The 47,846-nt window shown below is 50.3% G+C and carries 55 protein-coding genes and 2 pseudogenes (1 of these 57 only partly in view); 28 read left to right on the top strand and 29 right to left on the bottom strand.

The window, feature by feature from the left end; genetic code table 11:
• Positions 1-629 precede the first annotated feature (629 nt).
• From KG118_RS05370 to KG118_RS05280, 19 genes and pseudogenes are all read left to right on the top strand, one after another.
• The gene (locus KG118_RS05370) at positions 630-1,079 is read left to right on the top strand and encodes a hypothetical protein (RefSeq protein ID WP_040293443.1); all 450 of its coding nucleotides are present in this window, start codon (positions 630-632) and stop codon (positions 1,077-1,079) included.
• Positions 1,076-2,635, top strand: coding sequence for an ankyrin repeat domain-containing protein (locus tag KG118_RS05365; RefSeq protein WP_087381352.1), 1,560 nt, complete (start codon positions 1,076-1,078; stop codon positions 2,633-2,635). The genes KG118_RS05370 and KG118_RS05365 overlap by 4 nt, the downstream gene beginning before the upstream one ends.
• Positions 2,636-2,645: 10 nt before the next feature.
• On the top strand, positions 2,646-3,617 hold the full coding sequence (locus KG118_RS05360) for an ankyrin repeat domain-containing protein (protein ID WP_087381353.1): 972 nt from the start codon (positions 2,646-2,648) through the stop codon (positions 3,615-3,617).
• 200 nt (positions 3,618-3,817) lie between these two features.
• Positions 3,818-4,687, top strand: coding sequence for a DUF1266 domain-containing protein (locus KG118_RS05355; protein WP_249671453.1), 870 nt, complete (start codon positions 3,818-3,820; stop codon positions 4,685-4,687).
• A gap of 46 nt (positions 4,688-4,733) precedes the next feature.
• Positions 4,734-5,441 carry a hypothetical protein gene (locus tag KG118_RS05350; protein ID WP_004328547.1) on the top strand — a complete coding sequence of 236 codons (708 nt, stop codon included), beginning with the start codon at positions 4,734-4,736 and terminating at the stop codon, positions 5,439-5,441.
• Between the two features lie 14 nt (positions 5,442-5,455).
• A complete protein-coding gene (locus tag KG118_RS05345; RefSeq protein WP_004328546.1) occupies positions 5,456-6,016 on the top strand; it encodes a LemA family protein in 561 nt (186 codons plus the stop codon).
• A 3-nt stretch (positions 6,017-6,019) separates the two neighbouring features.
• Positions 6,020-7,048, top strand: a complete 1,029-nt coding sequence (locus KG118_RS05340) for a DUF3137 domain-containing protein (protein ID WP_004328545.1) — start codon at positions 6,020-6,022, stop codon at positions 7,046-7,048.
• 37 nt (positions 7,049-7,085) lie between these two features.
• Positions 7,086-7,739 (top strand): hypothetical protein, encoded by a 654-nt coding sequence (locus tag KG118_RS05335; RefSeq protein WP_122139595.1) that lies wholly within the window; start codon positions 7,086-7,088, stop codon positions 7,737-7,739.
• 35 nt (positions 7,740-7,774) lie between these two features.
• Positions 7,775-8,233, top strand: a complete 459-nt coding sequence (locus tag KG118_RS05330; RefSeq protein ID WP_009316593.1) for a hypothetical protein — start codon at positions 7,775-7,777, stop codon at positions 8,231-8,233.
• 11 nt (positions 8,234-8,244) lie between these two features.
• Complete coding sequence (locus KG118_RS05325; protein ID WP_004328542.1) at positions 8,245-8,511, top strand: immunity 17 family protein; 267 nt, start codon at positions 8,245-8,247, stop codon at positions 8,509-8,511.
• A 50-nt stretch (positions 8,512-8,561) separates the two neighbouring features.
• Positions 8,562-9,482 carry a hypothetical protein gene (locus tag KG118_RS05320; RefSeq protein WP_004328541.1) on the top strand — a complete coding sequence of 307 codons (921 nt, stop codon included), beginning with the start codon at positions 8,562-8,564 and terminating at the stop codon, positions 9,480-9,482.
• Between the two features lie 145 nt (positions 9,483-9,627).
• Positions 9,628-10,383, top strand: coding sequence for a DUF4261 domain-containing protein (locus tag KG118_RS05315; protein ID WP_009316592.1), 756 nt, complete (start codon positions 9,628-9,630; stop codon positions 10,381-10,383).
• Positions 10,380-10,919: a toxin-antitoxin system YwqK family antitoxin gene (locus KG118_RS05310; RefSeq protein ID WP_230324552.1), complete on the top strand. Its 540-nt coding sequence runs from the start codon at positions 10,380-10,382 to the stop codon at positions 10,917-10,919. Before KG118_RS05315 ends, KG118_RS05310 begins: the two co-directional genes overlap by 4 nt.
• Before the next feature lie 297 nt (positions 10,920-11,216).
• Positions 11,217-12,335, top strand: a complete 1,119-nt coding sequence (locus KG118_RS05305; RefSeq protein WP_009316590.1) for a tyrosine-type recombinase/integrase — start codon at positions 11,217-11,219, stop codon at positions 12,333-12,335.
• Positions 12,336-12,406: 71 nt separating this feature from the next.
• Entirely contained in the window at positions 12,407-12,958 is a 552-nt protein-coding gene (locus tag KG118_RS05300) for a hypothetical protein (RefSeq protein WP_044299313.1), read from the top strand.
• A gap of 71 nt (positions 12,959-13,029) precedes the next feature.
• Positions 13,030-14,040: a hypothetical protein gene (locus KG118_RS05295; protein ID WP_009316587.1), complete on the top strand. Its 1,011-nt coding sequence runs from the start codon at positions 13,030-13,032 to the stop codon at positions 14,038-14,040.
• A 144-nt stretch (positions 14,041-14,184) separates the two neighbouring features.
• Positions 14,185-14,733 (top strand): hypothetical protein, encoded by a 549-nt coding sequence (locus KG118_RS05290; protein WP_009316586.1) that lies wholly within the window; start codon positions 14,185-14,187, stop codon positions 14,731-14,733.
• Positions 14,734-14,803: 70 nt separating this feature from the next.
• Positions 14,804-15,061: pseudogene (locus KG118_RS05285) on the top strand (DUF4948 family protein); the annotation flags it as partial.
• A 62-nt stretch (positions 15,062-15,123) separates the two neighbouring features.
• A pseudogene (locus KG118_RS05280) lies at positions 15,124-16,315 on the top strand (IS256 family transposase).
• 218 nt (positions 16,316-16,533) lie between these two features.
• On the opposite strand, the gene KG118_RS05275 reads toward KG118_RS05280, so the two are convergent.
• Positions 16,534-17,592, bottom strand: coding sequence for a helix-turn-helix domain-containing protein (locus tag KG118_RS05275; protein ID WP_213388370.1), 1,059 nt, complete (start codon positions 17,590-17,592; stop codon positions 16,534-16,536).
• A 299-nt stretch (positions 17,593-17,891) separates the two neighbouring features.
• Between KG118_RS05275 and KG118_RS05270 the strand changes: the two genes are divergently transcribed.
• From KG118_RS05270 to KG118_RS05260, 3 genes are read left to right on the top strand one after another with little or no spacing between them, the layout of a single operon-like run.
• Positions 17,892-19,124, top strand: coding sequence for a DUF3575 domain-containing protein (locus tag KG118_RS05270; RefSeq protein ID WP_179138481.1), 1,233 nt, complete (start codon positions 17,892-17,894; stop codon positions 19,122-19,124).
• Positions 19,121-20,041, top strand: a complete 921-nt coding sequence (locus KG118_RS05265) for a DUF5119 domain-containing protein (protein ID WP_213388369.1) — start codon at positions 19,121-19,123, stop codon at positions 20,039-20,041. Before KG118_RS05270 ends, KG118_RS05265 begins: the two co-directional genes overlap by 4 nt.
• A 45-nt stretch (positions 20,042-20,086) precedes the next feature.
• Positions 20,087-21,208: a fimbrillin family protein gene (locus KG118_RS05260; protein ID WP_026314684.1), complete on the top strand. Its 1,122-nt coding sequence runs from the start codon at positions 20,087-20,089 to the stop codon at positions 21,206-21,208.
• A 188-nt stretch (positions 21,209-21,396) separates the two neighbouring features.
• Here KG118_RS05260 and KG118_RS05255 read toward each other — a convergent pair whose 3' ends face one another.
• Positions 21,397-21,654: a hypothetical protein gene (locus KG118_RS05255; RefSeq protein ID WP_005648607.1), complete on the bottom strand. Its 258-nt coding sequence runs from the start codon at positions 21,652-21,654 to the stop codon at positions 21,397-21,399.
• A 4-nt stretch (positions 21,655-21,658) separates the two neighbouring features.
• A complete protein-coding gene (locus KG118_RS05250; protein ID WP_007564630.1) occupies positions 21,659-22,417 on the bottom strand; it encodes a ParA family protein in 759 nt (252 codons plus the stop codon).
• 273 nt (positions 22,418-22,690) lie between these two features.
• Between KG118_RS05250 and KG118_RS05245 the strand changes: the two genes are divergently transcribed.
• Both KG118_RS05245 and KG118_RS05240 read left to right on the top strand, forming a co-directional pair.
• Positions 22,691-23,521 (top strand): hypothetical protein, encoded by an 831-nt coding sequence (locus KG118_RS05245; RefSeq protein WP_009316574.1) that lies wholly within the window; start codon positions 22,691-22,693, stop codon positions 23,519-23,521.
• A gap of 61 nt (positions 23,522-23,582) precedes the next feature.
• On the top strand, positions 23,583-23,951 hold the full coding sequence (locus tag KG118_RS05240) for a hypothetical protein (RefSeq protein WP_018665651.1): 369 nt from the start codon (positions 23,583-23,585) through the stop codon (positions 23,949-23,951).
• On the opposite strand, the gene KG118_RS05235 is transcribed toward KG118_RS05240, so the two are convergent.
• The 3 genes from KG118_RS05235 to KG118_RS05225 are packed head-to-tail and all read right to left on the bottom strand — an operon-like array spanning position 23,935 to position 25,235.
• Entirely contained in the window at positions 23,935-24,330 is a 396-nt protein-coding gene (locus KG118_RS05235) for a hypothetical protein (protein ID WP_018665652.1), read from the bottom strand. The two genes, KG118_RS05240 and KG118_RS05235, sit on opposite strands and share 17 nt — an antisense overlap.
• 4 nt (positions 24,331-24,334) lie before the next feature.
• Complete coding sequence (locus tag KG118_RS05230) at positions 24,335-24,616, bottom strand: Imm17 family immunity protein (protein WP_009316572.1); 282 nt, start codon at positions 24,614-24,616, stop codon at positions 24,335-24,337.
• A gap of 10 nt (positions 24,617-24,626) precedes the next feature.
• The gene (locus KG118_RS05225) at positions 24,627-25,235 is read right to left on the bottom strand and encodes a DUF4948 family protein (RefSeq protein ID WP_213388367.1); all 609 of its coding nucleotides are present in this window, start codon (positions 25,233-25,235) and stop codon (positions 24,627-24,629) included.
• 135 nt (positions 25,236-25,370) lie between these two features.
• Here KG118_RS05225 and KG118_RS05220 point away from each other — a divergent pair, with 135 nt between their 5' ends.
• Positions 25,371-25,766 (top strand): hypothetical protein, encoded by a 396-nt coding sequence (locus tag KG118_RS05220; RefSeq protein WP_009316570.1) that lies wholly within the window; start codon positions 25,371-25,373, stop codon positions 25,764-25,766.
• A 50-nt stretch (positions 25,767-25,816) separates the two neighbouring features.
• On the top strand, positions 25,817-26,167 hold the full coding sequence (locus KG118_RS05215; protein WP_009316569.1) for a WG repeat-containing protein: 351 nt from the start codon (positions 25,817-25,819) through the stop codon (positions 26,165-26,167).
• A 553-nt stretch (positions 26,168-26,720) separates the two neighbouring features.
• Here KG118_RS05215 and KG118_RS05210 read toward each other — a convergent pair.
• The 18 genes from KG118_RS05210 to KG118_RS05125 form a co-directional block, all read right to left on the bottom strand.
• Positions 26,721-27,314: a DUF6549 family protein gene (locus tag KG118_RS05210; protein ID WP_008860767.1), complete on the bottom strand. Its 594-nt coding sequence runs from the start codon at positions 27,312-27,314 to the stop codon at positions 26,721-26,723.
• Positions 27,307-27,513: a hypothetical protein gene (locus tag KG118_RS05205; protein ID WP_008860768.1), complete on the bottom strand. Its 207-nt coding sequence runs from the start codon at positions 27,511-27,513 to the stop codon at positions 27,307-27,309. The genes KG118_RS05210 and KG118_RS05205 overlap by 8 nt, the downstream gene beginning before the upstream one ends.
• Before the next feature lie 22 nt (positions 27,514-27,535).
• Positions 27,536-27,835 carry a hypothetical protein gene (locus KG118_RS05200; RefSeq protein ID WP_004322861.1) on the bottom strand — a complete coding sequence of 100 codons (300 nt, stop codon included), beginning with the start codon at positions 27,833-27,835 and terminating at the stop codon, positions 27,536-27,538.
• A 3-nt stretch (positions 27,836-27,838) separates the two neighbouring features.
• A complete protein-coding gene (locus KG118_RS05195) occupies positions 27,839-27,997 on the bottom strand; it encodes a hypothetical protein (protein WP_008860769.1) in 159 nt (52 codons plus the stop codon).
• Entirely contained in the window at positions 27,978-28,499 is a 522-nt protein-coding gene (locus KG118_RS05190; protein ID WP_009316566.1) for a hypothetical protein, read from the bottom strand. The genes KG118_RS05195 and KG118_RS05190 overlap by 20 nt, the downstream gene beginning before the upstream one ends.
• A complete protein-coding gene (locus tag KG118_RS05185) occupies positions 28,468-28,827 on the bottom strand; it encodes a hypothetical protein (RefSeq protein ID WP_009316565.1) in 360 nt (119 codons plus the stop codon). The genes KG118_RS05190 and KG118_RS05185 overlap by 32 nt, the downstream gene beginning before the upstream one ends.
• Positions 28,824-29,591 (bottom strand): 3'-5' exonuclease, encoded by a 768-nt coding sequence (locus KG118_RS05180; protein ID WP_008860772.1) that lies wholly within the window; start codon positions 29,589-29,591, stop codon positions 28,824-28,826. The genes KG118_RS05185 and KG118_RS05180 overlap by 4 nt, the downstream gene beginning before the upstream one ends.
• A gap of 6 nt (positions 29,592-29,597) precedes the next feature.
• On the bottom strand, positions 29,598-31,775 hold the full coding sequence (locus KG118_RS05175; RefSeq protein ID WP_009316564.1) for a helix-hairpin-helix domain-containing protein: 2,178 nt from the start codon (positions 31,773-31,775) through the stop codon (positions 29,598-29,600).
• Entirely contained in the window at positions 31,772-32,314 is a 543-nt protein-coding gene (locus tag KG118_RS05170) for an HNH endonuclease (RefSeq protein ID WP_004322855.1), read from the bottom strand. Before KG118_RS05170 ends, KG118_RS05175 begins: the two co-directional genes overlap by 4 nt.
• Positions 32,307-32,966, bottom strand: a complete 660-nt coding sequence (locus KG118_RS05165) for a DNA-methyltransferase (RefSeq protein ID WP_229119263.1) — start codon at positions 32,964-32,966, stop codon at positions 32,307-32,309. The genes KG118_RS05170 and KG118_RS05165 overlap by 8 nt, the downstream gene beginning before the upstream one ends.
• Before the next feature lie 73 nt (positions 32,967-33,039).
• Positions 33,040-34,797, bottom strand: coding sequence for a PHP domain-containing protein (locus KG118_RS05160; RefSeq protein ID WP_004293558.1), 1,758 nt, complete (start codon positions 34,795-34,797; stop codon positions 33,040-33,042).
• Positions 34,794-35,834, bottom strand: a complete 1,041-nt coding sequence (locus tag KG118_RS17615) for a toprim domain-containing protein (RefSeq protein WP_004293559.1) — start codon at positions 35,832-35,834, stop codon at positions 34,794-34,796. The genes KG118_RS05160 and KG118_RS17615 overlap by 4 nt, the downstream gene beginning before the upstream one ends.
• 634 nt (positions 35,835-36,468) lie before the next feature.
• A complete protein-coding gene (locus KG118_RS05150; protein ID WP_004293560.1) occupies positions 36,469-37,824 on the bottom strand; it encodes a DnaB-like helicase C-terminal domain-containing protein in 1,356 nt (451 codons plus the stop codon).
• Positions 37,821-38,438: a hypothetical protein gene (locus KG118_RS05145; RefSeq protein ID WP_008672745.1), complete on the bottom strand. Its 618-nt coding sequence runs from the start codon at positions 38,436-38,438 to the stop codon at positions 37,821-37,823. Before KG118_RS05145 ends, KG118_RS05150 begins: the two co-directional genes overlap by 4 nt.
• Positions 38,416-39,018, bottom strand: a complete 603-nt coding sequence (locus KG118_RS05140) for an RNA polymerase sigma factor (RefSeq protein ID WP_004322848.1) — start codon at positions 39,016-39,018, stop codon at positions 38,416-38,418. The genes KG118_RS05145 and KG118_RS05140 overlap by 23 nt, the downstream gene beginning before the upstream one ends.
• Before the next feature lie 144 nt (positions 39,019-39,162).
• Positions 39,163-39,648, bottom strand: coding sequence for a crossover junction endodeoxyribonuclease RuvC (locus KG118_RS05135; RefSeq protein WP_004293563.1), 486 nt, complete (start codon positions 39,646-39,648; stop codon positions 39,163-39,165).
• Positions 39,623-41,947, bottom strand: coding sequence for a hypothetical protein (locus KG118_RS05130; protein WP_004293564.1), 2,325 nt, complete (start codon positions 41,945-41,947; stop codon positions 39,623-39,625). Before KG118_RS05130 ends, KG118_RS05135 begins: the two co-directional genes overlap by 26 nt.
• Complete coding sequence (locus KG118_RS05125; protein WP_249671452.1) at positions 41,935-42,741, bottom strand: phosphoesterase; 807 nt, start codon at positions 42,739-42,741, stop codon at positions 41,935-41,937. Before KG118_RS05125 ends, KG118_RS05130 begins: the two co-directional genes overlap by 13 nt.
• 30 nt (positions 42,742-42,771) lie before the next feature.
• Between KG118_RS05125 and KG118_RS17445 the strand changes: the two genes are divergently transcribed.
• Complete coding sequence (locus tag KG118_RS17445; protein WP_249671451.1) at positions 42,772-42,975, top strand: hypothetical protein; 204 nt, start codon at positions 42,772-42,774, stop codon at positions 42,973-42,975.
• 101 nt (positions 42,976-43,076) lie between these two features.
• Here the strand turns inward: KG118_RS17445 and KG118_RS05120 are convergent, their stop codons facing one another.
• On the bottom strand, positions 43,077-44,336 hold the full coding sequence (locus KG118_RS05120) for a hypothetical protein (RefSeq protein ID WP_004293566.1): 1,260 nt from the start codon (positions 44,334-44,336) through the stop codon (positions 43,077-43,079).
• 14 nt (positions 44,337-44,350) lie between these two features.
• On the opposite strand from KG118_RS05120, the gene KG118_RS05115 reads away from it, so the two are divergent.
• Positions 44,351-44,509: a hypothetical protein gene (locus KG118_RS05115; RefSeq protein ID WP_008672739.1), complete on the top strand. Its 159-nt coding sequence runs from the start codon at positions 44,351-44,353 to the stop codon at positions 44,507-44,509.
• A 108-nt stretch (positions 44,510-44,617) separates the two neighbouring features.
• Here the strand turns inward: KG118_RS05115 and KG118_RS17440 are convergent, their stop codons facing one another.
• The 4 genes in view from KG118_RS17440 to KG118_RS05100 are tightly spaced (at most 34 nt apart) and all read right to left on the bottom strand, a layout consistent with a single transcriptional unit that may run on beyond the window.
• Entirely contained in the window at positions 44,618-44,977 is a 360-nt protein-coding gene (locus KG118_RS17440) for a hypothetical protein (RefSeq protein WP_224241394.1), read from the bottom strand.
• Between the two features lie 34 nt (positions 44,978-45,011).
• On the bottom strand, positions 45,012-45,224 hold the full coding sequence (locus KG118_RS17435) for a hypothetical protein (RefSeq protein WP_191835317.1): 213 nt from the start codon (positions 45,222-45,224) through the stop codon (positions 45,012-45,014).
• 2 nt (positions 45,225-45,226) lie between these two features.
• Positions 45,227-47,809 carry a hypothetical protein gene (locus KG118_RS05105; RefSeq protein WP_004293569.1) on the bottom strand — a complete coding sequence of 861 codons (2,583 nt, stop codon included), beginning with the start codon at positions 47,807-47,809 and terminating at the stop codon, positions 45,227-45,229.
• Positions 47,806-47,846: the end of a hypothetical protein gene (locus KG118_RS05100; RefSeq protein ID WP_004293571.1), read on the bottom strand. 526 nt of this gene lie beyond the right edge of the window; the window shows 41 of its 567 coding nt (coding positions 527-567); its start codon lies off the right edge, out of view — the gene reads right to left on this strand; the stop codon is at positions 47,806-47,808. The genes KG118_RS05105 and KG118_RS05100 overlap by 4 nt, the downstream gene beginning before the upstream one ends.

The following is a 47,846-nucleotide window of genomic DNA, read 5'->3' as shown; positions in this document are numbered from 1 at the left end:
GCAGATGAGCAACTGCATGCTCTCTGCCCGTTTTCTATGGTACAAGGCAATTATAATAAAGCCATTTTTATTTTTCCCTGAAAAAAGTGTCGGTTATTTCATTGCAGAACAAAACATTTTTCTAATTTTGTATTTGAAGAAGTATTCACTCTAATAAACTGATATGTATGACAATGGATACATTGTAAAATGTCGCTCGATTTTAACAAATGATATTTGTTTGAGCGAAGCTTCGCATAAAGCGGACGTTTTTCTTGTGTGCATTAGTTACCTTACATATTCCCTTAAAAAGTGTATTGATAATTTGGCAGTGTGGAAAATTCGTGTAAACACACACACACACACACACACAATTATCGCGCGTCAATATATAATAAAACATTTAATTTACAATGGATTACCGGAATCAATTATCCGGGGTTATCCTTGTCTTACGACAAAAGTTCCTATAAATACTCATCCTCTGCCATATTGTCTCAAAAAAGGCAGGATATTTTTATGGTCCGACGGTACTGGGGAGCGTTCTCTGCGCCCGAATATCGTCGGTTTTTTGTTTCCACCCATAACAGTCTGAAATCTCTTTTAGTGTTTAAGTATCTATGATTGGAATATATGGAAATAAACAAACCATGCCTGAATCCCAGAAAAAAGAACTTTTCTCCGCAGGTATTACCTATATGGTAAGTGGCGAATATGCCTTTGCCTTCTCCTGTTTCACGCAGGCAGGAAAGTCTGACCTGCCGACACTTTACAACAAGGCGTTATGCTGCTACTACCTTTCTCTGTATAATGACTGCCGTTCCCTGCTGTTGGAAGCGGAGAGGCTGCTGCCACCGTTAACGGAACGTCTGCCGGAAAACCTGCCGGAAGCCGTCCTCCGCTGGGAATACGAAAAAAGCCCTGCCGGTTGTCCCATGCCGGAGGATGCTCCCGATAACCTCGCCGCCGTACAACTGTTGAGGCTGAAAGCGAAAGTGTCGGCCAGACTGCACCTGCACACGGAGGTGCGGACTATCCACGCCCGTTTGGGCAATAAATATCAACACATTGAAGAACTGATAAAAAACATACAACCATGAAATACAGTGACATATACAGGCTTTACTCGACAAGTCAGCCGAAGGATGCAATTCATCAGGCGCTCCGGGAAGTGTCCGTCGATGACAGCGACGAACAGTACGAAGACCGTTCTCCGTTGCATCTTGCCTGCCAGTATGGAGACACGGAGGGGGTCAAGATACTTCTTGAACGTGATGCCGAACCCAACACGAAGGATGCAAACGGTTCCACCCCGATTCATATCCTCGGCAGAACCAGTGCCGGCTGTGCAGATGAAGACAAACTGAAAGAAATAGCCGTCGTGCTCATGGAACATGGAGCGAATATACCGCGTTCGGCTAAGAATACGACGGCCCTTATCGAGTGCGTAAGGAACCGTCATTTCAAGATGGCGGAAGCGATCATAAATTCCGGAACACGCGTCAACTCAACCGACCTTAACGGCGAGAACGTGCTTTTCGGTTTTTGTGCCGCTTCAGGCGACATCAGAAGGGATATCCGGTTCGCGAAAAAGGAACTGGACGAATCCGTACAATACAGTTACCCCGAAAACAAGATAGAGGAAATCAGGAGCAGGATTGCAAGGCTGGAGGATGATGGCGAAGCCGCCTACCGACTTGCCAGAAGGCTTGTTGAAGAAGACAAGGTCGATCCGGAAGACAAGTCAAACAGTGGAAAGACAGCCTGGGATGCCGCCATAGAGAACAAGGCGATGAAGATCGCGGCCTTCCTTTCCGGAAGCGACCCCGATGTTGACGAACTTTCGGCCTTGCACGGCAACATGGACATATTCCAGGCTATGTACATGAAGGATATGGAGGCGCTGGATGCCATTCTGCGTTCGGGTGCAGACCTGCAGACGGTGTGCGAGCACAAGGATATGTATGACTTTGAAGGCAAGTCGCCCCTCGCTTGTGCGTTCAGCTGGTTTGACAGCATACAGGATGCTCCGGCCATGATTCTGAACGGCGGAGCGAATCCGAATTACCGTTTCCCGAATGAAGAAACGGCTTTTTCGGTATGGGTGAGCAAGGACTATTTCTGCAAGGATACCGAGGTTTACAAGGGGCTGCTTGACCTGATGAAGAAAAAAGGCTGGAATCCCGAGCTTCCTGTTGATGCAGAAGGCAACACGGCACTTGCCCTTTCCTGCCGCCATACCGGCTACAGGTTGGGTAAAACGGCATTCGGTTGGCTGCTCAAGGGAAAGGCCGACCCCAACGCCGCCAATCTTTCCGGCCAAACTCCCATGATGATGCTCTTCGGTGGTCATAAGGCGAACGAAAAATATGTGCCTTACGGCTGGTCAGCCGGTTCTGACGACCCCACGGAAATCCTCGAAAAGCTTCTCGAAGCCGGAGCTGACGTGAACAAGACGGACAACCGGGGAAACACCCTCCTGCATTATGTGGCGGCATGTTGTCGTGACAGCATGGCACAGAAAGCGATTGAACTCCTGCTGGACTTCAAGCTGCCTGACGTAAATGCCGTAAACAATGAAGGCAAAACGGCCATGGACGTGGCGGCAGACTACAACAATGACAATCTCGTAAGACTATTATTGAAATATTCTTAAACAAAGATATATGGACAACAACCAGACATTTCTCAATGCTTGCCGAAACGGGCAGAAAAGCATTGTCCAGATATTCCTGAAAAAGGGAGGAATTGACATCAACAAAAGGGATCAGGAAGGAAACACTGCTCTTTATTATGCCTGTCAGAAAGGTTACAGGGACATAGTGGCTCTGCTTCTTGACAACGATGCCGACGCGTCATGTATCAACAACCGTTCCGAAAGCCCGCTCCACGCGGCGGCACGGAGCGGCAACAAGGAAATCCTCGGGAAGCTGCTCCAGAAGGGGGCCGACATCAACGTGACGGACAATGAAGGACAAACCCCGCTAATATGCCTGCTTGACAACAAGCGTACAGATGCCGCCCTTTTCCTGATGGATCAGGGAGCCGATACGGAGGTCGCCGATGCCTCCGGCCACAAGGCCATCGACTATGCCACAGCCCACGGGCTGCGGGAAGTGGTCGCCCGACTCTCGTGCGGGAATGACCGGGATGCACGTGGCAACACCCCGCTTCATCAGGCCGTGTATAACGGACAGGGTGAAATTGTCCGCACGCTGCTCCTGTCAGACAAGTCCATGCTTGACTCGACGAATGACGGCGGAGAGACTCCGCTGATACTCGCCTGTATGCAGGGGAATCTTGTCATGGTCAACCTTCTTCTCGGGGCCGGAGCCGATCCCGGCAAAGCTATGCTGAGCGGCAATGCCCCGATACATTACGCGGCCATTTCAGGTAACCGCTTTATAGGCGAGGCTCTGCTGAAGGCCAAAGCTGCGGTTGACGCACAGAATGACAACGGGGAAACCCCGCTTATTCTTGCAGCCAAGGAGGGCCACAACGATTTTGTGTCCGTCCTGCTTGAATTTCACGCGAATGTTAGCATCTCAGACAACCTCCAGCACACCGCCCTGTACTATGCAGGAGAGCGCGGCTTCAACGAAATCGTGGAAAAACTTCTTGAAAACGGAGCGGAATAAACAGGTAAGATATTCATTAACAAATTTAATATTAGAAAGATATGGCAGAAGAAACCAAGAAGACACCTCAGACACCCGAGGAAATCGCAAGAGAAGCACAGGCTCAGGCCATGAAAGCAGCACTGGAACAGGCGCAAGCCTTGTATGGCAACATACCCGGATTTGAAGGCACCGACCTGATGAAGATGCATGAAAAGCTGATGCAGGACTCGGCCGAGATGTTCCCGGGAGTTGCGGAGGCACAGGCATACCAGGCAAAGATGATGGCAGAATCCGCCCAGGATCCCGAGGCGATAATGGAGACCTACAGCAAAAACATCGAGTTCGCAGGGAACATGATGCAGCAGGCAATGAATGCCGGATTCATGCCGGAAGGTTTACCGGATTTCTCGGACGGTTTTGACGTATATGCAGGTTGGGAAATCACCCGCAAGGGCGACAACAGCCTGACACCTGAACAGAACAAACTTCTGGCTTATGGGGCACCTCTGTTCCTATACAACGATGACAACGTGGACTCCCTTGAAAGTACAGCAGGCACGGACACCCTTAAGGAAATGCTTGAGGAATGGTGGGAAGTTACTGACAGGAAGAGTGCCCTGGAGACCATCTCATGGCTGCTGAACGAAGGCCAACATGCCGGTGCGGATCCGGCCTTGGCTGAAATCCGCCAGCGTGGAATCGAGGCCATCACCGAGGAAGAAAAGGCGGACGAGGACAGCAAGATCGGCGATGCGTTCACGATAGCTGAATTTGTAATGGGAGTAAATGAAACGACGGAAGCGGACCTGCCCGAAACCGTGCTGGCATGGGACCTTGTACGTGCCGTGAACATGGCCCGTTGGGCTTTCATCTGCGGCTACATCAATGAAGACGAAATGTGGGAAGCCATCAGAACCACTGCCGGCATAGCCAAGGAATCCTTCAGTTCATGGGAAGAATACGGCAACAGCTTTGCCGTGGGACGCGGAATATGGAGAGGCGAAACAGATGACTACGAGACTGCGGATGAAGTCGTGGGAGCGCTTCTCAATAAAGAAGATTCCCCTTGGAAGGCAATCGAATGGTAGAATCCAAAAAAAATAGAATCAACAATATCTTAAAAGTTTTACGATTATGGCACTTTTCAAAAATGCAGCAACAGAATGGGAGAAAACCATGACAGAGAATGATCTTGACCAAATGGAAGCACAAGGTCTTGACGTAAGTAAATACAGGGAGAAACTGGCCGCACGGCGTGCAAAGGAGGCCGAAGAAGCCAAGCGAGACAGGGAACTGTACAAGAACCCGACACAGCTTGACAAGATGAAACCGTACATGCAGACGCCACGCAGTTCTGAGACCGAGTTCTTCAAGAAACTTGCAGGAAAGGCACCATGGCTGGGCAAAAGCAAGTGGTTGAGAAAATTCACGGAAGGATATATCGTTTACGCGGGGATTGTCAGTGCCCCGGCAGAGGCGTGGAAAGGCGTGAAGCACAAGGACGACTCTTTCCATGGTATTGGCATATACGCACTGGACAAGGGACACATGAACGATATGGAATGGCTGAAGAGAGTGATGGAAAAGCTGCGCAACATGTGTGAAGGCAGGCAGCCGGTAGCTCCCGGATGTGAGGGCGTAGTCAGTCTTGCCAAGGAGGAGGACTGCTGGTCAACCGTGAAACTGAGTGGTGAAATCGTGGAAGGCGCCGATGTGGAAGTAAGGAAACTTGTCCTTTATTACAAGGAACTTCCCCAAGGCTATCTTCCTTCAGACGGCATCGTCCCCCACTTCTACTGGGAAGGGACAATCAGAGTCATACCGGCTGAATTGTATGTCTAAATCCATCTGAAAATATGATTATAGCCGTTATATGTATTATCGTGGTACTGCTCATAATTATTTTATGGGCAGTATTCACTAACAACAGCCTTATTGCAAAGAAGAACCGGGTCAAGCAATGCAGAAGTGGTATCTGCGTGGTCCTCAAACAGAGGAATGACCTGATCCCCAATCTTGTCGCATCCGTAAAGGCATACATGGGGCACGAGAATGAGATTCTCATCCGCATTGCCGATTTGCGGTCAAGGGCTTCGAACGCTACAGAGTCCGAGCAGATAAAAAGCGGTACGGAAATGTCCTCGCTTCTGTCAAGACTGAATGTGGCGGTGGAAGACTACCCGGAGCTGAAGGCGAACCAGCAGTTCCTTCATCTTCAGGTCCAGATCGAGGACATGGAGAATGAGCTGCAGGCAATCCGGCGCACCTACAATGCCGCTGCTACCGATTACAACAATTACATTGAAATGTTTCCGTCGTCGATAATCGCATCCTGGCGCAAGCATGAGCAGCAGGAGTTGATAGAGTTCCCGGAAAGTGAGATCAAGGAAGTGAAAGTGGGAGAATTATTCAAGTAAAGCATGGAAGAAAGTCAGAATATAGATTTCAAGGGCATTTCCCTTCACATGAAGAAAGAGATGTCCCGTATCAGGATGCTCCGGATTGTGTTCCGCATCCTGACCTCCATTGTCTATCTGTGTACCGTCGTGTGGTTCGGTTTCTGTATCTTCGGCGGATTCCTCGTGGACCGTACTGACTATGAGACTTCCGTCACCACGGGAAAATACCTCATGATAGGCTTTGCCGTATTTTTTGTACTTCATTTCGCATTCATGAAATGTTTTGCCGCGCTGAACAAGAGGGAAACCTACACGATGGCCCACATCATCTACCTGCTGTTCCCGGGAGCAAGGTACAATCCTTCCGGTTCCATACAGCCGAAAGTCTTTGCGGACAGCCGCCTGTTCGGAACGGCATTGTCATCGGGCAATTCGGTAAGTTCGACCTGTTACGGCCGTCTTGACATTCCCGTCGGAAATGACATGATGACTGTCGTGGATGCCGGTGTGACTTCAGCCAATTCGAAAGATTTCTCGGCCTTCAACTTCCTTGAAGTGCCGTACCAGTATTTTATCCGTCCGATATTCGGAGTCAGGATAGAGAGCACGATGCACAGTTTCAGGGGCATGTTCGGGTGCTGCAAGCTGAACCGCACCTTCAGGGGCTACGTGATGCTGCTGCCCGACCATCTGGAAAACAAAATCGGCTACCTGGCGCAAACAATCCAGGGAATGAAGGAAAAGTACGGGGCAAAATTCGTACATTTGGAAGACCCGGAGTTCGAGAGGCATTTTGCCGTGTACGCGGATGACGAGGTGGAAGCCCGCATGGTGCTCACCCCGGCGATGATGCGGAAGCTGACCGCCCTGCGGAAATCCTTCAGCCGTGACCTGATGCTCTCCTTCAACGGGAACATGTTCTACTACGCATCCGACACTCCGGACGGTTTCTTACGTCCCGGCAGGAAGTCGCTGGATGACGAACATCTGCTGGAACAACTGTACAGGGAGGTGAACTTCTGTCTCACTGTAGAAAATGGAATCAAATAATCAACAATAATCGAAAACGAATAAAAAGAATTACAACATGAGCGAACTTAAAAATCTGTCAGCCATTCTTGAAGGAGGTGCTGTTCCAGCCAGTTATAACGGGAAAGCAATCGGCAAATTGTCTAAGACATACCTCAAACTGGAAAACCGCAAAGTAGTAAACCTCTATCCCATCAGAACCGTGATGCACGAAGACAGCCGCTATTGCCTGTATGCCTGCCCGTTGAAAGGGACTGAAATTGACGAGGCCACCCTTCAGAGCATCAAGGCTGAAGTGGATACGCTGGAAATCGGTGAAATCCGTTATGATTCCGTACAGTCCTGTGGCTATGACTATTACATAGTAGATCCTGATACAGGCCGTCATATACTGACAGGACAACGGGATATGGATTCGGTAATGGAAATAAGCGATCATTATGACGGCGTCATCCTGTTCAGCAAATCGGTATTCTCGCCAAGAAAGGCCAATCAGCTTGATTGTGCCTATGCCTTGATCGGCATTGAAAAACAGCCCAACGAGTTCAAGATAGAGGCTATTCCTAATAGCGCGATAGGCCAAGCACCTACGATACTGGAATTTGAAGCTCCGCAGGAATCGCCTGCTGTCGAAAAATACAGGTCGGCCATGACGGTCCTGTCCATAATCATCACCGCGGCTCTGCTTATCTGGTACTTTTTCATAAAATAATATCACCGAACGAATAACTTCACTAATATCCGAATATGGCTACATTCAATTATTCTTCCAAATCGTCCATCAAGGACAATCTGACTGAAATCCTTGTCGGTGCCGGACTGATAATAGTACCGGTAGTTTATCCTTTCGGTATAAAAGTCGGTACACTTCGCATCCTCGGACCGTTACCAACAGCCATCATCCTTGCCCTTGTCGGACTGTACATGCTGTTCAGAGCCTGGCGGAAGATACATAAGGCCCGCAAGTTGGCTGCCAAAAGCTGTATCATCACGGTTGACGGCGATAAGGTGACATACCCGGTCATCGTGAAAGGAAATGTTGAGATGCGTTCTTTTACATTGTCGGAAATATCCAGTTCAAACTACAATTACGACAATGGTATTCTGACAATCACCCTCGCCAACGGCTCAACGGCCAAATTTGACGTTGATTTCTTTGACGGACTGCCACAGCTTAAAGAATTTGCGGCGCTCTTGAAAAAATAAACCGGTGAGATATGGAATGGTTGGATAAAATAAAGGATTTTCCGAATCTGATACAGCAGGAACCCCGCTACGGCTATCTGGTCGTGGCGGGCCTGCTTCTGATATGGCTTGTCGGTGTCATCTGTGGCTGGAAGTGGACGTATTCCCGTCCGGGTAGTACAGGAGGTAACTTCTGGATGAATCTGCTCGGTCCGAAAACTTTCCGGTTCTGGCTGGGAGTGATTCTTGCCGTCGGGATAGGACTGTCTCTGTACCTGTTCTCTATTTCCGGCAAATAGCTGAGTGCTCTTTCCCGGATGCCACCTGTAAACTTAAAAAGTGATTGAGTATGAAAACAATTCCAATTATAACCTTCTTCCTGTGCACGGTGATGTATGCCCATGCACAGCTTAACATCGTTCCCAAGAACGATGGACTGAAAGAGTACACGGTGACAAATGCCCACCCCTATGACAGCCTGACGAACGTGGAGAAGCGGAGTTTCACTTCCCTTCCGGGACAGACCCTGTACATGCATGGGGTAAAAAATGACAGGAACGGCTACTGGGATGCTTTCTACACGGTCAATTTCCTTACCGGGGATGACCGAACGGTGTACAAGGCGGTCAACATCAGTACCACCCCTTCTAAAGAGGTAGTGGGGAAATATTACGAGGTAGTGAAGGTCTGGACAAAGACAGACTACCTGTCGGCTGGATGCTGCCTGCTGCTCCGTGAAAAAGAAAGCGGTGATGAGATGTATTACAACCCATTCAGGTATCCGCTGAGCATGACCTGTATAGGGTATTATGAGAAACTGAAACGCTTTGTCGGACAGACATTCCTGTCACTTGCCAAGGCCGTCGAGACCGAGGACGGTCAGGTAATCACCCCGGCTGAAGGTGCGGAGTACCGTTGTGTGGACATCGGCCTGAAGATGAACAGTGACGGGGCGTTTCTGCTGATGGAAGGTGCTGACGGTGTCCGTGTGGAAGCATTTCCTATAGGCGGTGACGAGGTGTACGAGTTTGTAAGCACGGCACGTATCGGCCAGCTGGAAAAACGGTACGGCGAGAAATACGGGAAGCTGATTGCCTTCCGCAAGGTCGATACCGGCATGACGAGGGAAATGGTCATCGCCGCGTGGGGCGAACCATACCACAAATCGGAAGTCAAGAAGGAAGGCAGGACTCTGGAGACATTGCGCTTTTCCGACAACCGCTATGTTGAACTGCTTGACGGGGAAGTACAGTATGTGCGCATCTATTGAACGGAGCGCAACCTTTATCTGTAAAGTCACAGGCAGGGCCTGCATTTATCGTATATTAACAGATGAAAGTACCAAGGAATCAGGGTAAAATACCTATCTTGCGCAAGAATCTTCAATAATTGACGACTCAAAAAGAAAGAACTATATGGAAAAGGATAATATCAAAGGATGCTTTGTCTCGTCCGTGTTGCTTTCACAAAATCAATGGGACAAGAAACAGTTCATCCATGACTTCGAGGAAGACTGGGGAATCGTCCTTACCGATGACGACGACAACGGGGACGTACTTGTCGGAATGTTCAGCGGCATGACATTGGCAATAGCCATCATGCCCGGTCCCGTACCCAACGGAGAAGCGGAACACTATGCACAGGGCAACTACCTGTGGAAAGATGCAACAGAAGTGGCACGACAACACGAGGCTCATATCCTCGTATCCGTGACCGGAGACCAATCCAACCTGCTGGAGAGAGCCAAACTGTTCACCAGAGCCACGTCTTCCTGCCTGAAACAGTCCTACGCTACAGCGGTATATACCGACGGTATGGTGTTCCAACCCGAATTTTACAGGGATATGGCCGCACTCCTGCAAGAAGATGAACTGCCCGTCATGGACTGGGTATGGTTCGGCATCTACCGCACACAGAAAGGAATCCCCGGCATCTATACCTACGGACTGAGAAAATTCGGGAAAGAGGAAATCGAAGTGTATGCCCCTGCCGATCTGAGTGACATCCGTGATTTCCTAATGGACATCGTGCATTATATCCTGTCGGATGATGTCACCTTGCAGGACGGGGAAACCATAGGATGCTCCGAAGAACAGAAACTTGCCATCACGCTTAGCGAAGGCATCGCTTTGGACGGCATGACATTGAAACTTGAATATCCGGACGAATGAGAAAGGTAAAGGGAAACATAAGAAAAATGCTTGCGGCCATCGTTCTCACGCTGCTGTGTTGTTCTGCCTTCGCACAGCGGATCGTGGAATCCGGTGACTTGCGAACCACCACGGACGAACAGCATGGAACAGTCGTCCATTATCTGAAGGGCGGAAAACGTCCGCTATCGGGCAAATTCCGTATCTTGCGGGGGCAGGATGAGGAAATAGTGCATTTTTCCAAAGGGGTTATGCAGGGCGAGTACAGGCGTTTCCGCAACGGCAGCCTGCGGGAAAAGGGCAAGTATACCGACGGCAGACGGCATGGTCTGTTCGTTTCCTATCATCAGGACGGAAAGACACCGCAACGGGAAGCACCCATGCAGTACGGGAAGATAGACGGTACGGTAAGGACATGGTTCAGCGACGGGAAGCCGGACATGGTTCAGGAATATAGGCAGGGCAAGCGGAACGGCAAGGAACAACGCTTTGACCCGAAAAGCGGCAAGCAGATCTACGAGGCAAACTATACCGACGACCGGAAAGAGGGAAAATAATGGAAAATCAGCGAGGATACCACCGAGAGATGGGTCAGCAAAACCGTCAGCCACTATAAGAACGGCGAACTGGACGGCCCCTACGAATACACGGCCCACCTACATGGCAAGCTGTACGCCTACAAATCCGGCTCGTACAAGAACGGCTACAAGCACGGTTCGTGGAAAGAAATCGACCGGGACGATATCGCAGTCCAAGGCGAATACACCGAGGGACGCGAGACGGGACACTGGATACGATATGATATCATAAGCGGAGAAATCCTGAACGAGTGGGACCGGTAAAATTTAAAAAACATGGAAATATATACTCCAAAACCCAAAATCAAACTTTCTCCTGTGGTAAGAAACGGGAGAGAATTTGTCGAAGTGACTTTCGGTAATGACAATGACATCCGCTTGTCGCTGTCGAAGGAAGAAAACGTACTGCTTGTCGGTGGCAGAGCTTATCTGCCGGCAGAGAATTTCGTGCTTGCCGAGTTCTTCGACCGCTATGTGAAAATGGCGTTTATAGACTATTCCGCCATCAAGGAAACCGCACCCCGTAAAGAGGAAGACAAACGGCCGCCACTGCCGGAAGGTTATCTGGAAAAACTCCAGCAAGTGCGTTACAGTGACCATACCGTAAGGGTATATACCTCCTATTTCCGCGATTTCCAACAATATTTCGAGGGGCGTAAGATTGAAACGGTTACTCCCGACGAGATAAACGACTACCTGCTGTATCTCATCCATGAGAAAAACATATCCTCCTGCCAGCAAAACCAGCGTATCAACGCCATCAAGTTCTATTACGAGAAAGTTCTCGGTCAGGAACGGCGGTGTTACAAGGTGAACCGTGCCAAACGGGAGAAGACGCTGCCCGACGTGTTGAGCAAGGAGGAAATAAAGAAAATACTCGACGTGACAGTGACAGACCTGCGTTTCTTCTGTATGTTCTCCATACTCTACTCCGCAGGGTTGCGCATCAGCGAACTGCTGGAACTGAAACCCGGCGACATCAACGAACCCCGCTCCCTGATACGGGTGCGTCAGGGAAAGGGCAAGAAGGACCGCTACACCCTGCTGTCAAAACCGTTGATGAAAAAGCTGACGGAATATAACAGACTATACAAACCGAAAGTGTGGCTCTTTGAACACAGACCGGGCGAACCTTTCACCGAGAGTATCGTGTCGAAACGGTTGAAGGCTGCGGCTCGGGAAGCGGGAATCACGAAACGGATTTATCCGCACCTGCTGCGCCATTCGTTCGCCACCCACTTGCTGGAGCAAGGAACCGACATCAAAATTGTGAAAGAGCTTATGGGACATAACAACATCAAGACAACGGAAAGGTATGTCCACATAGCCGACACTTTCAAAAGCAATATCAAAAGCCCGTTGGACGATCTGTTGATGGAGGAAGACGAGGTCTGATACTTAAAGAAAATAACAACCAAATCGGCTGATAGTATAACGTTACCGATAATAATAAAAACAAAGAAAATATGAACGAACGATATGCCAAATGTATTCCATTCGATAAGAATGTAAAAGGCAGGATTGGTGGCAATCCACCTAAATGTATAGAAGGACAAATCCCTTGCGATTATAAATTCTATGCAACACTGGTACATCCTGAAAAGGAGAACATCATGCTTTCTATCATCATTCACCAAGATTATGACACTCTTATTGACAACAACATATATCCCTCAATAGCAGTCAAAGTAATAGAACATGAATTTTCCGAAATTGGCAATTGTGCAGAAAAGCGAAACGCCAGCTTAGACATGTGTTCTATCAGTGAATATTCAGAAGATAAGGATAGTGAAAATATACTTGTAAAAATAGGTGGTGAACCTTCCCTTATCCAAGATGAAGAAAGCTATTATAAAGAATTAGAGAAACATGGTTTTTCTTTTTTCTTATCAATAGACGAGGACGGATATAGTGAAGATGTTACTATTGGCAGTTATCCTTTCGGATATGGAGCTTTGTATTTGTATAAGCGCTGTACAACCAATGAAATAATCGCAGGATTTTGGCAATGTTCGTAAAAATATATCGGTAACATGCACCTGTTCCGCCTAACGGCGGCAAGCTGCAAACCATTATCAGTAAAAAGAATATGAAACATTTGAAGAAGAATTGCATCTATTTTATTGTGATTTTTACTATCGCTGTGGCGTGTGGCTTTGCGGGACTTGTAATCAAGGAAGTGAACAAAGGTACATTTTATGATCTGCCTACAGAAGAAGCTCTTAGCTTTTGTGTGCAGCTAGGACTGACAGCATTTACATCTCTGATTCCATACAGTTTGAGCGTTGCAACCTTCCTGGTCTTTTGGGCTATGGATAGAGAAAAGTGGACCGGTTTTTTCCGGACATTGGCAATCGGTCTGATTCTTGTCCTTCCTTTGTCGGCAATGACTTATTATTATGACTGGTTTGTGCGTCCACAGATGATGGTCATATCCGTCGGAAAAATAGTTGATATGAACCACAGCTATCCCCGGTCACTGGCGGACAAGTACGGTATAAGCATAGAACAGATATTGAACAAAAAGCCGATGTCTATGTCTAAAACAAAGCTGATAGCCCAGATTGATTCTCTTGAAACATCTTTTCAGGCTGATATTGACACATGCGGTCTGCTGCTCTCAATACTTCCGGATACCTTAGCATCAAAAGCCTATGACAGCTACCGATTGAGAGAAATCGGAGTTGTGTATCAAGATGCCGTTCATCCTGTTGCCAACGAAGACAGTCTGAGGTTGGTAGCACATACAGAATTGTACCAGCACGCAATCGGTGCATGGGAAACTTCAAACGAACTGCGACGTCATAGACTGGAATATTTTGGCAGGACTCTCAATACCGGGTATATATACATCGCTTATATCTTGTTTGCCTTCTTAGGTTATCTGCTCCGCTTCAAACCGATAAAGAAAATATTGGCTGTCTTTGCAATACTGATTGTAGCCGCCTGGATTTATCATGAAATAAATTCTATTGTTCAGGAATATGCAAAGAAACTAAATACGGAATCCCATCAAATTGTGGACGACACCTATAAAGAGATAGATGCGATAAGGGAAAGCAAACAGAGAGAAATGAAGACAGACACACAATTAGAATAATTGTTTTAACTACAATAAACTAAGAACCATTAGATTAAATAATGAAAAAGATATAATACTGATAACAACGCAGGATAACGGTAAGCCATTCCCTGCTGAACATTCAAAGCTTGAAGGAAAAGATTGAACAAAAAAAATAATGCCATGAAAAAAATCAATATTGGAGATTGGGTTACACAATATAGAACGGGTTATTGGAAAGTGAAAGAGTTGCATCCGAAGTACTCACCATTCGATTGTGACAGGTTGCACAAAGGCGAACCAATTGGTGTTGAAGCTGTGCTACAGAAAGCTTTCAACAATACATTCAAATTTAACATGGAAATGTCCACATGTGATTTGTCGCTGTGCCAACATGTAACCAAAGCTGTTATGAGAAAGATTGAAAAGTATTTCAAGGAACATCCTGATGATGAAATAAAATTTGAGACATCACAACTCCCTGTCCCGCCAAACGTTACTGCCATCCACTTGAATATAGATGATGCCCAACGCGATCACATTTCATCGCTATTAAACATTGAGTTACCTAATCTAACATATCCAAAGGTAAAAGAAATCTTGTCCGATAACGGTTTGACAGAGGTTTTGTGCGGAGCAGAAAACACGTTGCTCTTTCTCTACGGATATTCATGGGAACAGAATGAAAATTTTGACATGATTTATTCCAAATACGATTTTAAGAGAAAGTAAAACTCAATGGCAAAATAGCGAAAGCAATTTCTTAATTTACTTATTAAAGTAGTTATAAGACTGGAAGAACATGAGAATGTATTACGTAATCGGGGTTCTTATTACACTATTTCTTGCAAGCTGCGGAGAACCGCCTATGCCGCCAAGCGATGAGGAAATGATACGCCACTTTGCCACGCACGAGGCGGCGTTCCGTAAGGTGTACGAAATCATGTCAGAGAGTTCAGAAGGTAGTTTTCACTACCCGCCACTTTCTCCTGACGGGATCATTATACTTGATTCAATAGAGCAAAGTGATACATCCTATGAATCAAATGACGAACAAGACAGAGAGTGTAAAATAAACTGTGTCAGGCTATAATAATAATAGTTTAACACAGTTTTTATAATATGGCCAATTTGGAAATAGACTACAAGAAAGCAGCCCAGCAGCTGCGTAGCGGTGAAGCACTCTTCGGTAAAGACGGAGCTTTGGCTCCTATGCTAGAACGTATCCTAAACGCAGCCTTAGAAGGTGAGATGGATGCTCACCTTAATAGCGTTGACTGCAGTTCTGGCAATCGTCGTAACGGCAAGATGAGCAAGACCGTACAGACAAAGTATGGAGAGGTGATAGTCGAAACCCCTCGTGACCGTGACGGTTCTTTTAAACCGGAGACAGTTAAGAAACGTGAGACAATTCTTGCTGAAGGTATGGCAGATCAAATCATCAACATGTATGCTCTTGGTACAAGCACTCGTGATATAAGCAAGTACTTTGAGCGTGAGTTTAACACAACCCTTTCAGCAGAAACCATCAGTGCTATAACCGACCGAGTTATTCCCGAAATAACAGCCTGGAAGTCCCGTATGCTTGACCCCGTCTATGCCATTTGCTGGCTTGACGCCATTCACTACAAGGTAAAAGACGATAAGGGTCGTGCAGTCACTCGTGCAATATACAATGTCCTAGGTGTAAACAAGTCTGGTCACAAGGATCTTCTTGGTATGTATATATCTGAGAGTGAGGGTGCTAACTTCTGGCTTGATGTTATGACCGACCTTCAGAACCGTGGTGTACGTGATATTCTGATTTGTTGCGTAGACGGTCTTAAGGGATTCCCTGATGCCATCCAAAGTGTATTCCCGGAAACCTCCGTTCAGCTATGTGTAGTCCACCAAATCCGTAACTCAATCAAGTATTCAGAAAGAGTTTCTGAAGGATCTCAAGACCGTATATGGTGCTGTAAGCAAGGATTCTGCATTAGCACAGCTTGACATGGTTGATGAAAAATGGGGTGAGATGTACCCCATAGTAATCAAATCCTGGCGCGACAACTGGGAGCGTCTTACGGAATATTTTCAGTATACTCCTGCAATCCGCAAACTTATCTACACAACCAATACGGTTGAGGGCTATCATCGTCAGGTGCGTAAAGTAACGAAGAACAAAGGTGTGTTCCCGTCAGACACCGCACTTGAAAAGCTTGTGTATCTTGCCTATCGAGACATTAGTGGGAAATGGACTATGCCACTGTCTAATTGGGCACTGATATCACAGCAACTTGCCATAAAATTTGGTGATAGGTTCAAGATTATGTAACTTTGCTTGTGAAAGGCTCCTCTTATTTGTATGCAGATGTGAAATCTGCACACAAATAAGAGGGAAAGAATAAAAAACAGAGCCGTGACACAGTTCAGTTTACACTACCCCCGGATGAATGTTCGGGGGATTTTTTTTCTTTTGGGCGTTCCCGTGGGACGGTCGGGCTTTACGTTTCAAGTCCTCGCCTAAAGGCTGTGGGCTTTACTCTGCAATCCCTAACGCATGGCTGAAAAGTCCTCTTGCCGGTGTTCTTCTTCATACAGCCTCATGCGTTCTTGTAATGCTTCTTTTAAATTGTCGCTTTTTTTCAGTCCGAGTTTGGCACGTATGTTCGCTCGTTGGCTGGTTATGTTTCCGCTACTCCGATGTAATAATTCGCATATTTGGCTGACGGTCTTGTCTTGCAGTATTAAACGGCAGATGTTTAATTCGGACGGGGATAAATAGGGATATATTCTCCTGATCGTATCAAGTTTACTTTTTTCCTTTTTCTGGTGTGCGGCAAGGGCTGTAAAAAGATTTTCTTTGGATTGTTCCCCTATTATGTTTAACAGGGAGCTTGTCTTTTCTTCCGGGTTATTCTCGCTTAACAACTCGGCGAACGCGAATAGTTCTTCCTTTTTCATTTGGAGACGTTTCAAAAGCATTTCCTCTTCCTCTTTTAGCAAATTGCTACTTTTTAGCAAGCTGCTGATATTACTGTGTAAGGATCTTCCTAATAAGGGGATCATGGTGTATATGATGATGATCAAAGGCAGATAACTGTATAGGAACGGTTCGTCGGTGATAAGTGTGCAGATTGTATAGGAAGCTATGGTAAGGGAGGACAATAGGATGGAGATATTACTCATATAGGCACAGATGGAAAGCATGGTAAATAAGAGAGAGATAGTAATGTTACTCATTATCAATGCTCTTTGATAACTATATTCATATCCGCTACATATTGAGCAATAAATTATTTCGATAAAAATCTCGATATGTATGGCTATCAGTATAATGGAAAAGGTCGTGGTCAGATTTACTCTCTTTTTTAAATAAGCGAGAGTGCACATAATGATAAACAGGAATAATACGCTGTTAATATAATAAAACTGTTCATTGGGAAATGGAACTGAATATATGTATATGGGTGCGCATAAGACCAGCATGAGCAGGGATAGATGAAAGACTCGTTTTTGTTGATACGTTATTATCATTTCTCTTTCTTTTTTGTCGTAAGTTTGAGTTTTTATTGAACTTAGAAAAGAGGCGGCTTTTGTGCTGAATATCATGTATTTTATTGTTTTAAGTGTTATTAAGTATGATGTTTCTTGCAAAGATAACTGTTTTTTTTTTTTGTATGTTTAAGTACTTTTCTTTATGATGTTAAGTGCTTTTAATTGTTGTGTAAGCGTGATTGGCTGCTGTGGTAAGTGTTGTAGCTGTTGTGTGGTTGTCTTTTTAAGTATTTATAAGTTTAAAATACTTGTTTTTTTGCTTTGGAGGTTGGTTTATAGGTATGTATTTTTGCGGTCGAAATTCAAGGGGTGTAAAAGCCTGGGTTTGGATTGTCATATTAACAAATGATTAAATGACGAAAAGATGTTTTTTTTATATTAAATGTGTATTGTTCGTGCTCGTGTTGAGTATAAGCGGAGAAATATCCGCTCAGGAGAAGCGTGATTCGGTAAGGATCTATTTTCATCAAGGAAAGGTAAATATAGATACATGTTTACTTGACAATGGGAACGAGATGGAGCGGTTTGCTAAAATCTGTTCCGCATTGAACGACTCCGTCCGTCTTATCAGGAAAATTCAAATAATAGGAGGAGCTTCCCCGGAAGGAGGGGGGCTATTGAATGGAAGGCTGTCTGAAAAACGAGCAGAGGTTTTGTGGCGGTATATATCACCTTATATAAAGATTCCGGTATTGGAGAAGGATTTTCATTTTTCGGGAAGTGACTGGAACGGACTTATAACGATGGTGAGAGCGGATGTGAATGTTCCGGAGAGGGAGGATGTCCTTCGTTTGTTGGAGAAGATCGTCCGTTTGGAAAACCAGGACAGCCCTTATTTGGGGGGAGAACTGAAAAGACTGAAAGGGGGGAGGCCATACTCATATTTGTATAAATTCCATTTTCCGAAACTTCGTTCGTCGATGGTGAAAATATGCTATGATAGTGATCCGATGAATCCCGTCAGAGATACGGTATATATACATACACGTGATACGTTGTGCATCCGTGATACCGTTACCGTCATAGCTCCGGTAAAGAAACGGCCGTTTTGCATGGCGGTGAAAACAAACTTGCTTTATGACGCTGTTTTGATACCTGACATCGGGGTTGAGTTCTGTTTGGGGAAGAACTGGTCTGTGGCCGGGAATTGGATGTATGCCTGGTGGAAAAGTGATCGGAAGCATAACTACTGGCGTATCTATGGGGGAGATGTGGAGTTGCGCCGCTGGTTCGGTCGGAGAGCGGTGGAAAAACCGTTTTCCGGGCATCATGTCGGATTGTACGGGCAGATCGTCACCTATGATTTCGAATTGGGTGGGAAAGGTTACTTGGGGGATAAATGGAGTTACGGGGGAGGCGTGGCTTACGGCTACTCGTTACCTGTGGGACATCGGTTCAATGTGGATTTCACGTTGGGAATCGGCTACCTTGGAGGATCGTACAAGGAGTACATCCCTTTGGACGGTCACTATGTATGGCAGACCACTAAAAACCGCCGCTGGTTCGGCCCGACCAAGGCGGGGATCTCTTTGGTGTGGTTGATCGGCCGTGGCAACTACAACGGGAAGAAAGGAGGCAGGCAGTGATACGGATACGCTTTTGTCTGGTGTCCATATTTTTATGGATAGGACTGACGGCTTGTGAGCATAAGGATTTATGTTACGATCATCCGCACTTTGTCACGGTGCGGGTAGTATTCGACTGGACCAAGATTTCCAATCATGACAAGCCTGAAGGCATGAGGGTCGTATTTTATCCGACCGACGATGAAAGCAACACGTGGACATTTGATTTCCCCGGAGGAGAGGATGGGGAAGTGGAGCTACCCGAGAATGATTACCGGGTAATTTGCTTCAACTACGATACCGACGGGATGGTTTGGAAAGGAAACGGCAGTTACACGCTTTTTACTGCCGATACGCGTGATGTTCAGTCGCCGGATAACCGGACAATGGCCGTCACCCCACCCTGGCTGTGTGGCGACCATATAGACAGAGTTATCCTCAAGGACATTCCGGGAGGTAGCGCGGAGATAGTACGGCTAACTCCCGTAAACATGGTATGTCACTACACGTATGAGGTGAACGGTCTTCGGGGACTGGATAGGGTGGCGGATTTGCGGGCCGCTCTTTCCGGCATGTCCGGCTCGCTTAACATGTCCGGCGACAGTTTGCCCGCCGATCTTTCGGAGAGCCTGCTCTTTGATGGAATGGTTTCACGGAATCAGATTATAGGCGGATTCTATACGTTTGGACATTCCGCACTTGAAGGAGAGCCCAATGTTTTCCGGCTGTATCTCAAGAACCGTTCCGGCAGCATGTCTGTATTGGAACAGGACGTGAGCGACCAAGTGCATGATGTCCCGGTAGCGGGGCATGTCGGTGATGTGCATCTGGTGTTGAATTTTGATTATGAGGTACCATCCGAGCCGGGAAGTGACGGTGCGGGATTTGATGTGGACGTTGATGATTGGGATGATGTGAATATGGATATAGTGTTGTAATACGAGTTTGTTAATTATATGTATCAATTTAAATTGTTTTTATTTATGAAAAAAAGTACAGTAATGCTTTGGGCAATCTTTGGAGCTCTACTCATGGGTTGCTCAGACGAGGAGATTGCGAATGTGGAAACCTCCTCACGGAATGCGATTGGTTTTAACGTGTTAAGTAATGCGGCGGAAACGAGGGCTATCCCTACTACCCCCGACAACTTGACGAGCACCGATTTCGACGTGTTCGCTTTTACGACGGATGGTACTGCCTTCATGGGAAAGGTAGACACGGATTTTGGACATGACGGAGTGAAGATCGTGTACAAAAATGGTAAGTGGGATTATGACGATGCGAACGACCTTCGTTATTGGCCTACCGAGGCTTTGGACTTTTACGCGTTCAATCCCGGAACGGTTAGTGAAGACATGATAGTGTTTTATAGTTGGGAAGCCACCAAGGATGTCCAAAAGATAAGTTATACCTGCATGGATGAGTATGGAAGCGGTACTACTCATGCAAACTACGACGTGATGTATGCCATGGCCAAAGGCCAGACAAAAGACATGAACAACGGAATAGTGAAATTTAATTTCAAACATATTCTGTCACAGGTCGTATTCAAAGCAAAGACCCAATACGATAACATGCAGGTGGACATCGACGTGATCAAGATTCATAATTTCAAATTTGCCGGCGCCTTCACATTGCCTGCGGCAGCCGATGGAACGGGAAGTTGGAGTTCGTCTGATTTAGCATTTCCACACGCATTTACCGTAGTGAAAAACGCAAACATCACGGTCAATAGCAATACCGAAGCTACCGATATTACCACAAATACTCCTATGCTGAATATACCACAGGAGCTGACTGCTTGGAAAGTTTCCGAAACAGCCACCAAAAGCAAGTTGGAGGCCGATAATGCGAAGCAATGTTATCTGGAGATCGCCTGCAAAATCCGGCAGTCCGGAGCTTATCTGTTGGGTTCAGCAAGCGAATACAAAACAATTTATGTTCCGTTCGGAGATACATGGGAACAGGGCAAGCGTCATATCTACACGTTGATTTTCGGTGGTGGTTATGATGATCAGGGAGAGGCTGTGTTGAATCCGATCCAGTTTGATGCAGAGACAACAGGCTGGGTTGATGCAGATAAAGACGTAAACGTCCAACCTTAATCCAAACGTTTATTAATATCGTACCCGTTGGCAGGTTAAACATACGCAAGATTAACCCTGCCAACGGGTTTTTTATAGGGAATCGCATTTTCAATATACTTTTTGATGTGTAGGGGTGCTTTTTGCGTACCTTTTTCCTGGAGAATTTCTTTTGTGGAGTGTTTGCCCTGTATATTCCCGATACGCTGTTATAGCAGGGAACTGTTTTTATCCAAGTAGTCAGATATAGCCTCTTGCAATACCGATTTTAGCGAATCGCCTTTGCGGATCGCGATCAGCTTTAAGTTCTGGTGATAGGTTTCGTCCATGACAAAATTACAATGCACGGTTTTCGCTTTCTTCGGCTTTTGAGCCTCTTTTTGCCCGGCCGTGGATTGGATCAGGCTGTCTAATCCCCCGGTCAGCCCGGCCGACATACTGTTTTTTAAATCGTTCTTCTTTGCCATATGGTTACTTTATTTCTGTTAGCAGTTCGTTACATACCTTTTCGTAGTCCTCTGCCCCGGCAGATTTGGGGGCATAGTGAAAAATATCCTGCCCTTGTGTCGGGGCTTCGGCCAGCGCAATGGAGTTGCGTATATGGGTGCTGAACACTTTGCCCTGGAATGTTTCCTGTACCAGTTCCGAAACGCTCTTGTTCAGGTTCTTTCTTCCGTCGTACTGGGTTATCAGGACCCCGGCTATCGAAAGATCCGAGTTCAAACGTTGCTGCACCTTGTGGACGACCTGCATAAGTTTGGCCATTCCACGCATTGCCAGGAATTGAGCCTGAACCGGGATAATCAACCGATCCGAGGCCGTCAGTGCGTTAAGCGTGAGCAGCGACAGCGAGGGGGGGCAGTCGATCAGGATATAATCGAATTTCTCCTTTTGGCCCTTGATAAGGTGGGCTAAGATAAGTTCCCGCCCGGCCTCGTTGATTAACTCCGTTTCAACGGCCGAGAGATCCAGGCAGGAGGGAACGACGCTAAGACCGTCCTTATGCTCGTAGATCGGCAGGTCGTATTCGCCTTTCATCGCACCGTAGATCGTTTGGGGAAGCTCCGCGGAGAAGCCCAGCGATTCAGTCAGGTTGGCTTGTCCGTCAAGGTCGATCAAAAGAACCTTGTACCCTTTTTGACGTAACGCGCCGCCCAGGTTGATCGTGGTTGTGGTCTTTCCTACTCCCCCTTTGTGATTCAATACGGAGATTACTTTTGCTTTGCTCATAAATTCAGTTTTTTAAATGGTTGTCATGTCCGCAAATATAGTCAAAAACTAATATACTAAAATACTAAAAGTAGTATTTTTCGTTTTTTGCGTGTTTTTTGTGCCGATCGGGGAAGCGTACCGAAATAAATCCGGTTTCCACCTTTCGGTACGTTTTGTTTCTGTACCGGAATTAATCAAAGACATATTAAACGAAAGAAATCAAACAACGGTAGATAGCAAACGGCGTAACCTCCCCTAAAGGTCGGTTAGCCACCAAATATTATATTTAGAATGAAGAAACGGGACTATAAGGAGCAAGAACGACAACGGCGCTATTATTTCTTCGACTACCTGTTCTGGTTGGGAGAAATGGCACAGAGGCATTACAAGGGCGAGCCAAGACGCCCCGACGGGGAGTCCATGCTGATGCTTTGCATCATGATATTTATCTATGAGCCGATCTTCCTTACAACCGCTCATTTCCTTTTCGACTCCACGGTATTTGAGTGGTTTACAGTCGCCATGATAGCCGGAATCGTCGCAATTCTCCACTATCTATCGAATGGTCGGATATACCCGTTTTCACGAAGGGAAGCGGTCATGCAGCACTATGAGGGACGCAGGTTCAGCCCCTTCAGATGTTACTTCTTCCTGTTCTCCCTCGGCTTTCTGATGATTGCCGAAATGTACCTGTTGCCAAGCACACTGATGCGGATAGACGGGCGCAAGGCGGAGCCGGTGGAGAACACACGGACGGAAGTTCCGCAAAGGTGGAGGGATTACCTTGCGCTGCATATCACGGTAGGAGCCCGTCAGGAAGTACCCAGCGAAGCCTTGCAATATCTGATTAATCAGGACGGTCGCACATCCCGATACGGGCAACCGGTCTATGTCATGCAGGTAAGGGAGGAAGATATGGGAGGAGAGTTCCGTGTAGGGCTATTGAACCATGCCACCTTTGATGAAATCCAAGACGGCAGCCAGAAGTTTGTCGAATGTACATGGGTCAAGGGATATACGCCGGACAGCATAAGGGTACTGCTGACCGGGTGGTACGAGGTGAGAAACACCGGGCTTTGTCCGGTGGACTCTCTGGAATGGACGGAAGATACGGAATTTTAAAACCTACAAAAGTATGAAAAGAGCAGAAACAGGAAGACCTCATTTATTTCGCTTGATTGCGATGATACATAAAACCGCATACATCCTTGCCTACGATATGCTGCGAAGGAAAGGGGGGCATGATTGGGTGGAGCGTCGGGCTGGTGGGATAATTGGACTTCCCTATCTCTCATTAATTTTGGTGGCATTACTTACGCTAAAAGACGACCCGAATAACGGTCAGAAAATAGTTACCGGCATATTGATCGGATGGGCGGTTGTCGCAGCATGGTGCATCTCCGGATTTCAGTTCAAACCTTCTGATTGGAGAATGGAAATCCGAGAAGAACTTGATTTGCGTCCTCTATATTGGAAAAAGGCGATAGAGGTGTACTATGCCGTTGTCATTGCAGTGGCGGTAGTGGCAGGCATTGTCATGCCCAATGTATAAATCCGAAGTGAAACATTAGTGGGAAATTCGCTACGGTCAGGGCGATGACGATAAGGACTATTTTGGCGAGCTTCCTGCCGGAGTGTTTCATCTTTCCGTAATATTTACGGAGCGCTTCACGCCGCCCGGCTGTGTAACGGAGCTGGCAAAATAAGTCGGGAAGAAAGCAAAGAATCATTACTATGGCAAAAGCAATTATCCAACTGAAAAGGCGAAATAGTAGCGGTATTCCAAGCGGTATGGTTATGGCAAACAGCCAGCATAGGAAAAGCAACATTCTCCCATTGAGATTGTTATGCTCTCGCTCGCTCCATTTTTCGGCTACATACCACATATAGTCGATGAAGCAGAACCGGTATTTGCGATTGTCCTTATCCATGCTCTCACCTCCATACAAAGAAATCGACCAATATGAGGATAATCAGAACGCTGACCAGCACTATCTTAATCCGTCGGCGTGTTTCGGGTTTGCAATCATCAAAGAACCATAGCTTTCCATGAAACTGCCACTCACATGCCCATTTCCAACGGAACAGCAACCCTGCAAGCCATAGGGCAAGCAACCCGACACCAAACAGCAACCCGTATTTAGGGTGAGCCTGCAACCACTCGAAAAACGCTTCCGCCTTGCTGTTCATAGCTTCGTATATATCGGTAACTTTCATTGCATAATTATCATTTGTCATACCATAATTCAATATACCAATCGCCCTCAATGTGTCTTGATGCCATACCGCCCGGTGCATCCGGATCATTCCTAACAAGCTCAATCAGGTCGTTCAGTTCCCAATTGACCGCATAGGTTGAGTCCTCCGCGAACCTGTAAGCATACTGCTTGTCCACACTCGGCCCGACAGACCAACCGGCAGAATAGTAAATGATAGAGATGCTTGGAACAATGGTGTCGGGCAGTTCCTCAATGGGAGGAATTGAGCTAAAATCGCCATGTTCAATCTGCCACAAAGTATGCCGGCTTTTGAAATACAATCTCCTACCACCCACCGATGCAAGCAGGGAATCAAGATGCGTGCATTTTTCATTGCCAAGACTTGACAAACACAATGAATCCGTTGCGCTCCCGATTGGATAGAACGGAGGGTAAATGTCGCCATACGGGCAATTCAACAGAATTTCGGTTATTTCATTAAACGCATCTTCATGGGCATAGAAATTATGAATCATATCCTCGTCAGACGGAGGATTGAAACCTCTGTTGCCACACCCTACGGCAATGAAAGCCACTACAGTTGCCGACAATAATACTTGCAGAAATCTACTCGCCATAGCCGATAATCGTGATTCCGAACGCAAAAATAATGTTTTTCGTCCACTCAATCACCACGTTATGCCGAAAAACAATGTGCCGGATGCTCTTTGTCTGCCGTAAAAACAGTATTTTTGTAAAAATGGAAATCAGCTATGGCTTTCAAACGGAAATATAAGTTCAGCATAATAGACCACCTGTATTATGCGGGTCGCATACGACGCATCCACAACAGGTGGTCTATGCCGTTGGATGCTATCTTCTTGTGGGTTTTCGCTGTTGTCCCTTCGCTTCTTATAATAAGATTCCTATACTGGGTAATACCGTTGTGGCTGCCGTCAGCTTTGTCTGTCGGCTTGGTCTGGGCAGCAGTAGAGGTGTATTCAAAGATTGAAAAGAAGTACTTTACCAAAGCGCGGGAGCGTGCCTATTACCGCCTTTATCCTGAAAGAAAGGATAAAAACTATTTCTGGCTTCAGTTACTATTGCCGCTTGGTCTGTTTCTGATTAATTTGGGCATAGCCTATTGGCTTTTCTTTGTGTATCAATGAGCGGGAAGAATGGTAATAGTTTATGGTTCTGATATTTTAAAATTTAGACAATGAGCAAAATTCCAACGATAATTGTGATAATGTTATTATGCGGTTGCAGTTCCATGAAACACTACGGCGTGTTTCAATGTGACAATGGCAACGATTATGTCAGCGAGGGATTGTACCGTATCGTGGACAAGCGAGGGCGTATCGGGTACGCGGACGAAAGCGGCAGGACGGTCATCAAGCCCCGCTTCGCCTTCGGCTTCCCATTCGAGAACGGCAAGGCAAAAGTAACCGACAAGGGAGAAATGAAAGAAGTGCCGGGTTCGGACGGAGAATACCACTATTGGAAAAGCGACGAATGGTATTACATCGACAAGAAAGGGAATAGAAGTGAAGAAAACAGACAACAATAGTCTTACTTGAGAGACTTGAAAATGCCGCAAGGGAAACCGATTTGGGTTTATGGATGAACGAGACAATACATGCGTCAGATACATAGATATTTATCGTTTCGAAACACGGACGGGAGCTTGAAAGGCTTTCTAAAAACATCCCTGCTGTGCGATGATGCTTCTCAAACGGGACAAGTTTTCTGCTAGGGCAGTCTTCACGGAGAGCAGGTAATTCCTGCGCCCCCCCTTCCGTGCCGGAATCCATCACGATCTCGGAAATGCCGGCATCCCATTCCGAGGGAAAAAGCTTGTAGCCGGTATGTACTTGTCTTGCCAGACGGTTGTGAATCACTTGATAGTAGAGCGAGCCTTCCTTCATCTCGACGGAAGAGGCACGGAATTTAACTTTTATTGTTGCCATGAATATATCTGTTATTTAATTTTTCACCTGAAAACTAATCCCGGGGAAACCATTGCATGAATATTCATCTGCCTTTAACACATCTAAAAGCAAAAAGTCCCTTGGCGCACCGGCGTCACAGGAACTTTTCACATATAAAAGACACATGTTCTTTCACTGTATGCGTATATATTCCGAATACCTGATTTCCACATACGGGTTGTCACTGGAAATGGACTGATGGATAGCCTTTACACGCTTCCAGAACCACCATCCCTTGTATTCTACCCAAACCGCCTGATTGAGGGTTACCGGAACTTTGATGTCGCCTTTGAGCCGTTTGTTCTCGATCAACCCGGTAAGTTGGATATACGGTGTAACCATCTCCACCTTCTGCCGCAGCAGTGGAACGGTATCACGGATAATGAGCGTGTCACGGATGGCGGCATCTATCGGGGCTTTCACTTCGACTTCATGCCGTGCAGCCACTTCGAGGTTCCTGATTTTCACGCCTAGCCTTTCGATGGTCTCGGCATCCTTGGCACGGAACTCTTTATACTCATCTATAGTCAGCCGCAATGCCTTGGCATCGAGGACCATCGTCGCTGAATCGATCTGCATCCGCTTCACATCGGAAAGCAGTGCGGTGCTGTTCATGCGGAATCGGTCGCGTTCTTCCGTGAGGCGTATTGTCCGCCGGTGCTGCAGCCAGAGGATGCTACAGAGCAGCAACACCGTTGCCAGAAGTATTCTGTTTAATCTACTCATATGATACTGATTCTTCGGGGATGAACCACAGAAATTCATCCATATAGATTTCTTCCAACAATACAAGGCCGCCCCGGTTCTTTTTTCGGTTCTGCGGGAGGTCTTCAACGACCAGTCCACGGCGACCGACCAGTTCGTCCAACCTCATTTCGGAGAGTTCAGGCGAAGCGATGATGGTAACGTATGCATTCTTTTTCATAACTGGTCTTTCCATGATGTTTTTACTTGTGCGTTCCCTGACATTTGAGAAGTTCACGGATATCGGCACGGATTTCGTGCAGGTCATTCTGTACCGTGTTGAGCTGCATCATGGTTGCCTCGAACACGGACTTGTCCAGCTTCATGGCGTTGATACGGTCATACTGGTTCTTGATTTCCACTTCCAAACCGATACATTTGGTTTCCAGTTCTGCAATTTGGGCGGTGTTGTTGACATGCTGTATGTACAGTGTCAGCGAGAACGAGAGTACCACGACAATGATCTTGAAGTACTTCATTACAAATTCTTTGAGTTGTTCCATATCTTATTCCATTAAAAGTGAGAATGCGTCCCTGATAGCCCTCAGCAGAGTCTCGGCTGCCGCACTATCCCGGAACCCATAGATGACAAGCGCGATCATCATCGCCAGATAGACCCACCAGGCGATTTCTTCCTTAGTGATTTTACGTTTCCGCTTCGCCATCTTTTACAGGATTTTGGGGTACGATTACATTGAAGATAACATTGCCGTCGCTGCCTTCGATACGCAGGCGGTTCTCCTCCTTGTGCCTGATGGGGAAGATATCCATCAGCGCCTTGGCGGCATTGACCGACACGGCCCTGAGCGGTGCCGGAGAGAGCGGCACACCGAAACGGTCTGTATAGTCCGAAGTGGCCGTCTCGTCCATGATTGCCTTGAGAGTCTCGGTCACCTGCAGCTTTACAGCCATCGTCTCCATCTCGAACCGTTCCGAGGAGAGCAATGCCTTGATATGTGCCAGCACATGCGGTTTGTTCATCAGGTAATTGGCCGAAGCATACGGGTTCTTCACCGTATCCTCACCGAATACCTCCACAAAGCATTTTTTCGGCCGTCCGGCATATTCCAGCCCGCCGTTCACATAGAGGTTGCAGAATTGCAGCTCCTGCTCCGTGAGCGGTTTCTCTTCCGGCCTATCCTGCGTGTTCGTTATCTTGTCTGACATCGGTTCTTCCTTCCTTTTCTGAAAGAGTAGCGGGTTTGTATCCCGGAGGTTTTACAAAATCCGCCTTTTCATTGAGCAACTGCTCCATTAATGCGTCATAGAATACCTGGGCCAACGCATCGGCACACGCCTCCGCATCCGCTAGCGAGTTGATGAGCCGCAGGTTGAACTTGATTTCCAGGTCGTAGCCCGATATGAACGCCATCAGTTCGTTCCCGTCATAGCCCAGCGCCCCGTAGGTCATCCGGTCCGCCGTACGGAATGTAATGGTCTCGGGAATCTGTTCCCGGTCAATGCCTTGGGCTTCCTTATTCGTGTCCATACTCATATCTTGAAATATTTACGGGTTTTCTCTTTCTTCTGTGTAGCGATTGCCGCCCCTTCCGTCTGGCGCAGACGGGAGGTATAGACCCCCAGGATGTCAAGCGTGGCCGTCACATCCGCAGCCGCATCGTGGGCATCGTCCAGTTCCACCCCCAATTTTGAGGCTACCAGTTCCAGTTTATACGAAGTAACCTCCGGATCAGCGGCAAAAGCCAACCGTCCCATGACAAGCGTGTCGATGTAGTGCGGCTGGAAGTTGCCGTAATAGTCCTTGGTACCGGAAAAGGTCTTTTCAAACTCGGCGGCCAGTCCGGCATAGTTCATCAGCTGTTGCAGGAATCCGATATCGAAAGCGATGTTCTGTCCGACCAGCACGGGCTTGCACTGATAGCCCTTCGAGAGGGTGCTGCGTTTGGCGAAGGCGATGACTTCTCCGGCGACTTTCTTCATGTCCACACCCTGTGTGCGCAGCATCTCCATGGTAATGGCGGAATAGTCCAATGCCGTCTGTTCGTACTTCATCGGGACATATTCCGGTTCTTTCGCCTGTTCATGGCGGGTACGCAACACCTTGCGTCGGGGAAGCCCCGCGTCCTGTTTCCCGTAGGGGGCGATATACGCCTGATAGCGGTCGAATACCTGCCATGTGTCGAAACGGACGGCTTGCAGGGCGATCTGTGTACAGGCGCATTCACGGCAGTCCAGCCCTCCGGTCTCGAAGTCCAGCCCGATGCCTACATATATCTTCTGTTCTGTCTTGGGTGCCATATCTTTTCAGGATTGAATGAATAACAATGAGTTCCTATAGGTCTGTAATGTATTGCATCCGTTGTAGTCGCTGTAACGGATGACGGCAGTGAGGATGACCACCCGGTCTTTGAGCGACTGGATCACGGTGTGGTGTTCCATGTAATAGTCGTTCCAGCATACACATTCCGCCAGACGGTTGTTCTGGGAGAGTGTCAGCTTGGCGAAACGCTTCCGGCTTCCCGTCTCCCTGTCCTTGTAGGTATGTTCGGTTACATCCACCACCGTGGCGCAGACAGTCGCACGCCTGCCGTCGTTCTCGTCCCGTGCCACCTCGTCCAGGGTCAGGTAAGAGGCTTTTCCCTTGACCTGCCTGCGGGCTTCCGAATTGTTGAAGATGCGGCGATAATCGATGCTGCCTATGCCCGACACGGCAATCTGCTGCTGCGACCAGAAGAAATGCCGCCCGCGCATGTCCTGCGGGAAGTCTTTTTCAGAAAGGGAGAATCCCAGTTCCCGTGCTGCGCGTTCGAGCAGCGCGCAGCGTTCGGTAACCGCCCCGACTTTTTCGATACGGTCGAAGCATCCGGCAAGGATCATGTGCTTGACATGCCGGGCGTTCACGGGGACTTTCACGGCCTCTTCCGCGTTGTCGGGGTCGTCCCAGTAACTGTATTTCTTGAGTTTGTAACGGAATATGCGGTGGATGAAGTTCTCGATACCGGTATATGCCCCGCCCCGGTCGCGTTCCGTGACGATGTATTCCACTGTCTTGACACCGACCTGTTTGATACGGGTAAGCGACCAGAAGATTTCATCGGTGGCATAGTCGGTGAAGAACTCCGTCCCGGAGCGGTTGATGTCCGGCGGCACGATCTTGGCCGACGAGCAGCGTTCCATCTCCGCCATCAACGAAGGAATCTCCTTGTCGTCCGCCCATTGCAATGCCACCGTGTAGAATGCCGAGGGGTAATTGGCCTTGAGCCATGCCCCGCAATAGGCTGTAAGGGCGTATGCCGCGGCATGGGAACGGTTGAACGAATATTTCCCGGCTACCTCTATCTTGTGCCAGATTTCCTCCGCCTCATAGTCCGGGCATCCGTTCCCGACGGCTCCGGCAATGAAATCCGCCTTCAGCGTGGCCATCAGGTCGGCTTTCTTCTTTCCTATGGCCTTGCGCAGATAGTCGGTCTTCCCGAGGTCGAATCCCCCGAGCGTATGAGCAACGGACATGAACTGCTCCTGGTAGACCATGATTCCGAAAGTGTTCTTCGTTGCTTCATAACAGCCGTAGTTATAGACCGGGGCCACTTCGCCACGCCTGAAACGGACATAATCATCGGTGGCACCGATGTCGAGTGTGGCGGGACGGTACAGGGCATTGATGGCGATCAGGTCCTCGATACACTCCGGCTGTACATCCTGGATAAACCGGGTAATGCCCGGCGAAGAGAACTGGAACACATTCTGCGTGTTGCCGTCCGAGAGCAGTCGGTAGGTCTTCCCGTCTTCCAGCATATCCTGCGTAATACGCCCGATAGTAAGTTCCTGCCCGAAATTCCGGTTGACCAACGCGATGACGGCACTCAGTTTGGCAAGTTCCTTTGTCGCCAGCACATCCTCCTTCAACAATCCGATCTCATCGACCGAATAGCCGTCGAACTCCGATACCAGTGCCCCGTCCATCTTACGGACCGGCAGGAAATCGAAGCATTCGGCGGGCCTGCCGTCCCGCGTGTCCGGTGTGACAACGATGGCCGAGGCGTGTATGGAGGCCGCTTTGGGCTGTCCGAGCAATCCTTGCACGTCCTCGATGACCAGCGGATAGGTCTGGATAAAGTCCCGAAGTTTTCTGTTGAAGGCAGCCTGTCTGAACAGTCCTGTCCAGTCCGTGCCGTCATCTATCATGGCGGTAATATAGTTCACGATGGAGTGAGGCACGCGGTGTACGCGTGCCACGTCCTTCAAGGCGGCTTTCAGTTTCATCGTGGTAAAGGTGCCGGCGGAAAAGACACGCTGGCGGCCGTCCGCGTTGTACCGTTCTTCCAGGTAATCCTTGATCTCCTGCCGCCGGTCGGAGGCATAGTCGACATCTATGTCCGGCAGCGAAGCGTGGCCGCCTTCTGTCAGTCCTTTGTCCACAAAGGCATCCATGACCGTCAGCGGTCCGTCTGCTTTCCTGATTCTTATATGTGTTACTTTCATCTGATATATTTCTTGTATCGTATTATCGCGCTTACCGTCTGGCGGCTGACACCGTACTGTTTTGCCAGGCTGTTCTGGGAAGCCTGGCCGGAGGAATACCTCACCCGTATCTCTTCCGCCTGCCCGTTGGTCAGTTTGGCGTTCACGCTTTTCTCGCCGTAATCCCGTTTGAGGCCACCCGCTATGGCATGTTCCATATTCCGCTGGTGCGTACACATTTCCAGGTTATCCGCACGGTTGTTGTCGCGGTTCCCGTCGATATGGTTCACCTCCAGTCCCGGATTCCAGTCGGGCAGGAAGTGCTGTGCCACCAGACGGTGCACGGAGAACTTCTTTCCGACACCGCCCTTGTAGAGTCGGACACAGTCATAGAGCGAAGTCGTCCCACACCAATGACACATGATACGTTCGGGTTGTGTCCAGGTGATACCGTCATGCGAAACTTGCCGTTCCAGACTCTTGACACGCCCGAGGTTGCTGATCTTGTACTTTCCTTCATAGTTCTTGATATCCACCCAGATTTCCCGGGTGTCAGCCATGGGTTATACGGTTTAGTGCTGTCTGAAAAATTCCCAGGTCTATCTCCACGCCGATGAACCGGCGTCCCGTATTCCGGCAGGCCACGGCTGTACTGCCGCTGCCCATCGCAAAGTCGAGGACGATGTCTCCTTCGTCGGTGTAGGTGCGTATCAGGTATTCCAGCAGGGCGACAGGTTTCTGTGTCGCGTGCAGGCAGGAGAGCTGCTTGTCCGTCTTGAATTTCAGCACACTGCGCGGATAGCGTTCCGTGGATATGTAATCCCGGAAATTATCGTGCTTCCGGTATATCTCGCCGGCATCGCATTTCCGCTGATGTTCGGCCATCACGACCTTGCGCTTGTGCCCGTCCGTCTTGATCGGATGATACTTCGGCAACCTGTCGTAAAAGACCAGAATGTCCTCGTGCGCCTTCATCGGCATACGCCTGGCGTTTAGGAAGCCTGTCGCCTGCGTCTTCTCCCATACCCAGGCATACCGCAGCCTGCGGAGATTGGAGCTGCCCAGCAGGCTCGTAAAAGGATGCTGGCAGAACAGCAGTACGGGAGTGTCAGGTCTGGATATGCCCTGTACAGCATTCCACATCCCGGGGATGTCTATCACGGCGTCCCATCGACAATGTGTCGTACCGTATGGAGGGTCTGACAATACCATGTCGGCAGTGATGCCTTCTTCAGCCAGCAGGGGCAGCACATCGAGTGCATCGCCCCGGTAAAGGTCGCAACCGTCATAGGGACGGTGGTGTTCGTAGGTCGGATTCATGGGTTTCGAGTTCCTTTAGGTTCCACAAGCAATCTCGGCGGTCAAAAAGGATTTCGTCGCCACACATCAATTCATCTGCGTATATCGTCCGCTCTTCTCCGTTACGGATTACCCGCATCCGGGCATCCGTGCACAGACGGTAAGTCTTGCCTTCAGATTCCATCTCCACATAGCGTTCGCCCTTGCCGAGTGTGATGTCCGGGGCAAGCACCGTCAGTTCGTCTTTCCAGCTGAGCCCGCAGCGTTCCGGCACGAGGAAGCGCGAGAAGATAAGGTCGTATTTCAGCGGGTCGATGGAGGTTATGCCAAGCAAGTAGGAAACCAGCGAGCCCCCGGCGGAACCGCGACCTATACCAGTTGCGATGCCTCTCCGGTGCGCCTCCCGCACCATATCCCACTGCACCAGGAAATAGTCCACATTGTCGGTCGATTCAATGATATAGACTTCCTCGTCCAGCCGTTCCCGATAGCGTTCCCGCTCCGGTTCCGGCACTTTCCGGTCCAGCCCGTCGTCAAGCAGTCGGAGGAACATCGTACGGCGGTCACCATACCGTTCCCGCTCTTCCGGTCGCATACGGTATTCCGGCATGAACATTCGCCCGGTCTCGAATGAGGCGTCCGCACGTCCGGCAATCTCCACCGTGGGACGGCACATGCGCCTAAACAGGGAATCGAAGTCCCATTGCCCGGAGAACAGAGGACGGAGCGTGTCATACAATTCATCCGCTGTCTTGAAATACTGGTCATCGCTCTGTTCATGGGCGGCTCCCGTGGCAATCTTGTTCACCACGATTCTGTACCCTGCATCGTCCTTGTCCATGTAGTAGCAGTCCGGAATCAGGACTGGTTCTACTGTAAATGAATCCGTGTCGGCATCATAACAGTTGCCGAAATAATATTTCAGGGCTTCTAGTTGCTCCCTGTCGATGCGGTCCGCCTTGTATTCGTTGGCGTCGACCTGGTAATAGACCGCTTCGGCACCTTTCCGGATACGCTTCACCTGTTTGGGGTGTCCGGCCATCCAGTAGACGGAACGGATGGCGAAAACCACCACACAACCTGCGGCATACATCAGCAGCTGTTCATAGCGGAGGGTGTTGTCTTCCGAATCGACCATGACGGCCCGTTGGATGCGCAGCAGATTATGCAGCCCCTCGTTATCCAAGGCATAAATCTTCAGCCCGACACGTTCTTCTTCGTGCATCATTGTCAGCGAGTAGCCGAATATATGTTTCAGCCCGGTATTGGCGCACTCCTTCTGAAGGTTCAGCGTGGCGGCCATTGTATTGCGGTCGCAGATGCCGACAGCCGTATGCCCGAGCCATTTCGCCTTGCGGCACAAATCTTCCGGCGAGCAGCAGGCGTTCAGCAGCTCGTAGGAGGTATGGATGCCGAGGTTCACGAAAGGTACATCATGTACCGGAGGCTTGGGCCGGCCGATATATTTCAGCAGGTTGAAACGGAATTCTTCCCGCAGGTCATAGTAGTACCAGTTCCTGCCGAACGGGAAGGCCACATGGAAGATTCCTTCTTCCATCAGCACATCCGGACTTTCCATCAGGTTGAACACGAGCTTGTCCCCGTCGCCGCGGAAGATGGATTCCACTCCCGACAGGTCGGCCGTGAAAAGCCGCCCGAAGCCGGGAATATCCACCACTTCCGTATCGACCGGGATATAGGTTATCCGTTGTGCATCGAGCCATGAGAAAAGTTCCTGTATCATCTTTCCTGTACTTTTTTGAGTTTGTATTCAAGGACGGACAGCAGGCGGCAGGCGAAAATCCCGTAGATTTCCGCTTCCGTGAGTTCGTCCCAGTCTTTGGCGGCATCAGCAATGTCCGCGATGAAAACCTCGAAATAGGGTTTCAGCCGTTCAGCCGTCCGCTTTACCGACTCGACGGCATCACCATCGTAACCGATGACTACGGTTCTGACGCCTTTCGATTGCAGCTTGTAGATCTGTACATCGGATATTTTCTTTCCGAAAGTGGCCACGGCTGCGACATGGGAATTGTCATAGAGTTCGAGTCTGCGGGTCAGGGCGATGACATCGAAAATACCTTCCGCGAGGATGACCGTATCGGTTTCATCCATACGGACGGCATCGTAGTTATAAAGGAGTCTGGAAAAGTCGTTTTCCGTGGAGTTCCGGTAACGCAGGATCTTGTACCCGCCGCTATGTCTGGTCTTGCGGTTGTGGGCGTCTATATCCTCTTTCGGCCAGGTATGGCGGGAGACATAGCCGACAACCGTACAGTCATCGATGACCGGAAAGACGACATAGTCCGCGTAGCGCGGATTGAGCCTGCCGGTTATCCCGACCGGGAAATACTCGTAATCGTCGAAACAGAAGCCGCGCCGCTGCAAATACGGATGCCGGAAAGTGCGCTTGTAAAAGTCCGGCAATTCGACCGGCACCAGTTCGTCGTCTATTTCTTCCGCCTCGTCCTTCTCCAGCAGGTGCAGGTTCAACGGTGCGGCAATGTCAGCTGTCTGCAAAACCATCAGGTCCATGCGACCGATAGCCGCCAGAAGTTGCTCCAATGTACGGGTGGATGCCCCGCAGGAGAAGCAGTGGGCCATGAAAGGCCGGCGGTGGGCAGTCGCCTTGCCGATGTAGATACCGAACTTACCGCCCGACTTTCCGCAGAACGGGCAGCGCGGAACGATAAGGTTCTTACCGCTCCCGTCCCGTTTGGCACCCGTCTCGCGGGTTATCTCCGAAACCAGATATTGATATTCCTGTACCGACAGTTCCATATTAAGGTATAGTCGTGACCGCTACAGGTTGGTTTGAAATGTTTGGAAAAAGAATCCGGATTAGCCCAATAAAAATAGACCGGCAGAATCATGGAAGGTCTTTCCACCCAAAGGAAAAGAGAAATTGTCTTCCCGGCTGGACAAAAAATGACTGCTTTTGTCTAATCGATAAAACAATATATAAATAAGGAGATTGATAATCAGCATTGGCTGATTATCAGGTGTAGAGATGTACTTTTCTAAAATGATCACTCTCTACATAAAAAAAGCGTATTTTTTGTGCAGTACAATAAACATACTGAATGAAAAGTATCGTTTTCCAATTACTACAAATAACGGATTTGTATTTGCGAGGTCATTCGAACTTTCCTCGAACAAAGGTCGTATGATATCTCGAACGCCAAGACCCGTGAGCGGAAACTGAAAGTCTTGGAGGCGGCAGAGGAATTGAAATGTGAAAACCTGCTGTTGATAACATGGGGAACGGACGATATGGCGGAATACAAAGGGCATACAATAAAAATCGTATCTGTCCGGAATTGGTTTTACGCATGTAAGCTGCCATATATTCTCAACATTCCAGTCGTTACAAGTCAAAAAGCCACCGACACGCCGCATCCGGATCGATGGCTTTTTATTCCCTGTTCAGATTCAGTGTCCTCTGCCCGTCATAGAACACCTCATTGTCGTAGTCGGTGGCAATCCTGATAGTGTCTCCTTTCTTGAAGAACCGGCTTTTGGCCACGTGCAAGCGCATAACGTTCTCCTTTCTTTCAGCCGATGACTGGTTGAGCGAAACAAGGTGCGTGCACGGGCGGGCCAGACCTTTGGCCTCCGAACAGTTGTACTCGGTCAGCACGTTCCGCTCGTCATTCAGCCACTCCCGGTCTTCGATGGTAGACTGGTAAGTCACCACCATCCATACCTTTTCGTCCGCCGCCAGGTCCTTCAGGTCATTAGCCACCGCGATACGCTTCGCCCGTTCATGGTCGGCTCCCCATGAACGGCGGTTGGCATCCGTCAGCAAGTCCATCGAATCCACAATCACGATGTCCGGATTATATCCTTTGAGCTTCCTGTATTCCGAAATGCCGTTCTTGATGTCGAGTGTCGAGACCTGGGCATTGAAACGCGGGTAACTGCGCACCGTGATGCTTCCGGCATACGAGGCGACCAGTTTTTCCAGATGTCTCATCTCCGTATCCGAAATCTTTCCCCGCTCGTAATAGTAGGCGTTCCTGGAAATCAGTCCGCCGGAATAGGCGTTCAACGCCTCTTCTTCCGAACCTTCCAGCTGGAAATGCAGCACATGCAGCCCGTCATCGATGTCCGCCCTGACACCGATCCATTTGGCGATGTGCGACTTTCCCACGCCTGTGCTGGCCAGGAAACAGGTCAGCTGACCTCGCAGGTTACGTCCGGCATTGAGCGCATCCAGATACGGGATGTAGAAGCGGGACACACGAGGGGCGGCCGAGCGTTCCTCTTCCTCCTCGCGCCGGCGGTTCCTCTCGAAACGCTCCTTGAAAGTCGCGGCCACATCGACGAACGAGGAACTCTTCAGCGTGAACCCTGCCAGCCACTCGGCATATTCCCGAAGAGTCTTCTCCGCCTTGTCCTGTTTGTTCTCGTTATACAGTTTCCCGACCTCCGCATAGACCGACTGCAACCGGACCCCCTTGATGTAGGACTCCAGCATGTCGGTCATCACCTCGGCACTCTGTCCCTCGTCATACTCCCGGAAAGTGTCTATCAGCTCGATGGCGTCGTAATCCTCATGGAAGGTCTGTGCCAGCACGGCATACGACGGCGGTGTCTTGTATGTCTTGAAGTGTACGGCTATCGCCTCCTGTACCTGCTGGAACGAACGGTCCGGCAGGTATTCCTTACGCATATGCCGGGCTAGGACAGCACACAACGGTTCCTGTCTGAGCGCCGTGGCATAGAGTTCATACAGGAACTCGGCACTGAGCGGATTGACGGCACTCATGGCTTCGCCTCCTTTTTCCGCCACGCCTCACAGCGGATACGGTACAGTTCCGGATAGCGCGCCTGTGTCCTTCTGCGGCATGGCTCCGCTTTCGCACATTTTGAGCATGACGGGGAGAAAGGCGTCCACATCAGCGTGGAGAGCGCACAGACGAGATATCCCGCTTCGGTGGAGAGCAGTCGCCGCTTGGTCGTCTCCTCGTATTCCGGATAAATAAAACGCCCGAACGGATGGCTGCGGCGGTCTTCCACTGCCCGCGCCAAATCATGCCGTGACAGCCCGAAACTCTTCAGCCACCGGTCCTCCCGGTAGCGGCGTTCCTTTCCCGAGCGGAGATAGCGGCCGATGGCTTTCTTTCCGAATGAATGGGAGACGTTCCATTTCCTGCGATACGCGGTATCATATCCGGAAATGGCATATGTCTGGCAGATACAGAAGTCGGACAGGCGTTCCGCACTGACGGAGACGACCTCCCGGCACAAGCCGTCGAAACACATCCCGAGCTGCCTGTCCGACTTGCCGCCGGTAGGGAACACAAAATCCGCCCACACCGTGGTGCGGACCAGCCGTGTAAAGAGCCTCCGGCATCCGTCAATCCATTCTTTTCTCTCCATCGCGTGTCAATAGTTTGCGCAGCTGCGTCTTGGCTAGGAAGATGCGGCTTTTTACCGTTTCTACGTTCCTGGTCTGCAAAGTACCGTTGTTATAGGTGATTTCCATGATTTCCCCGAGTTTGTAACCAGCCTGCTGCAAGAGCAGGGCTTCCCGGTAAATCGGTTTGAGCCGGTCCAGTGCCCAGAGGATGTCATCGTTATAGAACTCGCGGTAGTTGTCCATCCCCATGCTGTTTCCCGACGGTTCGTCCTCATCCGACAGCGAAGAGGATATTTCCGAAATGTCGATATTGTCGTCCGGGGGCATGCGGTTCCTGTTGCGGTTGTTCAGGTCCGCCACAAGCCGTTTGGTCACGGCATAGATCCAGGTCTTTACCGGACGGGCCGGGTCATAACTGTCCATATACTTGAAGAAGTTGGCCAACGCCTCGAGGTAGTTGTCCTCGATGTCCTCCTGGTTATAGGTATATTTGATACAAATGCTGTATATCAGATTCTTGTGCGGCATCACATATTTTCTGAGAAGTTCCGCCCTCTGTCTCGCGGATTCGTCTTCAGGCTGGAGAACCGCAATAAACACATCTTTCTTTTCCACGTTTCCACTGACTGAAAAGGTTGATAATGAATCTCATGTCCTAATCTGTCAGCTACCGTGAGCGTCAATTGAAAAAACGGGCGGCAGCATTACCGCCGCCCGGAAAAAATCCAAACCGTTGTCGGCTTGTCACAGCCTGTGCCTGCGGATGTAATAGTAGAAGAGGTGGCAGGCATCCGCCGCATTGTCATCCACCGGGACAATACCGTATCTGTCCTTGCAGGCCGCGACCATCTGCGTCTTGGTGGCGTGTCCGTCTCCCGTCGCCCATTTCTTGAGGACAGCCGGGTTGACGAACTCCGGTTCCGGGATATCCAGTTCATCGCACACTTCGAGCAGGATACCCCTGAGTTCCGAGAGCCGCCGCATGTCGTAGAAATGGCGGTTCACGCTCACATCCTCGGCCACGACGCGGCGGATGCCGTAACGACGGAGCAGCGAGAGCAGCGTAGTCCTGAAAGCGCCGTGCATCTTGTTGCCGTTGCGCCGTTTGCTTTCGGTGAAGTTCCATGTCCCGGCCTCATGCAGGGAGAAGTATCCGGTATGCGTGGCGATGTCCAGCGCCAGTACCTGCTCCCGGGTCAGTACGCTATTCTCCGAGTCTCGATTCGCCATTCTCTTTCACGATTACCAGTTTATGCGGATAGCCTTCAGCCACATTCCCGTGCGAGACTACCAGCACGGTACCGCCGAGCGAGTTCAGCGCCTCGAACATGGAGGCCAGCCCCGCTTCATCGACCGCCTCGAGTATCTCGTCCAGCACGAGCAGATCCAGTCCCTTGTCCCCGTCGCAGTTGCTGTTCACGAGTTTCTGCATAGCAAGGATGGTCGCCAAATTCACACGGGCGGCTTCGCCTGCCGAAAACTTGCCGAACGAGCCGCAGTCCATGCCGTCGCGCAGCAGTGAGATGGAGATTTTCTCCCTTACCTTACCACTCTTGAGGACGGTATACCCGTCGAAGCGGATACGGATGTCGCTGCCGATGTCTTGCAGGAACTCGTTGGTGATACGGCTGAGCGCCTCGATTTTCGTGTTGGCCAGATAGGTCTTGAACTGCACGAACCGTTCCCGCTGTATCTCCAGGGCACGGACCCGGGCATCGACGGCCGTCTTGCGCCCTGCCGCCTCGTTGGACTTCCCGCGCGTTTCACGGAGAGTGTCCTTGAGCGATTGTATGAGGTCGGGTGAAGCCGCCTCATCCAGCTCCCGGATCGTGGCCTGCAAAGTGTCGATGGCGCAGGCCGCAGCCTGTATATCTTCCTTGCCTACCCGTATGCCGCGGTTCAGTGCGGCATTGCGCTCGTCTATGAATCCGAACACCTCGTCGAATACCTTGCGGCGGACACCTTCGATTTCACTTTGCAGGGCGGTAATTTCGGAAGCGATGCGTTTATGCCCGCTTTCCACCTCTTCCACGTGGCGGGTGGCATTCCTGATGGCCCGTTCGTGCCCGGCCAGCTGCTCCTCCCATCCGGTGCGTCTGCCTTCCAATATCCGGCGCTCATGGTTCAGCCGGTTCTGCTGCAACTCCACGGCATCCGTCTCCTCCTGCTTCTCATCGATACGGCCGTTGATTTCCGTGAGCTGCCGTTGACGGAGCTTCAGTTCCTTCATGCCGGCCTCGATGTCGAACTGTGGTTCTGCCACCAGAAACTCATGCCCGCAGAAAGGACAGGTGATGGAGCCGGCCAGTTTGTTCGAGAGGCCGTCAATACCGGCAGAAACGATACGCCGTTTATGACGCAGTTCCTCGATGCTGCCGGACAGGTCGCGCAGACGGATGTCGATTTCCCGCAGTCTCTCCGCAGTCGTATCGGACTGATCCCTGTATGCCTCACAGAATGCGGCATACTCCTTCTTGAACTGTTCCCAGCCGTCAGTCCTGTTTTTCAGTTCCTGTTCCGCCTGCTTCAAGACGGCATCGCAATCCTTCAGCCGCTCTGTGGCGGTCTGTAACCGTCCTTTCTTTTCGGCAATGACCTTGTCCCAGTCCGTCTGCCGGGCATCGGGAAAGAGGGACATCATTTCCGCTATCTTTTCCAGACATGCTTCCAATGCGGTATCTCCGGCTTCCAGTTCCTGCAAAGCCTCGTCCGCCCGCTGCACTCCGGCAAGCTGTTCCTCAAGCCTGTCCACGTTCTCGTGCCCGGTACGGATCTGCTCCCTCTTGGCCGCTATGGCCGTTTCCAGTCCCATGATACGTTCCACACGGGTACGCCCCCGCTCGGCTCCGGCTTCCTCCTCCTTGCGTATCTGCTCCTGTAACATCCCGATACGCCCGTCCAACCCGGCCAGTTCCAGTTCCACCTGCCGTTTCTTTTCAGAGAGCGGCACGATGTCTTCCTCCACTTTGGCGATGGCTTCATCCACCAGGATACCGTTGGAAAAGCGGTTGATGACCTCTTTCTTCTCCTTGTCCGATGACGAGAGGAAATCCTCATACCGGTATTTGGAAAGGATGAAATTGTTGAGCAGCTCGTCGCGTGTGATACCCAGTTTGTCAAGAATATACCGGTTATAGGCATCCACCGAAGGCTGTACCGCTTCATCGGTTACCACCTGCTTGCCGCCACGGTAAAGCGTACAGCTGACAGAGGAAGCCCCCTTGCGCGGGATACGGCGGTTGACGAGCAGTTCCTCGGCGGCGGAATCGTTGATGAAACGCAAAGCGATACGGCATTCTTCCGCTGCATCGTTGATAATCTCCTCCGAGCGTATCTTTCTAAGCGGGCTGCCCGTGATACCCACGGCAATGCATTCCAACAGGGCAGACTTGCCGGCCCCGTTCGACTGCTGGGACTCATTGTCCCGGTTATCGCCGAAAATCAATGTCGTCACGCCTTGCCGCAGCATGTAGGACAGCGAACGGAAGGCGCAGAGATTTTCGGCTTCTATCGTCTTTAATTTCCACATGATCTGTTTTCTATTCTAGATAAATACTCCAATCCCATCGACACATCCTCGATCTGTTTCTCCCGGCAGAAGTCCTCGTAGGTTTCCCGGATGCGGCGGCTGTCGAATTTCTCGAAGAGCGAAGAGGATACCGCCTCCGGCAGCTGCTCGTCATCGGCAACCAGTTCTACCTTCGCCGCTCCGGCTTCCAGCAAGGCGGCTTTGTCCACCGATTTCATCGCGGCGGCAGGTGCATGGACACGCACCTTGACCTTGTAGCGACCATCGGCCTCCATTTCACGCAGCTCGTCCATCAGGTGCAACCCGGCACGTTCCGCCGGCATATCCATGACACGGTACCGCATGTTCACGCGGTTCTTGACAAACTCGTACGTGCCGTCCGTATACAGCACCGTGTATCCTTTCTCCTCGTCCTCCCCGAAGTTATGCTGGCGCGAGGAACCGATATATTCGATTCCCGTCCCCGGAATGACGGTACGGTTGTGGTAATGGCCGACAAAGACCTTGTCGAAAGGAGAGAATATCCTGGCAGGCAGTTCCTTTTCCGAAGGCTGTGCCAATGCCCCGTTGATACCCTCATGGATGTAGAGGAAGTGCTCCGGTTCTCCGGAAAGCGCTTCCGCAGCCAATCGTCCGAGCCTTTCGGCAAAAGAGCCGTCTTCCGGAAAATAGCTCATTACATGGAGCGCGAACTTCCATTCCGGGCGGCACAGGGTCAGGTACTCATCCACGACAGTCACATTCGGATGCCGGTCGAAGACATGACAATATCCGCGCAGGGATTCCTGGTTCACCTTGTCGTGGTTCCCTTCCGCCAGCGTGACATGAATGTCATGGTCCGCGGCGGATACAAGCATATCCCTGACGGCCAGCAGGACATCGAGTGTCTGGGCGGCACGGGAAAAGAACAGGTCTCCTCCGACAACCACTTCCCGGATATCCCGTTCCCTGCAAATTCCCATGGCCTCCTGCCAGTTGGCCTGGAATGCAGGGATGTTGTCTTTCGAGATGTGGATGTCATTCAATAACAAAAGGCAGGGTTTGTTCTCTTTCATACTAAGTGATTGTGATTAGGACGGGAGGCCCGGATGCCTCCCGTCGGATTAGAATTCAAGAACTTGTGAAAGGCTTATCTGCGGTGGCGGGGACGCCCGGCACGCTCTTCCGTTTCCTCCGGCTGCTCTTCTTCCTCCCCGGGGACATCCTCCGGTTCGTCACTGGGCTTCGGACCCTCCATCTCGCTTTCGATCAGGTCGAGTAGTTCCCGGTTGCTCGTGGAGCGTGTGACACGCACGGAGAGCCCTTCCTGCTCGATGTAGCCGCGGATCATCGCACGCAGCTCCTGGCCTTCCTCGGTCTTCTCACCGAGTTCCTGCCGCTGAAGCTCGTCATAACGTTCGAAAAGGTCGTCCAGCGAGATGCCTCCGCCTTCACGCCCGTTTTCTCTGTTATCTTTCGTACGGCGGTCGAACGAGAACGCGGATATATCCTCCTTGGGCAGTTCACCGTCCAGCGTGTCGATGACCGTCTTCATTTCATCCGTCTCCATGAGCGACATGCCGTAGATACCGTCGCACTGTTTGAGGAACTCGACGGTGGCTCCCAGATGATAACGGGTGTAGCGGTAGATGATTTCCGGGATACGCGGCGCACCCATCAGGGCGGTCAGCTCCTCCTTGGTCAACGGTACCGGTTCCGATTCGTTGTCAATGGAAATGACATACTCGGTCTTGGCTCCGTTCTTGCGCTTTTCAATCTCCACCGGATAGGCGTCATACACCGAGGAAATCGGGCACGGGTAAGACGGATTCTTGGCCAGTTTCTTGCTCCACAGCTTGAACTTCCTCTCATCCAGATCCTTGAACTGGGCATGGGAAAGGGTCATCATCTGCACGCCTTTGGCTCGTTCACCCAGGTCGAATACATAGAGACAGTGGCCGTAACTGTATTTCAGACCGCCTCCGAACGAGCCCCCGGCAATCTTTTCCGCCAGTTTGTCGTCCCCGTCCTCTTTTGCGGCTTCGACGGCCATGCGGCGGTAAGTCTCGATGGGATCAACGCTATATCCGGCATCGGTAGCGCGGGTGACAGTGACATACATCTTCTGGGGCTTGTTCCCCGTAGCGGGTTTCTCCAGCTCCAGAAGCAGCTGGTGGACGGGATACTCATAGCCCGGACGTGTCGGCGAGCCGTCCGGATTGGGAGCGATGGGCAGGATACGGAGACGGTAAGTCCCGAACTTGTCCATGCGGAAGAACTCCGTACGGGCGAACGCCCTGTTCTCCTCCTGGGCACGCAACTGTGCCTCCTGATAAGATTCCTGAACGCCGAGGAACATTTCCTCGACAGACATGCCTTCCATGCCGTTGTTCTTTTCTTCTTCTTGCATAAACGCTTTGTTTTATGGATTTAAAAATGCCCGAAGAATGCGACACGGTATACCCGCATCGCAAAGAAACTGGTAACAGGACGGACGGGTTCGGTTGCACCGTCCGCGTTCAACTGATAAAATTGGGAGAGGATGTCTCGCTGACCGTATCCCGAAAGAGGATACTCATTTGACAATATGGAAAGGTCTTGCAGCGACCGTGGAATACAAAATTAGGCAAATTACCCGGAACAGCCATACATGTACATGAATGTTTCTCTCCGGCATTGTCCTTCAGCGCATTACCGTTTCATTTTAAGAATGCTTTTAATCTCTCCGAGCAGTCTGTCGCCGCCCGGCGCGTTCCGCGCTTCGGCAAGCAGCCTCCTGCGGTTCCGGCGGATATACTCTTCTCTCTTGCGGCGGCATATGCCTTCATAGTAGGCTTTGCGCTCCGGCGTGAGCCGTTTCCCGCGCCGGCAATAGACCCCGTCCCGGCGGTACTCGTCCAGGTAGCGGCGGAACTTCGCCTTGCCGCAGGAAGGGTCTTTCGATGCCTCCGCCACCGACCGTATGACCTGCCAGTCCGGCTCGAAGGGCTGCTGCGTGGCGCATAACCTGCGGAGCAGATGATAGACTACCGGCATCTCATACCGGAGCATGAAGCCTATCCGTGTCTCGTCGAAAGGAAAGCGCTTAAGCGTCCCCTGCGGTCTTCCGTCTTCTCGCTTTCGGGGCTTCTGCTGCCGGGGAGACGGTTTCTTCTGCGGCTGCCGCCTGATTTTCTTCTGTTTCATGATGTTGCGGTTGAATGGTTTGCTGTACGGTTTCACGGACGGGAACGTTCCTGCGCTCCGCAATCCTCCGGCGGCTTTCAATATCGCCGTTTACATTGAGTTTATGTTTCATGACTATACAAAATAGGTGAAGTTGAGTTCTACATTGACATTGTACATACCGCGCTCGTAAAGCTGTATCCTGCGCGAACCGCCGTAGATGGTGAACGAGGAGCCCCGGTTGTACTTGTGGTCATCGTTCCAGTCAGCGGCGCTGCAGCGCACGCTGTATCTCGGGGGCTGTATCTTGTTCGGGATGACGGCAACGATGCCGCCCCAGTTGCTGCCGTCCCTGCGTGCGGTATTGATATACCCCTGTATGGACACGATATTCCCGATCTGGCGGATAAACAGCCCCTGGGTATCTGTTCCCGAGCCGCTGTTCTCCATGTGCATCCATCCCGTATCCGCCAGCAGGGGCTGGTATTCTTCCGCATAGGCGGCTCCGATAGCGCGGCAGGCCTGCCGTTTCGCCTCCGCTGTCGGCAAGGACAGGTCGGAAAGTTTGCCGTCCTTGCGCAGGTAGTCCTTGACGATTTCGTCTTTGGACAGCACGTCCAACTTGTTCCGCAGGAGCTGCCGGGCTTCCATGGGGGATTTTCCTTGCCCGGTCAAAAAGTCGATGTAATCCTGGAACAGGTTTTCAAGCGCGGCGAAGCGGGCGTCCGCCCCGGCCTTGGTATACAGGTTCAGGTTGGTGGCGATGGTATCCTTTTCGGAAGCGTTGTAGCCGCCCATCAGCCGCTCCGCCTTTTTCTTGAGTTCCCTGACAACCTGCGAGGTCATCACGTATCCCTCGACCTGCGCGTGCGAAATGCCGCCTTCATCTATGTAGGCGAACGAACCGGTCTTGATTTCCAGCAGTTTGTCCCTGAGTTCGGGTGTGAAGACAATGCCCTCGTAAGCGGAGTCAGTCCCGAGCTTGCCGTCCATCATCCGGTCTATCTCGGCCGTGGAATAGACTTCGAGGTTCTTGCGTGCCTTGCCCTTGTCCGGAAGGTCGGACAGGTTCGAGGTCTTGGCCAGTTTCAGCTCCCCGGTACCTTTCTTTTCGGCATCGAGGGTATCCCTGACGGCCGCCTGCCGCTTTGCTTTCAGTTCGGCGGCTTCCTCTGCCGTCAGCCCGCTGATCTCGTCCGCCGTCAGGCGCACCAGCTCCTTCAATCCTTCGGAGATTTCCAGAAATACCTCCCCGGCTTCCGCTTTGGAATAGACATCGATATTCTTCCGGGCGGCAGCCTTGTCCATGACATCGGAAAGGTTCCCGTCGGCGGAGAGTTTCATTTTCAAAGCCGCCGCGACGGTTCCCGATGTGACATAACCTTCGCCGCCCTCCGTCAGTTCTCCGGTAGTGATAGCCGCCAGTTTCTTCCTGTATTCGGTCGTGAAGTCTTCGGTAGAGAGCTGTTTGCCTTCTACCACATCCACTTTCTTTCCCATCGCCTCCGTAAAGGCCCTGACGGTCACATAGGTGTCGGACACGGATTTTCCGTTGATTTTAAGCGTACCGAGCACATCCACCGCTCCCAAAGGGGCAAGCACGATGTCGCCCAGAGCGTTCCTCAGCGCAAAACGGAAACTGTCAGCGGTGTCGAAGCCGACGGTGGCGAGCAGCGCGGCGGCACTGTCGCGCCAGGTAATCAGGTTTGTCAGCCTGGCATTGTCTTTCGTATAGGCGGTATTCTGAATATCGATACCCCGTCCGGTGCTTTGCAGGGAGAGCAGTCCGCCGACCTGCAGGGTGGCGGTACGCCCGATGACTTTCAAAACAGGTGTGGTGCAGGCTTTTCCGTCATGCACGGCAAAGTCACGGTATTTTGTTCCGCCGCCCTCCGTGCCGTGGTAATTGATACGGATACAACCCTCATCCGTCACATCCGAGGTGTTATAGATGTCGTATCCCTTGATGCGGACAGCCCCGATCCGGGCGTTTTCATTCAGCGAAGTACCGCAGGATATGCCGTCTTCCGTAACCCTGGCCAGTTCCTTGCCTTGTTTCATGAAACTGAACGTGCCGTCCGTCCGGATGACAATCTCGTTGACAAGCAGACCGTGCAGGTAGGCACCGATGGCGGCATGGCCGTCCGCCTTGACGATGCCTTTGAGCATGTAGCCGTTCCCGCCGCTGACGGAGACGGCGGTCTTGGAGCTGATTTCTTTCTGCCCGGTGAACGTTCCGGCCAGCACCAGATCCTTCTTGACGGTCTGCCGGGCAAAAGGTGTATCGAGCAGGACAGCATAGCGGCCGAAGAACTTGTCGATGAACCGGGGTGCATAGCTCTCCGTCACCTCGATGGCCGCCGGCAGTTTGTCAGTAACCGGATCGACCGTATCCGGGACAGCCTTGGCTCCGGCACAGAGATAACAGGTACGCCCGCGCTTGTTGACCTCATTGGCGTAGACCACCGATTCATGCCGGTTGATTTCGTATATATAATAGGGATAGACAGCATCGGCGCAGCCGTCGAAACGGCGTACCTTTCCGCCGAGCCAGACATAACCCGGGGAGACGCGGGGACCCTCGATCTCGCATCCGGAGATGATGAAGTCCGAGCAGCCGTCAAAAACGGCACTCATGCTGAGAGCCAGTTCCTGCAAGTTCAGGATATCGTCCGAGTAGGTATACCGTCCGCCGGTTTCCGCAATATATTCTTTCATTGTCCTGTATTCTTATTGGGGGTGTATTCGTCTTCGT

It is taken from the genome of Bacteroides propionicigenes, from assembly GCF_018390535.1.
GTDB lineage: Bacteria > Bacteroidota > Bacteroidia > Bacteroidales > Bacteroidaceae > Bacteroides > Bacteroides propionicigenes.
Note: the sequence above shows the minus strand (reverse complement) of the source record. Positions and strands in the feature narration are given on the sequence as shown.

Bases quoted from the DNA above. Each gene is read 5' to 3' on its own strand.
- KG118_RS05255 (WP_005648607.1), bottom strand. From the start codon at position 21,654: ATGGCAAAGAAGAACGATTTAAAAAACAGTATGTCGGCCGGGCTGACC.
- KG118_RS05230 (WP_009316572.1), bottom strand. From the start codon at position 24,616: ATGAAAGTTACCGATATATACGAAGCTATGAACAGCAAGGCGGAAGCG.
- KG118_RS05270 (WP_179138481.1), top strand. From the start codon at position 17,892: ATGACGAAAAGATGTTTTTTTTATATTAAATGTGTATTGTTCGTGCTC.
- KG118_RS05300 (WP_044299313.1), top strand. From the start codon at position 12,407: ATGAACGAACGATATGCCAAATGTATTCCATTCGATAAGAATGTAAAA.
- KG118_RS17615 (WP_004293559.1), bottom strand. From the start codon at position 35,834: ATGGAACTGTCGGTACAGGAATATCAATATCTGGTTTCGGAGATAACC.
- KG118_RS05170 (WP_004322855.1), bottom strand. From the start codon at position 32,314: ATGGCTGACACCCGGGAAATCTGGGTGGATATCAAGAACTATGAAGGA.
- KG118_RS05210 (WP_008860767.1), bottom strand. From the start codon at position 27,314: ATGAGTAGATTAAACAGAATACTTCTGGCAACGGTGTTGCTGCTCTGT.
- KG118_RS05145 (WP_008672745.1), bottom strand. From the start codon at position 38,438: ATGGAGAGAAAAGAATGGATTGACGGATGCCGGAGGCTCTTTACACGG.
- KG118_RS05320 (WP_004328541.1), top strand. From the start codon at position 8,562: ATGAAAACAATTCCAATTATAACCTTCTTCCTGTGCACGGTGATGTAT.
- KG118_RS05360 (WP_087381353.1), top strand. From the start codon at position 2,646: ATGGACAACAACCAGACATTTCTCAATGCTTGCCGAAACGGGCAGAAA.
- KG118_RS05350 (WP_004328547.1), top strand. From the start codon at position 4,734: ATGGCACTTTTCAAAAATGCAGCAACAGAATGGGAGAAAACCATGACA.
- KG118_RS05160 (WP_004293558.1), bottom strand. From the start codon at position 34,797: ATGATACAGGAACTTTTCTCATGGCTCGATGCACAACGGATAACCTAT.
- KG118_RS05315 (WP_009316592.1), top strand. From the start codon at position 9,628: ATGGAAAAGGATAATATCAAAGGATGCTTTGTCTCGTCCGTGTTGCTT.
- KG118_RS05290 (WP_009316586.1), top strand. From the start codon at position 14,185: ATGAAAAAAATCAATATTGGAGATTGGGTTACACAATATAGAACGGGT.
- KG118_RS05135 (WP_004293563.1), bottom strand. From the start codon at position 39,648: ATGGCGAATCGAGACTCGGAGAATAGCGTACTGACCCGGGAGCAGGTA.
- KG118_RS05330 (WP_009316593.1), top strand. From the start codon at position 7,775: ATGGCTACATTCAATTATTCTTCCAAATCGTCCATCAAGGACAATCTG.
- KG118_RS05240 (WP_018665651.1), top strand. From the start codon at position 23,583: ATGATACATAAAACCGCATACATCCTTGCCTACGATATGCTGCGAAGG.
- KG118_RS05175 (WP_009316564.1), bottom strand. From the start codon at position 31,775: ATGAAAGTAACACATATAAGAATCAGGAAAGCAGACGGACCGCTGACG.
- KG118_RS05295 (WP_009316587.1), top strand. From the start codon at position 13,030: ATGAAACATTTGAAGAAGAATTGCATCTATTTTATTGTGATTTTTACT.
- KG118_RS05185 (WP_009316565.1), bottom strand. From the start codon at position 28,827: ATGAGTATGGACACGAATAAGGAAGCCCAAGGCATTGACCGGGAACAG.
- KG118_RS05120 (WP_004293566.1), bottom strand. From the start codon at position 44,336: ATGCAAGAAGAAGAAAAGAACAACGGCATGGAAGGCATGTCTGTCGAG.
- KG118_RS05215 (WP_009316569.1), top strand. From the start codon at position 25,817: ATGAGCAAAATTCCAACGATAATTGTGATAATGTTATTATGCGGTTGC.
- KG118_RS05235 (WP_018665652.1), bottom strand. From the start codon at position 24,330: ATGGATAAGGACAATCGCAAATACCGGTTCTGCTTCATCGACTATATG.
- KG118_RS05130 (WP_004293564.1), bottom strand. From the start codon at position 41,947: ATGTGGAAATTAAAGACGATAGAAGCCGAAAATCTCTGCGCCTTCCGT.
- KG118_RS05335 (WP_122139595.1), top strand. From the start codon at position 7,086: ATGAGCGAACTTAAAAATCTGTCAGCCATTCTTGAAGGAGGTGCTGTT.
- KG118_RS05205 (WP_008860768.1), bottom strand. From the start codon at position 27,513: ATGAAAAAGAATGCATACGTTACCATCATCGCTTCGCCTGAACTCTCC.
- KG118_RS05340 (WP_004328545.1), top strand. From the start codon at position 6,020: ATGGAAGAAAGTCAGAATATAGATTTCAAGGGCATTTCCCTTCACATG.
- KG118_RS05275 (WP_213388370.1), bottom strand. From the start codon at position 17,592: ATGATATTCAGCACAAAAGCCGCCTCTTTTCTAAGTTCAATAAAAACT.
- KG118_RS05195 (WP_008860769.1), bottom strand. From the start codon at position 27,997: ATGGCGAAGCGGAAACGTAAAATCACTAAGGAAGAAATCGCCTGGTGG.
- KG118_RS05345 (WP_004328546.1), top strand. From the start codon at position 5,456: ATGATTATAGCCGTTATATGTATTATCGTGGTACTGCTCATAATTATT.
- KG118_RS05355 (WP_249671453.1), top strand. From the start codon at position 3,818: ATGCAGGACTCGGCCGAGATGTTCCCGGGAGTTGCGGAGGCACAGGCA.
- KG118_RS05165 (WP_229119263.1), bottom strand. From the start codon at position 32,966: ATGGTATTGTCAGACCCTCCATACGGTACGACACATTGTCGATGGGAC.
- KG118_RS05105 (WP_004293569.1), bottom strand. From the start codon at position 47,809: ATGAAAGAATATATTGCGGAAACCGGCGGACGGTATACCTACTCGGAC.
- KG118_RS05260 (WP_026314684.1), top strand. From the start codon at position 20,087: ATGAAAAAAAGTACAGTAATGCTTTGGGCAATCTTTGGAGCTCTACTC.
- KG118_RS05250 (WP_007564630.1), bottom strand. From the start codon at position 22,417: ATGAGCAAAGCAAAAGTAATCTCCGTATTGAATCACAAAGGGGGAGTA.
- KG118_RS05190 (WP_009316566.1), bottom strand. From the start codon at position 28,499: ATGTCAGACAAGATAACGAACACGCAGGATAGGCCGGAAGAGAAACCG.
- KG118_RS05365 (WP_087381352.1), top strand. From the start codon at position 1,076: ATGAAATACAGTGACATATACAGGCTTTACTCGACAAGTCAGCCGAAG.
- KG118_RS05305 (WP_009316590.1), top strand. From the start codon at position 11,217: ATGGAAATATATACTCCAAAACCCAAAATCAAACTTTCTCCTGTGGTA.
- KG118_RS05115 (WP_008672739.1), top strand. From the start codon at position 44,351: ATGGATTTAAAAATGCCCGAAGAATGCGACACGGTATACCCGCATCGC.
- KG118_RS17435 (WP_191835317.1), bottom strand. From the start codon at position 45,224: ATGAAACATAAACTCAATGTAAACGGCGATATTGAAAGCCGCCGGAGG.
- KG118_RS05180 (WP_008860772.1), bottom strand. From the start codon at position 29,591: ATGGCACCCAAGACAGAACAGAAGATATATGTAGGCATCGGGCTGGAC.
- KG118_RS05200 (WP_004322861.1), bottom strand. From the start codon at position 27,835: ATGGAACAACTCAAAGAATTTGTAATGAAGTACTTCAAGATCATTGTC.
- KG118_RS05310 (WP_230324552.1), top strand. From the start codon at position 10,380: ATGAGAAAGGTAAAGGGAAACATAAGAAAAATGCTTGCGGCCATCGTT.
- KG118_RS05325 (WP_004328542.1), top strand. From the start codon at position 8,245: ATGGAATGGTTGGATAAAATAAAGGATTTTCCGAATCTGATACAGCAG.
- KG118_RS05150 (WP_004293560.1), bottom strand. From the start codon at position 37,824: ATGAGTGCCGTCAATCCGCTCAGTGCCGAGTTCCTGTATGAACTCTAT.
- KG118_RS05245 (WP_009316574.1), top strand. From the start codon at position 22,691: ATGAAGAAACGGGACTATAAGGAGCAAGAACGACAACGGCGCTATTAT.
- KG118_RS05220 (WP_009316570.1), top strand. From the start codon at position 25,371: ATGGCTTTCAAACGGAAATATAAGTTCAGCATAATAGACCACCTGTAT.
- KG118_RS17440 (WP_224241394.1), bottom strand. From the start codon at position 44,977: ATGCTCCGGTATGAGATGCCGGTAGTCTATCATCTGCTCCGCAGGTTA.
- KG118_RS05370 (WP_040293443.1), top strand. From the start codon at position 630: ATGCCTGAATCCCAGAAAAAAGAACTTTTCTCCGCAGGTATTACCTAT.
- KG118_RS17445 (WP_249671451.1), top strand. From the start codon at position 42,772: ATGAATGTCATGGTCCGCGGCGGATACAAGCATATCCCTGACGGCCAG.
- KG118_RS05225 (WP_213388367.1), bottom strand. From the start codon at position 25,235: ATGGCGAGTAGATTTCTGCAAGTATTATTGTCGGCAACTGTAGTGGCT.